Below are 40,461 nucleotides of genomic sequence, written 5' to 3' on the forward strand. Positions count from 1 at the left end.
GGGTCGCGATGACGATGCGGCCGCCGTCCGGCATGGCGTCGCGCGCGTTCACCACCAGGTTCAGCAGGGCCGACTCGAGGCGTGCGCTGTCGATCACCGCGCTGTGTGCGTTGCGGTCGAGGTCGATCTCGAACTCGATGCCGGCATTGACCGCGCGACGCAGCACGGATTCGAAGCCGGTGACGATGCGGTTCAGGTTGCGGGTCTCGGCCTGCAACGGCTGCTGGCGCGCGAAGGCGAGCAGCTGCTGGGTCAGGCGCGCGCCGCGGTCCACCGCGCGCCGCATGCTCTCGATGGTACGGGTGTCGCTGCCCTCGCCGCGCTGCATCGCCAGCACTTCGAGGCCGCTCGACAGCACCGACAGCAGGTTGTTGAAGTCGTGCGCGACGCCGCCGGTGAGCTGGCCGATCGATTCCATCTTCTGCGCCTGGTACAGCGCGGCGTTGGCGACTTCCAGCGCGTCGGCGATGCGTTTCTTTTCGGTCAGGTCGCGGGTGATCTTGGCGAAACCCACCAGCTTGCCGTCGTCGTCGTGGATGGCGTCGATGATCACGTGGGCCCAGAAGCGGGTGCCGTCCTTGCGCACCCGCCAGCCCTCGGCCTCGAAGCGGCCGGTGTCGGCGGCGGTCGACAGCGCGCGCTTCGGCACGCCGGCGTCCCGGTCCTCGGCCGTGTAGAAGCGCGAGAAGTGGCTGCCGACGATCTCGTCCTGGGTATAACCCTTGATCCGCTCGGCGCCCGAATTCCAGTTGGTGACCGTGCCTTCCGGCGACAGCATGTAGATCGCATAGTCGGTCACGCCCTGCACCAGCAGGCGGAAGCGCTGCTCGCTCTCGCGCAGCCTGTCCTCGGCCTGCTTGCGCTCGGTGACGTCGCGGGTCACCTTGGCAAAGCCGAGCAATACCCCTTCTTCGTTGTAGATGGGGTCGATGACCACGTGGGCCCAGAAGCGGGTGCCGTCCTTGCGCACGCGCCAGCCTTCGGATTCGAACTTGCCCTGCTCGAGCGCGGTCTTCAGCGCGCGCGCCGGCAGACCGGCTTCACGGTCTTCGTCGGTATAGAAGCGCGAGAAATGCTGGCCGAGGATCTCCTGCGCCACATAGCCCTTGAAGCGGTTCGCGCCCGCGTTCCAGCTGCTCACGTGCCCTTGCGGGTCGAGCATGTAGATCGCGTAGTCGTTGATACCGGAAATCAGGTACTGGTAGCGCCGCTCGTCCGATAGGATATTCTTGTCCTGCATGTGTTCGCTCATGGCTTGCCACTCGTGTCAGGGGCACAAATTCATTGATCCAAATCCACTTAATGATACACCCAGGCAGTTTGCTTCGCCCGCACGCGTGACAATCGATTTGACAATGACGCACCGATCATACCGTTGTGTTATCGCCGCACCGACAACATTGCCAGAATACCTAAAGAGGGGTACCGCACTGCATTCAATGTAAAATGGCGGAGTTGAAATTCACGTTTTCCGCCATCCCACCTACATGAATCCGGCCTCTTCCGTCCCCGTTCTCGACCTGTCGGCCTGCGACAGGGAGCCGATTCGCACGCCCGGGAGCATCCAGCCCCATGGCTTCATGCTGACCCTGTCCGGCGGCCTGGAAGTCCTGCAGGCCAGCGCCAACCTGGGCGACTGGACCGGCCGCGTCGCCCAGCAGGCCATCGGCTGCCCGCTGGCCGAGGTGATCGGCGAAGCGGCCGCCCTCCGCCTGGCACCGGAACTGACGGCGAAGCTGGGCGTCCGCCCGTATTACGTGGGTACGATCACGGCCGCAAACGGCCGCCATTTCGACGTGCTCGGGCATCGCTGGGACCAGTTGACCATCCTCGAGTTCGAGCCGACCGAGCGCGCCGCCACGGCCGATTTCCGCCACCTGTATTCCTTGATCGGCGACTTCCTGCAGAAAGTGAACAGTGCCGAGTGCGTGGAGTCGCTGGCCCGGCTGGCCTGCCACCACGTGCGCTCGGTGACGGGTTTCGGCCGCGTGCTGGTGTACAAGTTCGACCGCGACGGCCACGGGCAAGTGATGGCCGAGGCCAAGCAGGAAGACTACGCTTCCTACCTGGGCCAGCATTTCCCGGCCTCCGACATCCCGGCCCAGGCGCGCCAGCTGTACGCGCTGTCGCCGATCCGCCTGATCCAGGATGCCAACTACACGCCGGCGCCGCTGGTCCCGGCCATGAACCCGGTCACCGGCAAGCCGAACGACCTGTCGTTCGCGGTGCTGCGCAGCGTCTCGCCGGTGCACCTGCAGTACATGCGCAACATGCGCACGCTGGCCTCGATGTCGGTGTCGCTGATGGTCAAGGGCCAGCTATGGGGCCTGATCTCCTGCCACAACGAGGAGCCGTCCCCGGTGCCCTTCGAGCAGCGCACCGCCTGCGAGCAGCTGGGCCAGCTCCTGGCGCTGTGCATCGAATCGCGCGAGGATGCCCACGAGCTGCAGTTCCGCCTGGACCTGCGCCGCATCATGGTGTCGATGCTGGCCGGCCTGACCCAGGGCAGCGACTTCACCCAGAACCTGTCGAGCGTCTTCCCTGAACTGCTGCGTTTCGGGCGCGCCACCGGCGTCGCGGTGGTGGTCGACGAGCGCGTGCTGACCTACGGCGACACCCCCGAGCGGGACGATATCCTGGGCCTGGTCGACTGGCTGGCCGTGCACGGTCACGGCCACGGCGACATCTACCACACCGACAAGCTGTCGTCGGCCTGGCCCGAGGCGGCAAAGATGGTGCGCAACGCCAGCGGCCTGCTGGCGATGCCGATCTCGCGCATCCACAAGCATTACCTGCTGTGGTTCCGTCCCGAATACGTGCACACGATCGAATGGGCCGGCAACCCGCACGACAAGCTCGTGCAGGCGGCGGCCGCCGGTATTCCGTTGCAGCTGTCGCCGCGCACCAGCTTCCAGACCTGGCGCGAAACCATCCACGGCACCAGCATGCCCTGGCATGGCGGCGAGATCGAACTGGCGCTGGAATTCCGCACCGCCCTGCTGGGCATCGCCCTCGAGCGCGCCGAACAGATGGCCGAACTGGCCGAGGAGCTGACCCGCTCCAACAAGGAACTGGAAGCCTTCTCCTATTCGGTCTCGCACGACCTGCGCGCGCCGCTGCGCCACATCGTCGGCTTCGCCGACCTGCTGATCGAATCGGCCGGCAGCGAGAACGGCGAACAGCGCCAGCGCTTCCTCAAGAACATCAAGGAAGCGGCGCGGATGGCCGGCAAGCTGGTCGACGACCTGCTGTCGTTCTCGCAGATGGGCCGCGCCTCGCTGCGCCCGACCACGGTCGACATGAACGACCTGGTGGCCGCCTGCATCGACAAGCTGGCGCTGGAGACGCGCGGCCGCAACATCGAATGGGACATCGCCCCGCTGCCGGTGGCTTACGCCGACCCGACCTTCCTGCACCTGGCGATGTTCAACCTGCTGTCGAATGCCGTGAAGTTCACCGGGAAGCAGGACCCGGCCGTCATCCGCGTCAGCTTTGATGACACGCCCGACGAGACCATTTTCCATGTGGCCGACAACGGCGCCGGCTTCAACATGGAATACGTGCACAAGCTGTTCGGCGTGTTCCAGCGCCTGCATCGCATGGAAGATTTCCAGGGTACCGGCATCGGCCTGGCCAATGTGCGCCGCATCGTCGAGCGGCACAATGGCCGGGTGTGGGCCAATTCCGTACAGGGCGAAGGCGCGACCTTCTCCTTTGCCATTCCAAAACATGTTTCAAGTAACTGAATTCACTGAAAGAGTCCTCAAGGAACGCATGCTCAAACCCATCCTGCTCGTCGAAGACAATCCGAACGACCTGGAACTCACGCTGATTGCACTGTCCAAGAGCCAGCTCGCCAACCAGGTGATTGTCGTTCGCGACGGCGCCGAGGCCCTCGACTACCTGCACCGCCGTGGCGAACACGCACAGCGGACCGCCGGCAACCCGGCCGTGGTGCTGCTCGACCTCAAGCTGCCGAAGGTCGACGGCCTCGAGGTGCTGAAGGAAATCCGCACCACCGACGGCCTGAAGCCGCTGCCGGTGGTGATGCTGACCTCGTCGAAGGAAGAACAGGACCTGGTGCGCAGCTACGAGCTGGGCGTGAACGCCTACGTGGTCAAGCCGGTCGATTTCACGGAGTTCGTGCGCGCGATCGCCGACCTCGGCATCTTCTGGGCGGTGCTGAACGAACCGCCGCCGGGTTCGCAGAAATACATCAAGCCGAATAAATGAACGGGGCGCCCACCCTACCGGTACCGGACACAATGTAGGGTGGGCTCTCCGAGCCCACGCATCACCGACACATCAAGCCGACCGGCGCCGCAGCAAATGCCGGATACGCGCACTCAGCGCATCCGGATGATAAGGTTTCTGCAGCAGGTTGACGCTCGCCTCCAGCTTGCCCTCGTGCGCCAGCACCCCTTCCGCATACCCCGAGGTATACAGGATCTGCGCCTGCGGCAGCCAGGCGCGCACCGCCTCTCCCAGCTGCAGGCTGCTGACCGGTCCCGGCATGATGACGTCGCTGAACACCAGGTCGATCTGCTCGCCGCTTTCCACGATCGCCTTGGCCACCGCCGCATCCGGCGCCTCCAGCACCCGGTAGCCGAGCGCCGACAGGATGCCGCAGGTGGCGCTGCGCACGTCTTCCTCGTCCTCGACCACCAGGATGGTTTCCGGCCCGCCCAGCAGGGGCGCCGCCGCCACGTCCTCCAGCGCATCCGGCGCGGCTTCGCTGCGCGGCAGCCAGATGCGCACGCTGGTGCCCTTGCCCGGCTCGCTCTGCAGCACGATCTCGCCGCCCGACTGCTTCACGAAACCATAGGCCATCGACAGGCCCAGGCCCGTGCCCTGCCCGGTCGGCTTGGTGGTGAAGAAGGGTTCGAAGGCGCGCTCCAGCACCTCCGGCGGCATGCCCTTGCCGGTGTCAAGGATCTCGATCATCACGTAATGACCGGCCGCCAGCGACGGCGGCAAGGCACTGTCCGGCCCCGCATTGGCGGCGCGGATCGTCAGCGTGCCGCTGCCGCCCATGGCGTCGCGCGCATTGATGGCCAGGTTCAGCAGCACGTTGTTGAGCTGGTTGGGATCGACCAGGGTGCTGCCCAGGCGGTGTTCGATTTCGGTGACCACGCGCGCGCGCGGGCCGAGCACGCGCCGCATCATGTCGTCCATCTCGCGCAGCAGGTGGCCCGGATCGATCACCACCGCCTGCAGCGGCTGGCGGCGGGCGAAGGCCAGCAGGTGGGAGGACAGCTTGGCGCCGCGCTCGACGCCGGCCAGCGCCATGTCGACGCGCGCCTTGCCGGCATCGTTCAGGTTGCCGACCAGCTTCAGCAGCTGCAGGTTGCCGCCGATGATCTGCAGCACGTTGTTGAAGTCGTGGGCGACACCGCCCGTCAGCTGGCCGATCGCCTCCATCTTCTGAGCCTGGAACAGGGCCGACTGGCTGGCCGCCAGCTGCTCCTGGCTGTGGCGCAGCGAGACGAAGGCGGCATCGCGCTGGCGGCGCGCGATGAAGGCGTCGCTGTGGTAGCGCACCCGCGCCACCAGCTCGCGCGGATCCGGCCACTTCACCATGTAGTCGTTGGCGCCCACCGCGAAGGCCTTGGCCTTGATGTCCGGGTCGTCTTCCGAAGACAGCACGATCACGGGAATGTGTTCGGTGTCCTTGTCGGCGCGAAGGCGCCGCGCGACCTCCAGGCCGTCGATCTCCGGCATGCGCAGGTCGACCAGCACTACCGTCGCCCCGATCTCGCGCGCCAGTTCGACCGCCATTTCCGGCCGGCTCGCGAAGCGCAAGGTGTGCGGCGCACAGCCTCTCAAGCCATGCGAAATGATGTCTTCGGCAAAGGGCTCGTCGTCGATCAGGAGGACAGAACAGGTGCTGGATTCGTCTTGGGTCATTGCAACTGCGGTGAGATGGGAGGAATGTGACGCGAATTGCAAATTAGTAAGCTTTTATTTTACATCAGGCATGTCGGCAGTGCCGGCAATGCAGCAGGGATAAATGACTATTTATGCAGGTGTTGCCATATCGGCCAGCAATCTGCTCATCTTCTCCCGTGCTTTTTGTTCGCCGTGAAGGTGCGGGTATAGAAACCGGCCGGCTTGTTCGCGACCCAGCCGATGAAGGAGCGGATGTCTTCGTGCTCCTTCAGCGCGTCCCAGGTGTGATAGGCGCGCAGCAGTTCGCGCTCGGAAAGGATCGAATGGATCTTGCGGTGGCAGATTTTATGGATCGGAAACTGCTCCCTGCCCTTCAGGGACTTGGGGACGAGGTGGTGGCGGTCGATGTTCTCGGTCCCCAGCGGCCGGCCGCACAGGGGGCACAGGGCCTCACCCTCGGGCTCGGGCTCGGGGGAGGCTTCAATGATGTCGGGAATGCGGGAACGGCGCGCCATACCCTCCATATCGAGGCATGCGCCGACGTTTAAAGAGCGGTCTCAGCCCGACGGCTGCATCAGCGCGCCGGCGCCACCACCAGCCGCGAAAAACTGGCAATGCTGGCCGCCGCCGCAAACACCGCCGCGATGGCGATCGCATACCAGGTGCCGCGCAGGTGGAACACGGTCAGGCAGAAGGCCACCAGCGCGGCACCTAGCGACTGCCCGATCAGGCGCGCGGTCGCCACCATGCCGCTGGCGCTGCCGCTGCGCGAGGGTGGCGCGCTGGCCATGATCGCTTTCACATTGGGCGCCTGGAAGAAGCCGAAACCGACGCCGCACACGGCCATGCGCCAGCCGATGTCGAAGGCCGAAGGCGAAGCCGGCATGCCGAGCAGCAGGGCCAGGCCGGCCGTCAGGATCATCAGGCCGACGCCGCCCAGCAGGCCCGGCGAATAGCGGTCGCTGAGGCGCCCCGCCACCGGCGCCATGATGCCAACCATGACCGGCCAGGGCGTCAGCAGGAAGCCGGTCTCCACCGGCGTGCGGCCGAGCTGGCTCTCGAAGTAGAACGGCAGCGCGACGAAGGCCAGCGCCTGCGCCGCGAAGGTGCAGATCGCGGTCAGCGTGGACAGGGTGAACAGCGGCAGGCGGAACAGGTCGACCGGCAGCAGCGGCGCCGGGTGGCCCTTCTGGCGGCGGATCAGCAGGAAGAAGAAGAACAATGCGATCACGGTCTCCGGCAGCAAGGTGCGCATGCCGACGCGGTGGGCCGCATCGCCCAGCGCCAGGATGGCCATGCCGAAGGCGGCGACGTTGTACAGGCCGGCCACGCCGTCGACCTTGTGGCTGGCGCGCGGCGATTCCGGCAAGGCCTTGCGGGCCAGGAAGAAGCCGAGCACGCCTGGGAGCACGTTGATCCCGAACAGCCATTCCCACGACGAGACGCTGAGGATGACCGATGCCAGGCTGGGGCCGATGGCGAAGCCGATCGCCACCACCAGCGCATTGTTGCCGAAGCCGCGACCGTGCAGCTTGGCCGGATAGACGGTGCGGATCAGCGCCGAGTTCACGCCCATCAGCGCGCTCGCGCCCAGGCCCTGGAACAGGCGCCCGGCGATCAGGACCGGCAGCGACCAGGCCAGCGCGCAGGCCAGCGAAGCCGCCGTGAAGATGACCATGCCGGCGATATAGACCCGCTTGTAGCCGATGGTCTCGCCCAGCGCCGCCACCGGCAGCAGGGTCGCGACCATCGCCAGCTGGTAGGCATTCACGATCCACACCGAATCCGCGGGGCTGGCGTGCAGCTGCTGGGCCATGGCCGGCAGCGCCGTGTTGGCGATGGCGGTATCGAGCGCAGACATGCCGACGCCGAGCGACAGGACGATCACGGCCCAGATGAGCTGGGCGCCGGACAGGCCGTCCACGGGAGTCGCGGGTTTCTCGTAAGTACTTGTATTTACTGCGTTTTGCATGCTCGTCCCGCGACAAAAGAACGAACGATTATATGAGGCTTGAGCGAGGTCTGCTGGAGAGCGAGCGAAAACGCCGGCGGCACCGTGGCGCGCAAAGCAAAAGGGCCGCAGCTTGCGCATGCGGCCCTTCCGGAATCCTGGCTCCCCGACCTGGACTCGAACCAGGGACCTGCGGATTAACAGTCCGTCGCTCTACCGACTGAGCTATCAGGGAATTGAGGCTCGCATTATAGCGGTTCAGTTGCCGTTTGACCAGTGCTCGTGAACGGGGTCAGCAAGGCGTGCTGGGACGCGGTGTGAAAATCGCGCCAGACGCGGTTGACGGGCGTGTCCTCGCGCGCCGCATACAGGCCGCAATATGGGTAGAGTGAATCGACCGCGCGGCGCGATGCGTTCACCCATTCCATCGACAGCGCCTGCATCTGCGCGGCCTCCTCGATGCCGACCGGCGCGCCTTCCACGACCCGGGCCCAGGTCGCATCCAGGCGCGCGTAGAAGCGCTCGCGCACGTCGTCGAGGGAAGCACGGGTCGAATCCAGCAGCGCGCGCACGGCCGGCACCTCGATCAGCGGCTCGCCCTGCCCGCCGAAGCGGTTGCGGCGGTGCGCGATGCATTCCTGCGCCAGCTCGACGAAGTGATGCGCCATGCCGGCCACGTTGGCCGCCAGCGTGACGAAGGCAAACGGCAGGAACGGGAAACGGTACAGCGGGCCTTGTGCGCACGCCCTGGCCGGCTCGATCTCGAAACCGTGTTCGGCGTGGATCCATTGCCCGGCCACGCGATAGGCGTGTGAGGCGGTGGCGCGCAGGCCGATGCTGCGCCAGCGCGGCACGATCTCGACCACTGCGGCCGGCACCACGAAAGCCTGGATGCGCGGGTTGCCGGCGGCGTCCAGCAGCGGCTCGCCCTGCTCGCGCAGGATCGCGTTGAAGGTGAAGTGGGTCGCCATCGGCGCGCCGCTGGCGTAGTCCCACAGGCCGTCGATGCGCCAGCCCTCCCCTTCGCGGTCGGCGTAGCCGGTCGGCGCGCCGCTGCCGGCCAGGCAGACCTGCGGCGTCGCCAGGATCTCGCCGGCGAGCCGCGGCGCCAGGAAGCCGGCGAACCAGCCGGCGCCGGCGCACAGGGTCACGGTCCAGCCCATGCTGCCGTCGACGCGGGCGATCGCCTCTTCCAGCCGCACGACGTCCGGCAGCGCCAGCTCGGCGCCGCCGGCCGCGCGCGGGGCCAGCATGCGGAGCCAGCCGCGTTCGTGGATCAGGGCCTGCTGGGCCAAGCGCAGCCAGCCTTCGGCATCGGCCCGGGCGGCGTGTTCGGCAATGACTGCGGCATCGTTCGAGGAAATCATCGGCGTGACCTGCATCGGTGTGACCTGGAAAGCAAAAGGCCGCTTCACTGAAGCGGCCTTTCCATGTTCTGGCTCCCCGACCTGGACTCGAACCAGGGACCTGCGGATTAACAGTCCGTCGCTCTACCGACTGAGCTATCAGGGAATTGAGGCACGCATTATAACCGCTGGACCGAATCTGGCAAGGTTTTTTTATTTTGTTATAGTGCTCGCTTCCCTCCACACCAACCACTGCAATGACGAAAGCACCCATCCTCGGTACGCCCCTGTCTCCCTCCGCCACGAAAGTGATGCTGCTCGGCTCCGGCGAGCTCGGCAAGGAAGTCATCATTTCCCTGCAGCGCCTCGGCGTCGAAGTGATCGCCGTCGACCGCTATGCGGACGCCCCGGGCCACCAGGTCGCGCACCGCGCCCACGTGATCGACATGACCGACGGCGAAGCCCTGGCGGCGCTGATCGCACAAGAGAAGCCCGACCTGGTCGTGCCGGAAATCGAGGCGATCGCCACCGACAAGCTGGCCGAGCTCGAAGCGCAAGGTGCCATCACCTGCATCCCCACCGCGCGCGCCGCCCAGCTGACCATGAACCGCGAAGGCATCCGCCGCCTGGCCGCCGAGGAACTGGGCCTGGCCACCTCGCCCTACCGCTTCGCCAGCAGCCTCGACGAGCTGAAGGCGGCCTGCGCCGAGATCGGTTTTCCGAACGTCGTGAAACCGGTGATGTCCTCGTCCGGCAAGGGTCAGTCGAAACTGGACGGCATGGATGACGTCGAGAACGCCTGGAACTACGCGGCCGCCGGCGGCCGCGTGGATGCCGGCCGCGTGATCGTCGAAGGCTTCATCGATTTCGACTACGAGATCACCCTGCTGACCGTGCGCTCCTCGAACGGCAACGGCGAGATCGTCACCGGCTTCTGCGAGCCGATCGGCCACAAGCAGGTGCATGGCGACTACGTCGAATCCTGGCAGCCGCAGCCGATGAGCCCGCGCGCCCTGGAGAGTGCGCGCGAGATCGCCAGCAAGGTCACCGCCAGCCTGGGCGGCCGCGGCGTGTTCGGCGTCGAGCTGTTCGTGAAGGGCGACATGGTGTGGTTCTCGGAAGTCAGCCCGCGTCCGCACGACACCGGCATGGTGACCATGGCAACCCAGGTCCAGAGCGAGTTCGAGCTGCACGCGAAAGCCATCCTCGGCCTGCCGGTGAATCCGGAACTGCGGGCACCGGGCGCCTCCGCCGTGATCTACGGCCAGCTGGAGCAGGCCGGCATCGCCTTCGAAGGCGTGGCCGAGGCGCTGCGGGTGCCGGGTTCGGACATCCGCCTGTTCGGCAAGCCGGAATCCTTTGCGCGCCGCCGCATGGGCGTGGCGCTGGCGACCGCGCCGGATATCGAGACCGCGCGCCAGCGTGCGCTGGAAGCGGCCGGCAAGGTCAAGCCGGTGCCGGGCAAGGCCTGAGATGGACCATGCCGCAATCGCATCGGCCTACGATGAGATTGCCGACCGTTGGCTGGACGACCGCTTCGACCAGGCCAACGGCACGTCCAGCTCGGACAACAGCGCCCGCCGATGCTGAAGCCGATGCATCTCCTGGATGACGGCGGACTCGATATGGAAGACACCCACGTCGGCTCGTCGATGGGGGCGGAAGCCTGTTACGGCACCCCGGGATTCCAGGCGTGCTCGACGCGATCGGGGAACCCGGATGCAAGGGATTGGTGAACATAGATGAGCTTTGCGATGCGCAGCGCCAAAAAAAAGGCCGCCTCGACTGAAGCGGCCTCTTCTGAATTCTGGCTCCCCGACCTGGACTCGAACCAGGGACCTGCGGATTAACAGTCCGTCGCTCTACCGACTGAGCTATCAGGGAATTGATGTTGCTATTATAGCCTCCCCATCGCGACTTGCACAGGCTTAGTTGCCAATCGTATCCAACCGTGCATGCCTCGCTGAGGCTTGAAACCTTGGCTCCCCGACCTGGACTCGAACCAGGGACCTGCGGATTAACAGTCCGTCGCTCTACCGACTGAGCTATCAGGGAATTGCCTACTTGCTCTTCCGATTCATGCGTGCCGAATCGGAAGAGCCAAGAGTTTAGAGAACTTTTGCGATGGCGTCAACGACCCGATCGATGTTCTTCGAATTCATCGCGGCAACACAGATGCGGCCGGTGTCCACGGCGTAGATCGATTCCTCGCGCAGCTTGCCCACCTGCTCCTTGGTCAGGCCGGAGTACGAGAACATGCCGACCTGCTGGCGCACGAAGCCGAAGTCCTTGCCCGGGGCTTTCTCGGCCAGCTTCTTCACCAGCTCTTCGCGCATCGCCTTGATGCGCACGCGCATGCCGGCCAGCTCCTCTTCCCACAGCTGGCGCAGTTCCGGGGTCGACAGCACGGTGGCGACGACCTTGCCGCCGTGCACCGGCGGGTTCGAGTAGTTGGTGCGCACCACGCGCTTCAGCTGCGACATCACGCGTGCGGCTTCCTCGGCGGACGACAGCACCACCGACAGCGCGCCGACGCGCTCGCCGTACAGCGAGAAGGATTTCGAGAACGAGTTCGACACCAGCAGCGGGCCGCCGGCGTCGACGAAGCGGCGCACCACGGCGCCATCTTCGGCGATGCCCGAGCCGAAGCCCTGGTAAGCCATGTCCAGGAAGGGGATCAGGCCGTTCGCGCGCACCACCTCGATCACCTGGCCCCACTGGTCGRCCGTCAGGTCGGCGCCGGTCGGGTTGTGGCAGCAGGCGTGCAGGACCACGATCGAGGCTTCCGGCATTGCCTTCAGCGAGGCCAGCATGCCTTCGAAGTTGACGCCGTGGGTGGCCGGATCGTAGTAGCTGTAGTTGTTGACGTCGAAGCCGGCGCTTTCGAACAGCGCGCGGTGGTTTTCCCAGCTCGGGTCGCTGATGTAGACCGCCGAGCCCGGCGAGAAACGCTTCAGGAAGTCGGCGCCGATCTTCAGTGCGCCGGTGCCGCCCAGGGCTTGCACGGTGACCGCACGCTTCTCTTGAATTACCGGGCTGTCGGCCCCAAATACGAGTTCTTGCACAGCCTTGTCATACGCACCCAGGCCTTCGATCGGCAGATAGGTGCGCGGCGCAGGTTGTTCCATCAGCATCGCTTCCGCCTTGCGTACGCATTCCAGCAGGGGCACCTTTCCGTTGTCATCGTAGTAGACGCCGACGCCGAGATTGATCTTGGCCGGATTGGTATCTGCATTGAAGGCTTCGGTAATGCCCAGGATAGGGTCGCGTGGGGCCATGGCGATGGCGCCGAAGATGCTGGCAGGAGCTGTGGAATTCATCGTGATAAACTCTGGTTTGTCGGCTGGGTTCGCAGCGGTTGTATAGACAGCGGCTTGGATGTTGCAGTGCCGCAGGCGGATTCCCATTCTAGCAAAGGTCTGAACTCATGGCAGAACTATCGGTCGCAAATACCCCCGCGCCCACCGTCATCACTTTCCCGGATTCTCCGTTCAAGCTGCACCAGCCCTTCCCTCCCGCCGGCGACCAGCCGACCGCGATCCAGGGCCTGGTCGAGGGCATCGACGACGGTCTGATGTACCAGACGCTGCTGGGCGTCACCGGTTCCGGCAAGACCTATACGATGGCCAACGTGATCGCCCGTGCGGGCCGTCCGGCGATCGTCTTCGCACCGAACAAGACGCTCGCGGCCCAGCTCTACGCCGAGTTCCGCGAGTTCTTCCCGCAGAACGCGGTCGAGTACTTCGTCTCCTACTACGACTATTACCAGCCGGAAGCCTATGTGCCGCAGCGCGACCTGTTCATCGAGAAGGACTCGTCGATCAACGAGCACATCGAGCAGATGCGCCTGTCCTGCACCAAGTCGCTGATGGAGCGCCGCGACGTCGTCATCGTCGCCACCGTCTCGGCCATCTACGGTATCGGTAATCCGGACGAGTACCACAAGATGGTGCTGACCTTGCGCGCCAAGGACAAGGTCGCGCAGCGCGACGTGATCGCACGCCTGATCCAGATGCAGTACACGCGCAACGAGATGGACTTCGCGCGCGGCACTTTCCGCGTGCGCGGCGACACCATCGACATCTTCCCGGCCGAGCACGCGGAACTCGCGATCCGCGTCGAGATGTTCGACGACGAGATCGAATCGCTGCAGCTGTTCGACCCGCTCACCGGCAAGGTGCGCCAGAAGATCCCGCGCTTCACCGTCTATCCGGGTTCGCACTACGTGACCGGGCGCAGCACCGTGTTGAAGGCCGTCGACTCGATCAAGGCCGAACTGCGCGACCGCCTCGAATTCTTCCGCGAACAGGGCAAGCTGCTGGAAGAGCAGCGCCTCGAGCAGCGCACCCGTTTCGACCTCGAGATGCTGGCCGAAGTCGGCTTCACGAAGGGCATCGAGAACTACTCGCGCCACCTGTCCGGCGCGATGCCGGGCGAACCGCCGCCAACCCTGATCGACTACCTGCCGAAAGACGCGCTGATGTTCATGGACGAGTCGCACGTGATGATCGGCCAGCTGAACGCGATGTACAACGGCGACCGTTCGCGCAAGACCAACCTGGTCGACTACGGCTTCCGCCTGCCGTCCGCGCTGGACAACCGGCCCCTGAAGTTCCAGGAATTCGAGAACAAGATGCGCCAGTGCATTTTCGTCTCGGCGACGCCCGCCGACTACGAGAAGGAGCACGCCGACAACGTGGTCGAGCAGGTGGTGCGTCCGACCGGCCTGGTCGACCCGCAGGTGATCGTGCGCCCCGCGCGCTCGCAGGTCGACGACCTGATGGGCGAGATCACGGACCGCATCGCCAAGGACGAGCGGGTGCTGGTGACCACGCTGACCAAGCGCATGGCCGAACAGCTGACGGAATACCTGAGCGACCACGGCATCAAGGTGCGCTACCTGCACAGCGACATCGACACCGTCGAGCGCGTCGAAATCCTGCGCGACCTGCGCCTGGGCACCTTCGACGTGGTGGTCGGCATCAACCTGCTGCGCGAGGGCCTGGACTTGCCGGAAGTCTCGCTGGTGGCCGTGCTGGACGCCGACAAGGAGGGCTTCCTGCGTTCCGAGCGCTCGCTGATCCAGACCATCGGCCGCGCCGCGCGCAACCTGAACGGCGTAGCGATCCTGTACGCCGACCAGATCACCGACTCGATGAAGAAAGCCATCGACGAGACCGAACGCCGCCGCGCCAAGCAGATCGCCTTCAACGAAGCGAACGGCATCGTGCCGAAGGGTGTGAACAAGAAGATCAAGGACATGATCGACGGCGTCTACAGCGCCGCCGCGGCCAAGAACATGGCGGAAGCGGAAGAGACCGCGAAGATCGAAGGCATGAGCGAGAAGCAGATTTCGAAAGAGATCAAGCGTCTCGAGAAGCTCATGGTCGACCATGCCAAGAACCTCGAGTTCGAGAAGGCGGCCCAGGTGCGGGACCAGCTGCATGTGCTCAAGCAGCAGGCTTTCGGGGCGCCGGGGGCGGACAATGTGGTGTCGATACTGGGCAAGTAATTCGGTGCCCATCGATATGAAAAAAGCGACCTTCCGGTCGCTTTTTTCATTGCCGGCCCGAAGACCGGCGTTCGCTTAAAAGGAATTACTGCTTGCGACGACGGCGCAGGCCGCCCAGCATCGCACCGCCCAGGGCCAGCAGCGCCAGGCTGCCCGGTTCCGGAACGAAGGTGATGTTGCCGCCGGTGGCTTGCTGCAGGTAGTCGGTGTAGGCGCCCAGGATGATGCCGCCGAACAGGGTGCCGAAGGTGCCGGCCACCTGGTTGGCGAACAGGCGGGTTTCGAAGGTGTTGTTGGCAACGACCATCAGCTCGCCGTACAGCTCGACGAAGGACGGGCCGCCCGAATCGCCGCCGCCGATGCCGGCTTCGACGCCGTTCGGCAGGGCCACGGTGCAGATGTTGAAGTAGGTGCAGAAGGTGTCCTGGCCGTTACCGTCGAAGTCGGCGTAATAGACTTCGTTCGGGCCGCCGTTGAAGCCCTGTTCGTCGTCGTTCTCGAAGTAGTCGGTGACGTTCTCGCCGACGCGCTTGGTATCGTAGCGCGGAGCGACGTAATGGCCGTTGATGCCGTCGCCCGAGGTGCCGTAGCCGGCCATGATGATGTGCGAACCGGCAACCAGTTCATTCGTTGCGACCTTGTAGATCTTGGCGCTGGCCGGTGCGTCCTTGCTCAGGGTGATCACCGAGATGTCGTCGTTCACGCAACCCTTGCTGCCGTCCGGGCAGTTGTTGAAGCCCTGGTAGTTCGGGTTGATCGAGACGTTCGAGGCCGAGACGATCGAGTTGTAGGTGCCGTTGCTGTTGAAGGCGACCAGCACGCTGTTGTTCGGATTCTTCAGGTCGATGACCTTGCCGTCGCCATACTGGTCGACGCAGTGGCCGGCCGAGATGACCTGGCGTTTGCCGACCAGGGCGCCGGAGCAGATGTAGAAATCGTTGCCGTACTGGATCTGGATTGCGACCACACCGGAAAACTTCGAGGAAGACACATTCGGATCGACGTGGGCGGCCGGGGTATCCGGCAGTGCGCCAGCAGTGATGGTCGGGGTATAGACCGCACCGGCAATGCCCGCTTGCGCGGCACCGCTGATCCCGAAGAGTGCGCCGGCGGCGACGGTGATACCCAACAGCTTATTGAACGACAGTTTCCGATTACGCATTTTTTATCCTTTGTAGTAACAGCGTTATGTCTGCGGCACTTTGTAAGCTCGCGCGGATCATGCATGCAGGAATCATGCCAGAAGGAAAAGATGCTTAAAAATTAATGGCATACGGAAATAGCGCTTCACGATTTCTTACCAGTTGTAAATTTTTCCGACAGTAAACACACAAACAAAAACCGCAGGTCCTCGCGGAGCCTGCGGTTCGGGGCCGGCGCTGCGCCTGGCTTATTTCACGTCGAGCAGGCTGACGTCGAAAATCAGGTTGGCATTCGGCGGAATCGGTCCCGCTCCCTTGTTGCCGTAGGCGAGCGCGGCCGGTACCACCAGGGTACGCTTGCCGCCCACCTTCATGCCGACCAGGCCCTCGTCCCAGCCCTTGATGACCTTGCCGGCGCCGAGCTGGAAGGTGAAGGGGTCGCCGCCGACCGAGCTGTCGATCTGGAGGCCATGCTGGCCCGGCTCCTTGGGCGAATACAGCCAGCCGGTGTAGTGCACGGTCACGGTGGAGCCGGCCGCCGCGGCCTTGCCTTTGCCGACGACGGTGTCGGTTTTCTGCAGCGGCCTGGCGGCGGCGGCCATGGGCGCCTTGGGGATGGCCGCTGCCTGGGCGATGGCAGGGCCGAGGGCCAGGCTCAGTCCAAAGGCAAGTGCGGCGCGCGAAAGAATGGAAGTCATCGGGATCTGCTCTGCTGGTTGGGAAATGGTGGCACTAGTATTGCCGACGTGCAGTATTTGCACAAGCGACAACGCTATTCGCCCGTTCTCCATGTTAATGTCGCGGCAGACTCATCCGAAAGAAAAGGACATCATCATGCAAGCCCGACTCATCGCCGCCGCGGCGCTGGTCCTCCTCGAGGTCGCAGCGGCGCCGGCCTTTGCCGCTCCCGACGTCAACTACCTGCAGAACGAACTCGACGGCCGCGGCCGCTGCCTCGGCACGGCCGGCCCCGTCGTCGCCATGATGGCCTGCAATAAATCGCCGACCCAGCAATGGTTCGCCACCCGCGGCGAGCTGCCGGGCTCCGACAAATTCCATACGGTGGCCGACGGCGAGACCGTCTGCCTGGCGGTACACCCGGACGACCGCAAGAACGTGCTGGCGATGGAGCCCTGCAGCCGCACCGACAGCCAGCAGTGGACGATCGAGCGCCTGAGCGACGTGCCGCGCCAGATGCGGCTGAGCAACCGCGAAACCGGCGCCACCCGCTGCCTGGAAGCAGTGCAGACCGGCATCAGGATGACGCCCTGCAGCCGCCACCAGAGCGGCCACCGCTGGCGCAGCAATTACGAACCGACGATGTAGGACGCTTTACTGGACGTCCAGCAGCTCGACATCGAAGATCAGGTTGCTGTTCGGCGGAATCGGCCCCGCGCCCTGCTCGCCATACCCCATCGCGGCGGGCACGATCAGGGTGCGCTTGCCGCCTACCTTCATGCCCTGCACGCCCTGGTCCCAGCCCGGGATCACCTGGCCGGCGCCGAGGCGGAAGCTGAAGGGCTGGCGGCCGACCGAGGAATCGAACTGGGCGCCATGCTGCTGCTGGGCGTTCGGCGCGTACAGCCAGCCCGTGTAATTGACGACCACGGTGGAACCGGCCACCGCTTCCTTGCCGGTGCCGGTCACGGTATCGATCTTCTGCATGGCGATCGGGCTCGCGTCGGACGGCGCCGCCGCCGGTGCGTGGCCGCGCTTGCAGCCCGCCAGGGTGAGGGAAAGGGCCAGGCCGAGGGCGCAGACGGAAAGCAGCTGTTTCATGTTCTTGTTCTTTCGTAGTGATGGATGCCGGCGCAGGATACACCCCGCCCGCCCCTAGGGCAACGCCAGGCGTGCGGTGCCGCCCAGGATACGGTCGGCGGCGGTGCCGACGCCATCCTCGAACGCCATCGCCGCCGCCATTTCGCGTGCCCGCTCGCGCATGGCCGGCGCGCAGGCGGCGGCGATCAGCGCGGCCGGGTCGGTCCCGGCGAATGCCGCCATCGGGCAGGTGAGGCCGATCCCGCGCGCGCGCAGGCGCTCGGCCCAGAAAAACTGGTCGCCGGCAAACGGCACCACCACCGAGGGCACGCCGGCGCGCGCCGCCGCATGCGTGGTCCCTGCCCCGCCGTGGTGAATGACGGCGGCGATGCGCGGGAACAGCCATTCGTGCGGCGTATCGCCCAGCACGAAGACGTCCGGCGGCAGCCGCGACAGGTCGACGCCGCTCCAGCCCGGATAGAACAGCACGCGCCGTATGGCGGCAATGCCGCGCACCGCCTCCAGCAGCGTCTGCGGATCCATGCCGGCCATGCTGCCGAAGCCGATGTAGACCGGCGCCTCGCCGGCGGCCAGGAAGGCGGACAGCGAATCCGGCGGCTGCCACCCGGCGGCAGCGGGAAGCTGCCAGGTGCCGGTCAGCTCGACCTCGGCCGGCCAATCGCGGGGACGCGGCAGCAGGGCCGGCGAACAGCCGTACAGGGTCGGATAGCCCTGCCACATCCGCCGGCGCGGCGCCGCGCCGAATACCTCCCTGCGCGCCGCATTCACGGCCGGCCGGAACATCGCCCAGGTCAGGCTGTTGAAGGCCTGGTGGGTCAGCAGCTTGGCCCAGCCGGGCAGCCTGCGCGGACGCAGGAAAGCGGCGCCGAACTCGCGCGTGGGCGTCAGCGGCCACAGCGCGGTGCCGATGCAGGGAATGGCGAGCGCCTCGGCCACGGCCAGGCCGACGAAGGCCGCCAGGCCGGAAAACACCAGCACGTCGCTGCCTTCGGCCGCCGTGCGCGCGGTCGCCATCCACGCCGCCGTGTGCTCGCGCGCCAGTTGGGCGCAGGCGCGCGCGACCCGCGCCATGTCGGCGCGGCCGTCGATGGATTTGCCGAGCGTGCCGCCCGGCTGCACGGCCTTGCGGATGTCGCCGGCCAGGGCCGTGAACGGGATCCCGTGTTCGCGCGCCAGCGGAGCGCAGGCGCGGTCGGCCAGCAGCCGGGCCTGGTGCCCGCGCCGGATCATTTCTTTGGCGAGCGCCGCCAGCGGGCGCGTGTCGCCGTCGGTGCCGTAGGTGAGGAAGGTGATCTTCATGTCATGCCTTGCGTGTCGAAGGCATGATTGTCGGCCAGCTAGCGGGGGCGAGGCTTGTACAAAGCCGACATCGTCACAAACGATAAGCCCAGTAGTCGCGGTCGGAAGCGATGCTGTCTGCCAGGCGCGAAGGCGACAGGCCGGCCAGTTCGCGCAGCTCGCGCGCCATGTGGGCCTGGTCGGCGTAGCCCAGTCCGGCCGCCAGCGCGGCCAGCGTCTCCTTCGGCGCGGCCGGGTCGCGCAGGGCGTAGACGGCTTCGTTCATGCGCTGCAGGCGGCGCGCCTGGGCCGGCGTGACGCCGATCCGCTCGCGGTAGCGGCGCTGCACCTGGCGCTCGCCGACGCCGAGTGAGCGTGCGGTCTCGGCCACGCCTTCGTGGCTGGCGATGCGGCGCAGGCTGCGGCCCAGCTCCGGGTCCCAGCCGGCGCGGCGCTCGCGCCAGCGCGCGCCGGTCCACGCCTCGATCCATTCGATCTGCGCGGCCTCGTCGCGGTCCGCCAGGGCCTGCGGCCAGGCTTCCCAATCGGCGTCCAGCCAGCCGGCGGCCGGCTCGTCGCGGTCCTGCAGGCGGGCCGGCGCGATGCCGGTCAGCAGGGCGAAGGCATCGGGGTAGAAGATCGCGGACAGCGAGCGCACCGGCGCCAGCGACATCGAGGTGACCGGACGCGTACGCGGTCCCGAGACCAGCAGCCCGGACAGGGCGCGCGTGCCGCCCGCCTCCGCCGCCATGGCGATGGCGCCGTCGAGGATCAGGCTCAGGCTGCAATAGACCATCGCCGGAAAGCGGTTCAGGTGGGGCTGCGGCGGCGGCCAGGATTCGTCGAGGGTCGACATGAAGCCGATCCCGTACAGGACCTCGGACAGTTCGCCTTGCGGCTGGTGCATCGAGGTCCGCATGCGGCCTTATTCGCCGAGCGTCTTGACGAAGGCGCGCACGCCGCCCAGCAGCATCTCGATCGACATCGCCGTCAGGATCAGGCCCATCAGGCGCTCGAAGGCGGTCATGACCTGGGCGCCGAGCGCCTTCTGCAAACGCTCGGCGGCCAGGAAGACGACCACCCAGACCACGCCGACGGCGGCCAGCGCGGCCACGTGGACCATCACTTCCGCCGTCGTCTGCGAGGTGAACAGCAGCACGGTGGCCAGCGCCGAAGGACCGGCCAGCGCGGGAATCGCCAGCGGCACGATGAAGGGCTCGCCGCCTTCGCTGCGGCCCAGCACGCCGTCCGGATGCGGGAAGATCATGCGGATCGCGATGATCAGCAGGATCACGGCGCCGCCGATGCGCAGCGAGATGTCGGTCAGGTGCAGCGCTTCCAGGAAGTGCCGGCCGAAGAACATGAAGACCAGCAGCAGCAGGAAGGCGATCGCGCATTCGCGCAGCACGATGCGCGGCCGGCGGGCCGGCTCGACCTCCTTCAGCGCGGTGACGAACAGGGGAACGTTGCCGAAGGGGTCGGTTACGAGCAGGAGCAGGATGAAGGTCTGGAAGAAGCTTTGGGTCATGGGATCGGTCAAGGTATTTATCGCAATCTTAACCGATCGGTATCCCTAGCCATCGATTTGGGCGTCAAAAGCTTTCCCACGCCTCCGCAGCCGGACGTACGGGCGAGGCGGCTGCCAGCGCCTTGCGCGCAGGCGCCGGCGACCGGACCGGCTGGGCCGGCTGGGCCGGCATGTCCTTCAGCCTGAATACGCGCATCGCGTCGGCCAGGTCCGCAGCCTGCTTCTGCAGGGTTTCGGAGGCCGCCGCGGCTTCCTCCACCAGCGAGGCATTCTGCTGGGTGGTCTGGTCCATCTGGCTGACCGCTTCGTTGATCTGCTCGATGCCGAGGGTCTGCTCGCGGGTGGCGGCGCTGATGTCGCCCATGATGTCGGTGACGCGGCGGATGCTCGCCACGATCTCGTCCATCGTGGTGCCGGCCGTCGCCACCAGGGCGCTTCCCGTCTCCACGTTACTGACGGAAGCATCGATCAGGGTCTTGATCTCCTTGGCGGCGGCAGCCGAACGCTGGGCCAGGTTGCGCACTTCGCCGGCCACCACGGCGAAGCCGCGGCCCTGCTCGCCCGCCCTGGCCGCCTCCACCGCGGCGTTCAGCGCCAGGATATTGGTCTGGAAGGCGATCCCGTCGATCACGGCGATGATGTCCACGATTTTTTTCGACGAGGTATCGATCAGCCCCATCGTTTCGACCACCTGGTGCACCACCGAGCCGCCCTTGGCCGCCACTTCGCTTGCCGAGGCGGCCAGCTGATTGGCCTGGCGCGCATTGTCCGAGGTCTGCTTGACGGTCGAGGTCAGCTCTTCCATCGACGACGCGGTTTCTTCGAGCGAGCTGGCCTGCTGCTCGGTGCGCGACGACAATTCGAGGTTCCCCGCCGCGATCTCGTCGCTCGCATGGGCGATATTTCCCGCGCCCTGAACCACGCTATGCACGAGGTCGCGCAGCGAGTGATTCATCTCGCGCAGCGCTTCCAGCAGTTGTCCGGCCTCGTCCTTCGAGGTGACCTGGATGTCCGCCGTCAGGTCGCCCTTGGCGACGCGGCGCGCGATCCCGATCGCGGTTTCCAGCGGCTTGACGATGCTCGTGCGAAGCAGCCAGCCACAGGCGACCACCAGCAGCACCAGCAGCACGCTCAGCGCAGTCTGCATGCGCAGGCTGGCGGCCGCGGCCTGATCGGCCTGCGCGGCGCTGGCGTCGATGGCCTTGCGCTGCATGTCGACCATGTCACGCAGCAGCCCCTGGTACTTGGCCGAAGCTGGAATGAACTTTTCCTCGAGCACGCGCGTTGCGGTCTCGACATCGTTCACTTCCTTGGCCTTGGTTACCGCGGCTTTCTGGACGTTGTAGAAATCACGCGCTTCGGCGATCTGCTGCAGCAGCTTGGCCTCTTCCGGCGAGGTCAGCAGCTGCTTCACCTTTTTCAGGATTTCGCCGGCTTCCTTGCTGCCCGTCGCCGAATCTTCGGCAAAGAACGCAACCAGCGCATTGTCGCTGCTCTTCGCGATTGCCAGCGTCCTGCGCGAACCGCCGTAGATGGTGCGGTACCAGTCGCTGACCAGCCTTTCCTTCGCCAGTGGCAAGGCCATCAATTCCTTGGTCGACGCCATCATCCTGTTCAGCTGCCAAAGTCCGACGCCGGTGGTGGCAATCGAAATGAGCAGGACGATCGTGAAGACGACCGCAATCTTTTTGCCGATGTTGAGGTTTTTCATCATTTACATGTACGCAAGCCGGGGCCGCACGGCGCCAGTGTTCAATAACAGGGGAGTTTCACTTCAGATATGAAATATGCAGCATTAATTGCCGCATTGCAATAAAAATTAACATCTGTCGGCATCGGCGCAACACCCGATATGCATGAGCATAAAACCGGTTTATGATGCCCGAGGGAAATTTTGTTTCTTCCGGATATTAATATTTCATATTTACAGCAAGGTACCGACAGCATGACCGACCCTACCCAAGCCAAGCCGCGTCGCGACTTCCTGATCAAGTCGCTGGTCGGCGCGGCCGGCGCCGCGAGCGCCACCCTGCCCCTCGCCGCCAAGGCGCAGGCGCCCGACGGGCAGCCCGCCGCTGCCGCCCCCGCCGCCGCCGATGCGCCGGCCGGCTACGAGTGGCTGCGCCCCGGCGAGCAGGCCTTCGTCGAAGCACTGGTCAACCACATGTGCCCGGCCGACCAGTACACCCCGAGCGGGGTCGACATGGGCCTGAACGTCTACTTCGACCGTGCACTCGCCGGCAACTGGGGCCAGGGCGACCGCCTCTACCTGCAGGGCCCGTTCAAGCAAGGCAGCGCCAACCAGGGTTACCAGCTGGCGATGACGCCGGCCGCCCTGTTCCGCGCCGGTACCGAAGGCCTGGCCGACTACTGCCAGGCGACCTTCAAGAAGCCCTTCGATGCGCTGCCGTCCGAGACCAGGGAACAGCTACTCAAGGACCTGCAGGCCGGCAAGATCTCCTTGCCGAACGGCGTGCCGGCCAAGCCCTACTTCGCGCAGCTGCTGCAGATGTTCTACGAAGCCATGTTCTCCGACCCGATCTACGGCGGCAATCGCGACAAGATGGCCTGGAAGATGATCGGCTACCCGGGCGTGAACACCACCAACAAGCTGAACATCGTCAAGTTCAAGAACAAACCGTATCGCACGCAGCCGGTCGGCATTGCCGATCTCAGCTGAAGCAAACACCAACGGAACCGCAATGAAGAAAATGAATGAAGTGGATGTCGTGCTGGTCGGCGCCGGCTGGACCGGCGGCATCCTGGGCAAGGAACTGTCCGAAGCAGGCATGACCGTGGTATGCCTCGAGCGGGGTGGCCCGCAAGCCTCGTCGGAAGACTTTACCGTCCCGCGCATGCGCGACGAACTGGCGCTGGGCATCCGCAACGGCATGATGGTCAACACCAACGACCAGACCGAAACCATCCGCAACGACGCCAAGGAAACCGCGCTTCCCTATCGCCGCCTGGGATCCTACCTGATGGGTACCGGCGTCGGCGGCGCCTCGACGCACTGGAACGGCCATACCTGGCGCTGGACCGACGACGAGTTCAAGATCCGCTCGCGCTACGAAGCAAAGTACGGCAAGAAGTACATTCCCGAAGACATGACGATCCAGGACTGGGGCATCAGCTACCAGGAACTGGAAAAGTACTACGACAAGTTCGAGAAGGTTGCCGGCATTTCCGGCAAGGCGGGCAACATCAAGGGCAAGAAGATCGCCGGCGGCAACATCTTCGAAGGGCCGCGATCGAACGACTATCCGCTGCCGCCGGTCGAACAGACCCTGGCCGGCGATCTGTTCGAAGATACGGCCAAGAAGATGGGTTACCACCCCTTCCCGCGCCCGACCGCGAACGCCTCGCGCGCCTATACCAACCCCGACGGCGCCAAGTTCGGCGAATGCCAGTACTGCGGCCACTGCGAGCGCTTCGGCTGCGAATCGAATGCCAAGGGCGGCGCCCACATGACCGTGCTGCCGGCCGCGCTGAAGCAGAATACCTTCGAGCTGCGCACGAATGCCTGGGTCACCCGTATCGAGCGCGACGCCTCGGGCAGGAAAGCGACCGGCGTCACCTACGTCAACCTGGCGAACGGCGAGGAAGTCTTCCAGCCGGCCAGGATGGTCGTGCTGACTGCCTATGCGCTGAATAACGTGCACCTGATGCTGGTCTCCGGCATCGGCCAGGCCTACGACCCGGTCACCGGCAAGGGCCTGATCGGCAAGAATTACTGCTACCAGACCGGCGCCAGCGCCACGCTGTTCTTCGAGGACAAGCTGTTCCACCCCTATATGTCGGCGGGCGGCACCAGCACCCTGATCGACGACTTCAACGCCAACTGGGACTTCGACCGCGCCCCCCTCGGCTACATCGGCGGCTCGATCATCGGCACGGTGCAGTATGGCGGCCGCCCGATCCAATGGCACCCGGTGCCGGGCGGCACGCCGGGCTGGGGCAAGAAGTGGAAGGAAGAAACCGCCAAGTGGTACGAGCGCGCGATGAACATCGCGGCGGCCGGCAGCGTGATGCCGAACCGCGCCAACTTCCTCGACCTCGATCCGACCTACCGCAACCGCCTCGGCATGCCGCTGATGCGCATGACCTTCGACTACAAGGACAACGAGCGCAAGATTTCGGCGCACTCCGCCGAGATCATCAACAAGATTGCGCAGGCCATGAACCCCACTCACCTGAACAAGGCGACCCCGCGCAATTCGTGGAACGCGACCGTGTACCAGAGCACCCACAACACCGGCGGCACCATCATGGGCACGAATCCGGGCAACTCGGTCACGAACAAATATGGCCAGGTGTGGGACGTCGACAACCTGTTCATCATGGGCGCCTCGCTGTTCCCCCACAACTCGGCCTACAACCCGACCGGCCCCGTCGGCGCGATCGCCTACATGGCGGCCGATATCATCAAGAACGTCTACGTCAAGAATCCAGGAAAGCTCATCGATGCCTAAGTTCGTCAATCCGCTTGCAATCGCGTTGGCGGCCCTCGCCGCCCTCTCCCTTCACGCCCAGGCGGCCGACGACCTCGGCAAGAAGACCTTCGAAACCTGCGCCGCCTGCCACTCGCTGAAGGCCGGCGAGAACGGCGTCGGTCCCGACCTGCACAACATCGTCGGCCGTACCGCCGGCCTTGAGCCTGGCTTCCGCTTCTCGGGTCCGATGAAACGCAGCGGCATCACCTGGGACGAAAAGAGCCTGACCGAATTCCTCCGTGCGCCCCAGGAGAAGGTGCCGGGCAACCGCATGCCCTTCTCCGGCATTCCGGACGAGGCGGCGCTGAAGGCGGTCGTGCAGTACCTGGCGACGGCCAGCAAGTAAGCCCACGACCCGGCCTGGTGACCGGGCGGCCTCAGGGCCGCCTCAGGGCCGCCTCAGGGCCGCGTCGGCTGCACCAGGCTCGTCATCGCATCCACGTACAAGGTCCGGTCGTCCGCATACAGCGGCAGCAGCGGCGTGACCGACACCTGGTTCAGCTTGGTCTTGCGGATCTGGCCGCCGGCTGGATCCCTGAACACCGCGTAGGGCACGTCCTGGATCACATAAGGTTCGCCGTTCACGTGGCCGATGATCATCAGCACGTGGCCGGGGACGACGACCAGGTCGCCCACCTGGGCCTCGGCCAGGGCGCGCACGCGGTACTCATGGCTGTCCTTGCCGGTGAAGGTCCGGTGCTGGAACACCGGCATGCTGCCCTGCAGGGCGGAACTGGGGGGCAGGTACAGGCCCATGCTGCGATAGACCTCGCCGGTCAGACCGCTGCAGTCGCGCGCATTGAACTGGTGGCCCCAGCCATAACGCTCGCCGAGCAGCTTGAAGGCCTGGCGGATGATGTTGGCCCGGGTGACCGGCAGGTAGCCGGGCGCGCTGTCCGCGCTGCGGCGTAGCAGCGCCGGCTTGAACTCGAGCGCCCCGCCCTGCCCGCGCACCGGCAGCAGCAGAGTCCAGGAGGCATAAGGGCTGGCGCCGTTCACCGGTTCGCCGGGCGGCACATCGGCGGCCGGCAGCGCCGTGCCCATGTCCAGCAGCACTTCCGACACCTCGGGCGCTTCCGGCGTGAACACGGTGCGCACCTGGTCGCCGGTGACGACCCGGCCCGGGGCCCGGGTGGCATAGCCGAACACGGCGTCGCGCGCGCCTTCGGCGATGTCCTTGCTGCTCACCCAGGCCGGGCCCTGGGTCGACATCACCAGCAGCCAGTCGCGATCAAGGCTCTGGTGGGCGATGAGGACGGGCTCGCCCGGGAACAGCACGCCGGCCTGCAGGCTTTCGACATCGCGGTTGTCGGCACCTGGGTAGAAATTGCGTTCGATCGGCAGCGTGCGCAGGTGGGCGCGGCGCACGCTGAGGCCGTACCTGGCCGGCGCCGATGCCGCGATCCGCTCCGGCGCGCCGTTCCTGCGGATGGCGTCCAGGGTCGCGGCGCCGACCGGCTTGCCGTCCTCGTCGACGGCGATCTTCACCGGCGTCGCCTGCTCCGCCTGCTTCAGCCAGTCGGCCACCTGGGCGCGTTCCAGGGTCGCCGGAAGGCGCTGCAGGTCGATGAAGCCGCCGTCCGGCGCGAAGGCGAGCGTGCGCTTGGCCGCTGCCTGGCGCGCGTTCAGCAGCACCATGTCCGGCTCCAGCAGGCGGTGGATCCAGAAATCGGGATTCAGCATCTCTTCGCTGAAGGCGGGGATGCCGGACGCTGATACCGGGGCCGGGGCGCCCTGGTCGGCTGCCAGCGCGAGTCGGGTGGCGCAGGTGATCGCCAGGGCCAGCGCCCGGGCGCGCAGCTTGGTGCTCGTCTTCATCGTCGTCTCCATTTTTATGGAGGAAGCTTACATGAAGATGGGCGAAAAAAATCGGGGCGCGCGGCCCCGATTCAGCTTGGGCCCCCGCCTGCGCGGGGGCGACGACTAAAAAGCGCGAGAGCGCCGCCGTCTTCAGTTCTTCTCGAACTTCTTCATCCACGACGCCAGCTGGTGCGGACGCAGGCCGTCGTAGTCTTCGAACGGCTGGTGGATCCACGGGTTGTGCGGCAGGTCTTCCAGGTGGTAGTCCGGGACCAGCGACGAGGTGCCCTTGACCCAGATGACGGCCGAACGCACTTCGGTGACGTCCGGGTAGTTCGCCTGCAGGTGTTCGCGCACCTTCACCAGGGTCACGCCGGAGTCGGCCAGGTCGTCGACCAGCAGGATCCTGCCGGCCAGCGGGCCCTTGGTCATCGTCATGTACTTGGCGATGTCCAGGTCGCCCTGCTTCTTGCCGGCTTCTTCGCGGTAGGAGCTGGTCGACAGGATCGCCAGCGGCACGTCGAAGATGCGCGAGATCACGTCGCCCGGACGCACGCCGCCGCGCGCCAGGCACAGGACCATGTCGAACTTCCAGTTCGATTCGTAGACCTTCAGCGCCAGGCGCTCGACCAGGCGGTTGTACTCATCCCAGGAGACCCACAGGTCCTTGTCGGTGGATGCAGGAGTGTTCATTTCAGGCTATTCCTATTGTTCTTATGCGGCAAACGGGTGACGCAGCACGATGGTTTCTTCACGGTCCGGACCGGTCGACACCATGTCGACCGGAACACCGACCAGCTCTTCGATGCGCTTGATGTAAGCGCGGGCATTGGCCGGCAGTTCGTCCATGGACTTGGCGCCGACGGTGCTTTCCTTCCAGCCCGGCATTTCTTCGTAGACCGGCACGCAGGCGGCCGCCTCTTCGGCGCCGACCGGGAAGATGTCGACGTCACGGCCGTCGATCTTGTAGCCGGTGCACAGCTTCAGGGACTCGATGCCGTCCAGCACGTCCAGCTTGGTCAGGCACATGCCGGTCACGCCGTTGATCTGGACCGAGCGGCGCAGCAGCGCGGCGTCGAACCAGCCGCAGCGGCGTGCACGGCCGGTCACGGTGCCGAACTCGTGGCCCACGCGCGACAGGTGCTCGCCGACGCCGGCGTCGGTCGGCAGTTCGGACGGGAACGGGCCCGAACCCACGCGGGTCGTGTAGGCCTTGGTGATGCCCATGATGTAGTGCAGCATGCCCGGGCCGACGCCCGAACCGGCGGCGGCGTTACCGGCCACGCAGTTCGACGAGGTCACGAACGGGTAGGTGCCGTGGTCGACGTCCAGCAGCGAGCCTTGCGCGCCTTCGAACAGCAGGTGGCCGCCGGCCTTGTGGGCGGCGTACAGGGCCGACGAGACATCGCCGACCATCGGACGCAGGCGCGGCACCAGGGCCATCGCGTCGTCGAAAGTCTTCTGGAAGTCGATTGCCTGGGATTTCAGGTAACCGGTCAGCACGAAGTTGTGGTAGTCCAGGTTCTCGCGCAGCTTCTCGGCGAAGCGGGTCTCGTTCAGCATGTCGGCGATACGGATCGCGCGGCGTGCCACCTTGTCTTCGTAGGCCGGGCCGATGCCCTTGCCGGTGGTGCCGATCTTGTTGGCGCCGCGGGCCGCTTCACGGGCGACGTCGATGGCGACGTGGTAAGGCAGGATGACCGGGCAGGCTTCCGAGATCTTCAGGCGCGAAGCGACTTCGACGCCGGCAGCTTCCAGCTTGTCGATTTCGCGCATCACGTCCGGCACCGAGACCACGACGCCGTTGCCGATGTAGCAGGCCACGCCTTCGCGCATGATGCCCGACGGGATCAGTTGGAGTGCCGTCTTCTGGCCCTTGATCACCAGCGTGTGGCCGGCATTGTGGCCACCCTGGAAACGCACCACGCCGGCGGCATGGTCGGTCAGCCAGTCGACGATCTTACCCTTGCCCTCATCGCCCCATTGGGTGCCGATGACAACGACGTTCTTAGCAGTATTTGACATCACTTAACCTAAGTTTTTGAGAATCCAATTTCCTTGTTCGAGGACGAGCACACGGTCGCACTCGAACTCGTCCTGTACGTTTTCATGACCCGGCATGGACTGGATCACGACTTCGCCTGCCTTGCGCAGTTCAGCGATTTTTTCGCGCAGCTCGGGCGCATTGCCCCACGGCGCACGGATGGCGTGTTTGCGGTCGGCGGTCGGCAGCAGCCGCGCCAGCTCGCGCAGGTCGAGCGAGAAGCCGGTTGCCGGACGCGCGCGTCCGAAGGCTTCGCCGACGTGGTCGTAACGGCCGCCGCGGGCGACGGCATTCGGCAGCCCCGGCACGTAGAGCGCGAACATGGCGCCGCTCTCGTACTGGTAGCCGCGCAGGTCGGCCAGGTCGATCGCCACCTGGGCGCGGCCGATCGCACAGCCGGCCAGCGCCGCCAGTTCGGCCAGCGCGCGCGTGATGCCCGGCAGCGCCGGCAGCACTTCCTTCGCGCGGCCCAGCACGTCGACGTCGCCGTACAGGTTCGGCAGCGCCATCAGGGCGGCGCGGGTCGCTTGCGCATAGTGTTGCGTGGCTTCGTCCAGGCCCGGCATGTCCTTCGACTTCAGCAGGCCGTGCAGCAGCTGCTCGTCGCGTGCAGCAAGCGGGTCTTCGGCCAGGATCGCGCGCAGCACGCCGGCGTGCGACAGGTCCAGGCGCGGCTGCTCGAAGCCGGCCAGCGCCAAGGTGGCGAGGGCCAGCTCCTGGATCTCGGCGTCGGCTTCGAGGCCGGCGTGGCCGTAGATCTCGGCGCCGATCTGGAGTTGTTCGCGGGTCGCGTGCAGGCCGGACGGGCGGGTGTGCAGCACCGTGCCGGCATAGCACAGGCGGGTGACGGTATCGCGGTTCAGGAGGTGGGCGTCGATGCGGGCGACCTGGGTGGTCATGTCGGCGCGCAGGCCGAGCAGGCGGCCGCTCATCGAATCGACCAGCTTGAAGGTCTTGGAGTCGGTGTCCTGCCCTGCTCCGGCGAGCAGCGATTCGACGTACTCGAGCATCGGCGGCATGACCAGCTCGTATCCATAGGTGCGGAAGGTGTCGAGCATGAGGCGGCGCAGTTCCTCGATCTTGCGCGCTTCGGACGGCAAGACGTCGGCGATATTCTCGGGCAGTAGCCAGGTAGGCATGGGCAAAGCGATTGGGTTTGTTAAAGATAGGGCAACGGAGCACGCGGCTTTGCACGCGTATTCTGCGCCGAATCGACGATTTTAACCGAAAACCGGCCGGGATTGGCGCGGAAGATGGGTGGGATGATTGTTAACGTTGCATGGTGGGCACGGCGCGCCCACCCAAAACAGGCCGTGGGGTGGGCACCCGGTGCCCACGCCCACAGGTCATTTACCGGCGCCCGGGCCCTTGAAATACTTGAAGAACTCGGAATTCGAATCCAGCACCAGCACGTCGCTGCGGCTCTTGAAGGTGGCGCGATAGGCCTCCAGCGAGCGGTAGAAGCGGTAGAACTCGGGGTTCTTGCTGAAGGACTGGGCATAGATCTGGCTCGCCTTGGCTTCGCCCTCGCCCTTGATGGTCTCGGCGTCGCGGAAGGCTTCGGCCAGGATCACGCTGCGCTGGCGTTCGGCGTCGGCGCGGATCTGCTCGGCTTCGGCTGTGCCGGTCGCGCGGGTCTCGGTGGCCACGCGCAGGCGCTCGGCCTTCATGCGGTCGAACACCGCGTTGTTGACCTGGGCGGTGAAGTCGACGCGCTTGAGGCGCAGGTCGACGATCTCGACGCCGAGCTGGCGGCTGTTGGCAGCCACGCGCTCGCGCAGGGCATTCGCCAGCTCCTGGCGCTGGCCGGAGACGACTTCGCCGACCTTGCGGGTGGCGATCTCGGCGTTCATGGCCACCTGCACCACCTGGGCCACGCGTTCGGCGCCGCGTCCGGCATTGCCGCTGCCGACCGCACCCAGGTACTGGCGCGGATCAGTGATGCGCCATTTGACGAAGGCATCGACCAGCAGGTCCTTCTTCTCCGCCGTCACGAAGCGTTCGCCGTCGGCGGTGTCGAGGGTCTGCAGGCGCTTGTCGAGGTAGACCACGGTCTGGAGCGGCGACGGCAGCTTGACGTGCAGGCCGGGCTGCTTGATCACCTCGCGCAGCTCGCCGAAGGCATACACCACGGCATAGCGGTGCTGGTCGACCACGAAGAAGCTCGAGGCCAGCAGGCTCAGGACGATGGCCGCCCCGATCACGATCGAAATCAGGCGGCTCATCAGCGGGTCTCTCTTTCACGCGAGGAATCGCGGCTGCGCGGATCGATCTTGCGCACCGATTCCAGCGGGTGGTTCTCGGTAGCCGGCGCGGCCTGGACCTGCTGCTGCGGCTGGTTCTGCTGCTGCGGCTGCGGCTGTTGCTGGCCCTGGCCCTGCTGCTGGACCTGGGGCTGCGGCGCCTGGTTCGGCTGGCCCTGGGCACCCTGCGGCGCCGGCACGACCGGGCCCGAACGGCTGCCCATCGCCTGCTCGTTGGCGACCGACTGGTTCAGCATGCGGTCGAGCGGCAGGTAGATCTGGTTCGAGGTCTTGGCGTCGATCATGACCTTGCTGGTGCTGGAGAAGATCTGCTGCATGGTGTCGATGTACATGCGGTCGCGGGTGACGGCCGGCGCCTTCGCGTATTCGGCCACGACCTGGTTGAAGCGGGCGACATTGCCTTCCGCCGTGTTCACGGTGGTCGCGCGGTAGGCTTCGGCATCCTGCTTCATGCGCTCCGCCTTGCCCTTGGCCTGCGGGATGATGTCGTCGGCATAGGCCTGGGCTTCGCTGCGGGCACGCGCCTTGTCTTCCTGGGCCTTGACGGTTTCCTCGAAGGCGGCGGCAACCTGCTCGGGTGCGGCCAGCGACTGCACGGTCACGCCGGTGACGTCGGCGCCCATCTTGTAGCGCTCCAGCATCTGCTCGACCATGACGCGCGCTTCGCCGGCCAGCTTGTCGCGGTTTTCGGCAAGCACGGCTTCCATGCCGCGGCGGCCGATCAGTTCGCGCACGGCGGTCTCGGCGGCATCGCGCACGGTCTCGACCTGGTCGCTGTTGTTGAACACCCAGGCGACCGGATCGGTGACCTTGTACTGCACCGAGAACTGGACGTCGACGAGGTTCTCGTCCGCGGTCAGCATCAGGGCTTCGTTCAGCTGCTTGTTGCGCACGTTCGCGCGGTAGCCGACTTCGACGGTTTGCACCTGGCTCACGTTGACCGTCTGGTGGGCCTGGAACGGGGCCGGCCAGCGCCAGTTGAAACCGGCGCCGGTCTTGTGCGACAGTTCGCCGAAGGTGGTGACGAGGCCGACCTGGCCTTCCGGCACGATGAAGGCGCCGCTGGCGAGCCAGATCAGGACCAGGATGGCACCGACCACGGTCGCGGTGACGCCGACGCCGCGGGCATCCGGGCGATAGCCGCCGCCATCGCCGCCGCGTTTGCCGAACAGGCGGTTCAGGCGCTGGTTGAAGTCGCGCCACAGCTGGTCGAGATCGGGCGGTCCGTCGTTGCCCTGGTTCTTACCCTGCTGGATCTTGCGTTCGTCGCCGGGTTTGTGGCCCCAGCGAGGGTCGTTCAGTGACAGGGTGATGCCGAGACGTTTGAAAAGTGAAACGAGCATAGGCTAGTGTGGTCCCACATGGGTGGAATTCGGAATATTCTCAGCCGTCCCGGGCTGCACGTCGTGCGCGAAGCCGGGATCGTCGCCGTCCTGCTCGTAGGCATGCGTCATACCGGGCTCGGGTCTGGCCGCCTCGACGATCGCGTCGCGCAGCAGATCCAGGCCGGCGCCACTATGGGCGCTGATAAAAACGCGGCTGATTTTATCATATTCATCACGTTCCACCCCGGGCTCGAGCCCGGCCGCATCGATCTTGTTCCAGACCAGGATCTGCGGGATGTGGTCTGCGCCGATTTCGCGCAGCACCTCGTTGACCTGCTCGATCTGCTCCATCCGCACCGGCGACGAGCCGTCGACCACGTGCAGCAGCAGGTCGGCATGGATGGTTTCTTCCAGCGTGGCGCGGAAGGCGGCCACCAGCTGGTGCGGCAGTTCGCGCACGAAACCAACCGTGTCGGACACCACCACGTTGCCGGTTTCCTGCCCCAGGTAGAGGCGGCGGCTGGTGGTGTCCAGGGTCGCGAACAGCTGGTTCGCGACGTACACCCCGGCCTTGGTCAGGGTGTTGAACAGGGTCGACTTGCCGGCGTTGGTATAGCCGACCAGCGACACCGAGAATGTCTGGTTGCGTCCGCGCGAGCGGCGCTGGGTTTCATGCTGCTTGCGCAGCTTGGACAGGCGGGTGCGCAGCATCTTGACGCGCTCGCCGATCAGGCGGCGGTCGGTCTCGAGCTGGGTTTCGCCGGGACCGCGCAGGCCGATACCGCCCTTCTGGCGCTCAAGGTGGGTCCAGCCGCGGATCAGGCGCGTGGCCAGGTGCTGCAACTGGGCCAGCTCGACCTGCAGCTTGCCCTCGTGGCTCTGGGCGCGCTGGGCGAAGATATCGAGGATCAGGCTGGTGCGGTCGACCACGCGGATGTTGAGGCGGCGCTCCAGGTTACGCTGCTGGGCGGGCGACAGGGCGTGGTTGAAGATGACGATCTCGATCCGCTCGGCCAGGCAGGCCTGGGCGATTTCGTCGGCCTTGCCGCTGCCGACGAAATGCGCGGGATCGGGACTGTTGCGTTTTGCGGTGATCGTGGTGATCGGATCCGCTCCGGCGGAACGCGCCAGCAATGCCAGTTCTTCCAGGCTGGCCGCGAAATCGCCACGGCCAAAGTCGATACCGACCAATGCTGCGCGCATGGTGTTGCCGGAAACGTCAGCCATCGACCTCACTCGGCGTCTTGTTCGAGGTTGAGGTTGACGGCGCGTGCGGGAACGACGGTGGAAATGGCGTGCTTGTAGACCATCTGGGTGACGGTATTACGGAGCAGAACCACATACTGGTCGAAGGACTCGATATGTCCCTGGAGCTTGATACCGTTGACCAGATAGATCGAAACGGGGACGTGCTCCTTGCGCAAGGCGTTCAGGAATGGGTCTTGTAACAGTTGCCCTTTGTTGCTCATAACAGCTCCGTGATGTTGTTGTCGTATAAAAATTGAGGCGCTATGCCGGTTTTCAAGTGCTTGGGCCAACATTCTCACTTTGTGAATGTTTTTCCAAGCCTACTGTAACCTGTTTTACCGTTTTCTGTCGTACTCGTACGGTTAAATCTGGCTTAAGAACCGGCACGCGTGACGCACGCGGTATGCACACGTCACGCGTGGGCACAGTGTGCCCACCGTGATCGATGCCCCCGGCATCGATCACTCTTTGGCGAAGGGGTTTTTGCCGCTGCGCAGTTCGATCCGGAGCGGGGTACCGATCAGGTCGAAGGTATCGCGGAAGTGCTTCTCCAGATAGCGCTTGTACGGTTCCGTGATGCCGTCCAGGGCATTGCCGTGGATGACGATGATGGGCGGATTCTGGCCGCCCTGGTGGGCATAGCGCATCTTCGGGCGGGTGCTGCCCTTGCGCTTCGGTTCCTGCTTCTCGACCGCTTCCTGCAGCGCGCGGGTCAGGCGCGGGGTCGACAGCTTGGCGGTGGCGGCGGCATAGGCGGTATCGATCGCCTTCATCAGGTGATTGATGCCGGTGCCCTTCAGCGCCGAAATGAATTTGGTCTCGGCGAAGGACAGGAAATCGAGCTTGCGGTCGATGTCGTTCTTCACCTGGTCGCGCTGGTCGGAGGTCAGGCCGTCCCACTTGTTGACGGCAACCACCAGCGCGCGTCCGGATTCCAGGATGAAGCCGGCGATGTGGGCGTCCGACTCGGCGATGTCCGCCTGCGCATCCAGCATCAGGACGACCACGTTGGCTTCCGAGATCGACTGCAGGGTCTTCACGACCGAGAACTTCTCGACCGCCTCGAACACCTTGCCGCGGCGGCGGATGCCGGCGGTGTCGATCAGCGTATAGTGCTTGCCGCCCTTCTCGAACGGCACCTCGATCGAATCGCGGGTGGTGCCCGGCATGTCGAAGGCGATCACGCGCTGCTCGCCAACCAGGGTATTGATCAGCGTGGACTTGCCGACGTTCGGGCGGCCGACCAGCGCGATCTTGACGCCGTAGTCGGCCGGATCGAATTCCGCCTCTTCCTGCGGGCGCAGGGTGGCGGCTTGGTCGATCGCCTCGTTGACGAGGTCGAGTACGCCGTCGCCGTGGGCGGCCGAGATCACGTAGGGGTCGCCCATGCCGAGCTCGTAGAACTCGGCGGTGACGCTGGTGTACTTCATGCCCTCGCTCTTGTTCACCACCAGCATGACCTTGCGGCCGGACTTGCGCAGGAAGTCGGTGATGGTCTTGTCGTGCGGGGTCAGGCCCTGGCGGCCGTCGACGATGAACATCACGACGTCGGCTTCAGCCACGGCCTGCTTCGTCTGCAGCGCCATCTCGTGCATGATGCCTTCCTTGGCGACGGGTTCGAAACCGCCGGTGTCGATCACCAGGAACGGACGTTCGCCCATGCGGCCTTCGCCGTAGTGACGGTCGCGGGTCAGGCCAGGGAGGTCGGCCACGAGCGCGTCGCGCGAGCGCGTCATGCGGTTGAATAGTGTGGACTTCCCGACGTTGGGGCGTCCTACGAGTGCGATTACCGGCTTCATTTAATTGTTATTCGACCGCGATGGCGGTCACAGTTCCATTTTGTGTTTGAAAAATCAGGTTCGAACCCGCCACCAGCGGGGTCGTGCTGATCGCACTGCCGTCGGTGGCGGCACGGGCCAGGAAGGCGCCGTCCTCACGCGACAGGAAGTGCACGTAGCCTTGGTAGTCGCCGACCGCGACCGTGCGGCCGTAGGAGACCGGGGTCGACAGGCGGCGGAAGGCCAGCTTGTCGTTCTTCCATGCGCTGGTGCCGCCGTCGCGGTTGAAGGCATAGACGGCGCCCTTGTCGTCGCTGGCGAACAGGAAGCGCTGGTCGACCGCCACCCCGGCTTCCGACGAGAGGTCGCGGGTCCAGCGCGGGCTGCCGTTCAGCAGGTCCCAGCAGCCGGCGCGTCCCTGGTAGGAGACGGCGCAGACTTCGTCCTCGAACACCACCGGGTAGCCGCCGATGTCGGTCACGCGTTCGAGTTCGGTGGCGCCGCGCGCCACGCCGACTTCGACTTCCCAGCGCGGCGCGCCGGTCGCCAGCAGCAGCGACAGCAGCTTGCCGCCCGGCTGGGCGACGATCACGTCCTTGTCATGCACCACCATGCCCGGCGCCAGGCGCAGGGTCAGCGGCGGCGAGGTGCGCTGCACGGTCCATTTCTTCTGGCCGGTCGCGGCGTCGAAGCCGACGATGCGATTGTCGATGCTGCGCGCCACCACGATGCCCTGCCCCACCACCGGCGAGGACAGGATCTCGCTCGACAGCTGGGCCTTCCACAGCTGCTTGCCGTCCATGTCGAAGGCCATCAGCGTGCCCTTGTCGCCGCCGACGACGATGGTGTTGCCGTCGGTGCCGACGCCGGCGGTCAGTTCCATGCCGGCCTTGACGCGCCACAGCTGACGGCCGCTGTCGGCTTCGGCACGCACGAGGGTGCCGTCGCCGCCGGCGGCGATCACGGTATTCCCGGCCAGCGCGGGGTTGAACTGGTAGTTGCGGGACTTGCCGACTTCCAGCTTCCATGCGGTGCGCACCGCCATCGAACCTTTCAGGTCGACCAGGGGCGCCGGCAGGTTGCCCTTCGGCTTGGATGCGAACGGGTTCAGGGAACTGATCGTCGAGCAGCCCGTCATCAGGGCGAGGACACCGACACCTACGAGCTTCCGGGTAATACGCATATTCTTTTGCCTTGTTCTTGGGACGTACAAACTACGTGCACGATTACGGACACGCACCTCCAAACGTCGTTCCCGCGGAAGCGGGAATCCCTACCGAGCCACAGAATTCGCCCAGCCTGGATTCCCGCTTCCGCGGGAATGACGGCGTCATATTTTACGCAGCGGCCTTCTCAGCCGGCACAGTACCACCAATCGCCTCCAGCTTGATCTGCACGATCTGGCGGCCCGGGTGCTTCTTGTCCATCTTCTCGAGCGCGGCCTGGTAGGCGGTGCGGGCTTCAGCCAGCTTGTTCTGCGCCACCAGCACGTCGCCCTTGCGGTCCGCCACCTCGGCGGCGAACTGTGGCAGGAAGTCGCCGTTCAGCAGGGTCAGCGCCTGGTCGTAGGCTTTCTCGTCGAGCAGCACGCCGGACAGGCGCAGGCGCGCGATCGACTTGTACTCGTCGTTGCCATGGTCGGCCGCCCACTGCAGCTGGGCCTTGGCGGTCTTCAGGTCGTTGGCGTCGAACGCGGTCTTGGCGGCGGCCAGCGCGGCCATCTGGGCGTAGGCGGTGCTGTCGTACTTGCTTTCGATGTCGGCGGCCATGCGCTGGACCTTGGCATTGTCGTTGGCCTGGGCGGCCTCGAACATCTGGTCGTACAGGCCCGAGGCTTCGGCTGCCTTGCCGCGCTGGTGCGAATTCCAGAAGTTATAGCCGGCGTAGCTGCCCAGCGCGATGATCAGCACCCAGCTGATCAGGTTGCCAAAGCGGTTCCAGAAGGCCTTGAAATTGGCTATCTGTTCCTGTTCTTCGAGATCGTATGCCATGGACTCAGTTTCGTTTTTGGTTAATGGATGGGTGGATTACGGATGATAGTGCACGTGGTCGTGATCGTGGTCGTGGTCGTGGCCGCCGATGACCTGGTCGACGATGTAGTCGACCGCCTCGTCGAAGGCGACGCTGGTCTGCTGGGCGGCACCCTCGGCTTCGCGCAGCGACTTCACCGCCACCACGTCGTTCTTGACCTCGTCCTCGCCGATGATCACGGCGAACGCCGCGCCCGAGCCGTCGGCCTTCTTCATCTGGCTCTTGAAGCTGCCGGCGCCCTGCGGGGTCGCGCAGTGCAGGACCACGTCCAGGCCGGCGTCGCGGATGCGCTCGGCCAGGATGAAGGCTTTCATTTGCGCTTCCTCGCCCTGGTGGACCATGTAGACGTCGCACTGGCTCGGCGCGGCCGGCTCGCCCTGGCCCTTCATCAGCTCGATCAGGCGCTCCATGCCCATCGCGAAGCCGATGCCCGGGGTCGGCTTGCCGCCCACCATTTCGATCAACGGGTCATAGCGGCCGCCGGCACACACGGTGCCCTGGGCGCCCAGTTCGTCGGTGACCCACTCGAACACGGTGCGGTTGTAGTAATCCAGGCCGCGCACCAGGCGCGGGTTGACGGTGTACTGGACGTTGTTGGCGTCGAGGAGCTTCTTCAGGCCTTCGAAGTGGGCCAGCGACTCGCCGCCCAGGTATTCGATCAGCTTGGGCGCGGCATTGACCAGGTCCTGCATCGCCGGATTCTTGGTGTCGAGGATGCGCAGCGGGTTGGCGTGCAGGCGGCGCTGGGCTTCGGCGTCCAGTTGTTCGCTGTTGGCTTCGAAGTAGGCGATCAGGTCGGCGCGGTGGCGCTGGCGCTCTTCCGCATTGCCGATCGAGTTCAGCTCGAGGCGGATGTTGTCGAGGCCGAGGTCATCCCAGACGCGGCGGCACAGCATGATCAGCTCGGCGTCGATGTCCGGGCCGGCAAAGCCGATCGCTTCCGCACCGAACTGGAAGAACTGGCGGTAGCGGCCGCGCTGCGGACGCTCGTGGCGGAACATCGGGCCCTTGTACCACAGGCGCTTCGGACCGTCGTAGGCCAGGTTGTGCTCGACCACGGCGCGCACCGCACCGGCCGTGCCTTCGGGACGCAGGGTCAGCTGGTCGCCGTTCATCGAGTCTTCGAAGGAATACATTTCCTTCTCGACGATGTCGGTGACGGCACCGATGGCGCGCGCGAACAGGCCGGTTTCCTCGACGATCGGGGTGACGATCTTCTGGTAGCCGTAGCTCTTCAGCACGGATTCCACGGTGTTTTCGAACAGCTCCCACAGCGGCGCGTCGGCCGGGAGGATGTCGTTCATGCCTTTGATGGCGACAATCTTTTCTTTTTTATCGGACATTCTATTTCTTCCTTCTGCCGCTGTTGGTACCCGCGCCCTTCAAACCGTCGCCCCCGCGCAGGCGGGGGCCCAAGTTTGTACGCATTTCGGCAGCTCATCGAACTTGGGTTCCCGCCTTCGCGGGAACGACGTTTATGCTGCTGTGGCCTCGCGGCCGTAATTCTTCTGCACGTAATTCAGCACGATCGTCTTGAACTCATCCACGATCCGCTCGCCCCGCAGTGTAGCGACCTTTTGGCCATCCACAAAGACCGGTGCCGCCGGCGACTCGCCGGTGCCGGGCAGGGAGATGCCGATGTTCGCGTGCTTCGATTCGCCCGGACCGTTGACGATGCAGCCCATCACGGCCACGTTCATCGCTTCCACGCCCGGATAGGTCTTCTTCCATTCCGGCATCTGCTCGCGCAGGAAGGTCTGGATGTTGTCGGCCAGTTCCTGGAACACGGTCGAGGTCGTGCGGCCGCAGCCCGGGCAGGCGATCACCATCGGGGTGAATTTGCGCAGGCCCATGGTCTGCAGGATTTCCTGGCCCACCACCACCTCTTTGGTGCGGTCGCCGCCCGGTTCCGGGGTCAGCGAAATGCGGATGGTGTCGCCGATGCCTTCCTGCAGCAGCACGGACAGGGCCGCGGTCGAGGCGACGATGCCCTTGCTGCCCATGCCGGCCTCGGTCAGGCCCAGGTGCAGCGGGTAGTCGCAGCGCTTGCCGAGTTCGCGGTAGACGGCGATCAGGTCCTGCACGCCCGACACCTTGCACGACAGGATGATCTTGTCGCGCGCCAGGCCGATTTCCTCGGCGCGCACGGCATTCTCGATCGCCGAGGTGATCAGGGCTTCGTACATCACGGCCTGGGCGCTCCACGGCTGGGCGCGGGCGGCGTTCTCGTCCATGATGCGGGCCAGCAGCGACTGGTCCAGGCTGCCCCAGTTGACGCCGATGCGCACCGGCTTGTCGTGCTTGATGGCGATTTCGATCATCTGGGCGAACTGGGTGTCGCGCTTGGCGCCCTGCCCCACATTGCCCGGATTGATGCGGTACTTCGACAGCGCCTGGGCGCATTCCGGATAGTCGCGCAGCAGCAGGTGGCCGTTGTAGTGGAAGTCGCCGACCAGCGGGACGTCGATCTCCATCTTGTCGAGCTGCTCGCGGATGGCCGGCACGGCGGCCGCGGCTTCCGGCGTGTTGACCGTGATGCGCACGATCTCGGAACCGGCGCGCGCCAGCTCCTTGACCTGGATCGCGGTGCCGATCACGTCGGCGGTATCGGTATTCGTCATCGACTGCACGACGACGGGGGCGTCGCCGCCGACCCAGACCTTGCGCTCGCCGTGCTGGACCAGCACGCTGCGGCTGGCGCGGCGCGCCAGCGGACCGGAGGGAATGGGCGAATGTGTAGTGGTCATGTTGCGGTGTAGTCCGTTATTGCACGTTTACCAGCGAATAGGTCTTGCCCGGCACCAGCGGCAGCGCCACCGGGGCGCCGCGCAGGCTGGCCGAAACAGCGCCCGGGTTGCCGACGATCACGCGCACGGGCTGGTCGACGTTCACGGTTTCGGTGCTGCCGGCCTTGACGAGGCGCTTGATCATCGGGGTGCCGCCCTTGGCCGGACGCACTTCGATCCAGGCATCCTCGCGCACGCTCAGCACCAGGGCGTTGGCGCCGCTGGCCGGGCCGGCGGCGGCCGGCGCGGCCGCGGCCGGAGCGGCGG

Annotated in this window: 35 protein-coding genes and 4 tRNA genes (1 of these 39 running past the window's edge); 8 read left to right on the top strand and 31 right to left on the bottom strand. The window is 65.5% G+C overall.

The features are described from left to right. On the bottom strand, window positions 1-1,252 hold the 5' portion of the coding sequence (locus AC1DOQ_RS18325) for a hybrid sensor histidine kinase/response regulator (protein ID WP_477367325.1). It extends 659 nt beyond the left edge of the window; the window shows 1,252 of its 1,911 coding nt (coding positions 1-1,252); it begins with the start codon at window positions 1,250-1,252; the stop codon falls past the left edge of the window. A 235-nt stretch (window positions 1,253-1,487) separates the two neighbouring features. Here AC1DOQ_RS18325 and AC1DOQ_RS18330 point away from each other — a divergent pair, with 235 nt between their 5' ends. Next, on the top strand, window positions 1,488-3,746 hold the full coding sequence (locus AC1DOQ_RS18330; RefSeq protein WP_477367328.1) for an ATP-binding protein: 2,259 nt from the start codon (window positions 1,488-1,490) through the stop codon (window positions 3,744-3,746). 28 nt (window positions 3,747-3,774) lie between these two features. Next, window positions 3,775-4,233, top strand: a complete 459-nt coding sequence (locus AC1DOQ_RS18335; RefSeq protein WP_442121854.1) for a response regulator — start codon at window positions 3,775-3,777, stop codon at window positions 4,231-4,233. Between the two features lie 72 nt (window positions 4,234-4,305). On the opposite strand, the gene AC1DOQ_RS18340 is transcribed toward AC1DOQ_RS18335, so the two are convergent. The 6 genes from AC1DOQ_RS18340 to AC1DOQ_RS18365 all read right to left on the bottom strand — a co-directional run bounded on the left by AC1DOQ_RS18340 (window position 4,306) and on the right by AC1DOQ_RS18365 (window position 9,352). Further along, window positions 4,306-5,907 carry a response regulator gene (locus AC1DOQ_RS18340; RefSeq protein WP_477367331.1) on the bottom strand — a complete coding sequence of 534 codons (1,602 nt, stop codon included), beginning with the start codon at window positions 5,905-5,907 and terminating at the stop codon, window positions 4,306-4,308. A gap of 146 nt (window positions 5,908-6,053) precedes the next feature. Then, entirely contained in the window at window positions 6,054-6,404 is a 351-nt protein-coding gene (locus AC1DOQ_RS18345) for an HNH endonuclease (protein ID WP_477367334.1), read from the bottom strand. 59 nt (window positions 6,405-6,463) lie between these two features. Then, the gene (locus AC1DOQ_RS18350) at window positions 6,464-7,861 is read right to left on the bottom strand and encodes an MFS transporter (RefSeq protein WP_477367337.1); all 1,398 of its coding nucleotides are present in this window, start codon (window positions 7,859-7,861) and stop codon (window positions 6,464-6,466) included. Window positions 7,862-7,999: 138 nt separating this feature from the next. Further along, window positions 8,000-8,075: transfer RNA gene (locus AC1DOQ_RS18355), tRNA-Asn, on the bottom strand. A gap of 13 nt (window positions 8,076-8,088) precedes the next feature. Next, a complete protein-coding gene (locus AC1DOQ_RS18360; protein ID WP_477367340.1) occupies window positions 8,089-9,207 on the bottom strand; it encodes an acyl-CoA dehydrogenase family protein in 1,119 nt (372 codons plus the stop codon). A 69-nt stretch (window positions 9,208-9,276) separates the two neighbouring features. Continuing rightward, window positions 9,277-9,352 (bottom strand) — tRNA-Asn (locus tag AC1DOQ_RS18365). Between the two features lie 91 nt (window positions 9,353-9,443). On the opposite strand from AC1DOQ_RS18365, the gene purT reads away from it, so the two are divergent. Then, window positions 9,444-10,658 (top strand): formate-dependent phosphoribosylglycinamide formyltransferase, encoded by a 1,215-nt coding sequence (purT, locus tag AC1DOQ_RS18370; RefSeq protein ID WP_477367343.1) that lies wholly within the window; start codon window positions 9,444-9,446, stop codon window positions 10,656-10,658. Window positions 10,659-10,994: 336 nt separating this feature from the next. Here the strand turns inward: purT and AC1DOQ_RS18375 are convergent. From AC1DOQ_RS18375 to AC1DOQ_RS18385, 3 genes are all read right to left on the bottom strand, one after another. Beyond that, window positions 10,995-11,070 (bottom strand) — tRNA-Asn (locus tag AC1DOQ_RS18375). Between the two features lie 95 nt (window positions 11,071-11,165). Continuing rightward, window positions 11,166-11,241, bottom strand: a tRNA-Asn gene (locus AC1DOQ_RS18380). 53 nt (window positions 11,242-11,294) lie between these two features. After that, window positions 11,295-12,506: an amino acid aminotransferase gene (locus AC1DOQ_RS18385; RefSeq protein WP_477367346.1), complete on the bottom strand. Its 1,212-nt coding sequence runs from the start codon at window positions 12,504-12,506 to the stop codon at window positions 11,295-11,297. A 107-nt stretch (window positions 12,507-12,613) separates the two neighbouring features. Here AC1DOQ_RS18385 and uvrB point away from each other — a divergent pair, with 107 nt between their 5' ends. After that, entirely contained in the window at window positions 12,614-14,698 is a 2,085-nt protein-coding gene (uvrB, locus tag AC1DOQ_RS18390) for an excinuclease ABC subunit UvrB (RefSeq protein WP_477367349.1), read from the top strand. A gap of 85 nt (window positions 14,699-14,783) precedes the next feature. On the opposite strand, the gene AC1DOQ_RS18395 is transcribed toward uvrB, so the two are convergent. Both AC1DOQ_RS18395 and AC1DOQ_RS18400 read right to left on the bottom strand, forming a co-directional pair. Then, on the bottom strand, window positions 14,784-15,860 hold the full coding sequence (locus AC1DOQ_RS18395; protein ID WP_477367352.1) for a trypsin-like serine protease: 1,077 nt from the start codon (window positions 15,858-15,860) through the stop codon (window positions 14,784-14,786). Window positions 15,861-16,088: 228 nt separating this feature from the next. Continuing rightward, window positions 16,089-16,538 (bottom strand): FKBP-type peptidyl-prolyl cis-trans isomerase, encoded by a 450-nt coding sequence (locus tag AC1DOQ_RS18400; protein WP_477367355.1) that lies wholly within the window; start codon window positions 16,536-16,538, stop codon window positions 16,089-16,091. Between the two features lie 136 nt (window positions 16,539-16,674). Here AC1DOQ_RS18400 and AC1DOQ_RS18405 point away from each other — a divergent pair, with 136 nt between their 5' ends. Then, window positions 16,675-17,166 carry a ricin-type beta-trefoil lectin domain protein gene (locus AC1DOQ_RS18405; protein WP_477367358.1) on the top strand — a complete coding sequence of 164 codons (492 nt, stop codon included), beginning with the start codon at window positions 16,675-16,677 and terminating at the stop codon, window positions 17,164-17,166. Between the two features lie 6 nt (window positions 17,167-17,172). On the opposite strand, the gene AC1DOQ_RS18410 is transcribed toward AC1DOQ_RS18405, so the two are convergent. The 5 genes from AC1DOQ_RS18410 to AC1DOQ_RS18430 all read right to left on the bottom strand — a co-directional run bounded on the left by AC1DOQ_RS18410 (window position 17,173) and on the right by AC1DOQ_RS18430 (window position 22,139). Then, window positions 17,173-17,619: an FKBP-type peptidyl-prolyl cis-trans isomerase gene (locus AC1DOQ_RS18410; protein ID WP_477367361.1), complete on the bottom strand. Its 447-nt coding sequence runs from the start codon at window positions 17,617-17,619 to the stop codon at window positions 17,173-17,175. Between the two features lie 54 nt (window positions 17,620-17,673). Continuing rightward, on the bottom strand, window positions 17,674-18,918 hold the full coding sequence (locus AC1DOQ_RS18415; RefSeq protein WP_477367364.1) for a glycosyltransferase: 1,245 nt from the start codon (window positions 18,916-18,918) through the stop codon (window positions 17,674-17,676). Window positions 18,919-18,991: 73 nt separating this feature from the next. Next, complete coding sequence (locus AC1DOQ_RS18420; RefSeq protein WP_477367366.1) at window positions 18,992-19,816, bottom strand: AraC family transcriptional regulator; 825 nt, start codon at window positions 19,814-19,816, stop codon at window positions 18,992-18,994. A 6-nt stretch (window positions 19,817-19,822) separates the two neighbouring features. Next, window positions 19,823-20,425, bottom strand: a complete 603-nt coding sequence (locus AC1DOQ_RS18425) for a MarC family protein (RefSeq protein WP_477367369.1) — start codon at window positions 20,423-20,425, stop codon at window positions 19,823-19,825. Window positions 20,426-20,489: 64 nt separating this feature from the next. Then, on the bottom strand, window positions 20,490-22,139 hold the full coding sequence (locus AC1DOQ_RS18430) for a methyl-accepting chemotaxis protein (RefSeq protein WP_477367372.1): 1,650 nt from the start codon (window positions 22,137-22,139) through the stop codon (window positions 20,490-20,492). Between the two features lie 231 nt (window positions 22,140-22,370). Between AC1DOQ_RS18430 and AC1DOQ_RS18435 the strand changes: the two genes are divergently transcribed. From AC1DOQ_RS18435 to AC1DOQ_RS18445, 3 genes are read left to right on the top strand one after another with little or no spacing between them, the layout of a single operon-like run. Continuing rightward, the gene (locus AC1DOQ_RS18435) at window positions 22,371-23,105 is read left to right on the top strand and encodes a gluconate 2-dehydrogenase subunit 3 family protein (protein ID WP_477367375.1); all 735 of its coding nucleotides are present in this window, start codon (window positions 22,371-22,373) and stop codon (window positions 23,103-23,105) included. A 22-nt stretch (window positions 23,106-23,127) separates the two neighbouring features. Then, window positions 23,128-24,897: a GMC family oxidoreductase gene (locus AC1DOQ_RS18440; RefSeq protein ID WP_477367378.1), complete on the top strand. Its 1,770-nt coding sequence runs from the start codon at window positions 23,128-23,130 to the stop codon at window positions 24,895-24,897. Continuing rightward, window positions 24,890-25,264 carry a c-type cytochrome gene (locus AC1DOQ_RS18445; protein ID WP_477367381.1) on the top strand — a complete coding sequence of 125 codons (375 nt, stop codon included), beginning with the start codon at window positions 24,890-24,892 and terminating at the stop codon, window positions 25,262-25,264. The genes AC1DOQ_RS18440 and AC1DOQ_RS18445 overlap by 8 nt, the downstream gene beginning before the upstream one ends. A gap of 53 nt (window positions 25,265-25,317) precedes the next feature. On the opposite strand, the gene AC1DOQ_RS18450 is transcribed toward AC1DOQ_RS18445, so the two are convergent. From AC1DOQ_RS18450 to AC1DOQ_RS18515, 14 genes are all read right to left on the bottom strand, one after another. Continuing rightward, on the bottom strand, window positions 25,318-26,736 hold the full coding sequence (locus AC1DOQ_RS18450; RefSeq protein ID WP_477367384.1) for an SH3 domain-containing protein: 1,419 nt from the start codon (window positions 26,734-26,736) through the stop codon (window positions 25,318-25,320). A gap of 132 nt (window positions 26,737-26,868) precedes the next feature. After that, the gene (locus AC1DOQ_RS18455) at window positions 26,869-27,411 is read right to left on the bottom strand and encodes a phosphoribosyltransferase (protein WP_477367386.1); all 543 of its coding nucleotides are present in this window, start codon (window positions 27,409-27,411) and stop codon (window positions 26,869-26,871) included. Window positions 27,412-27,432: 21 nt separating this feature from the next. Beyond that, window positions 27,433-28,743: an adenylosuccinate synthase gene (locus AC1DOQ_RS18460; RefSeq protein WP_477367389.1), complete on the bottom strand. Its 1,311-nt coding sequence runs from the start codon at window positions 28,741-28,743 to the stop codon at window positions 27,433-27,435. A gap of 3 nt (window positions 28,744-28,746) precedes the next feature. After that, on the bottom strand, window positions 28,747-29,901 hold the full coding sequence (locus AC1DOQ_RS18465; RefSeq protein WP_477367392.1) for an ATP phosphoribosyltransferase regulatory subunit: 1,155 nt from the start codon (window positions 29,899-29,901) through the stop codon (window positions 28,747-28,749). Window positions 29,902-30,108: 207 nt separating this feature from the next. Next, entirely contained in the window at window positions 30,109-30,987 is an 879-nt protein-coding gene (gene hflC, locus AC1DOQ_RS18470) for a protease modulator HflC (protein ID WP_477367395.1), read from the bottom strand. After that, entirely contained in the window at window positions 30,987-32,369 is a 1,383-nt protein-coding gene (gene hflK, locus AC1DOQ_RS18475) for an FtsH protease activity modulator HflK (RefSeq protein ID WP_477367398.1), read from the bottom strand. The genes hflC and hflK overlap by 1 nt, the downstream gene beginning before the upstream one ends. A 3-nt stretch (window positions 32,370-32,372) precedes the next feature. After that, complete coding sequence (hflX, locus tag AC1DOQ_RS18480; RefSeq protein ID WP_477367428.1) at window positions 32,373-33,554, bottom strand: GTPase HflX; 1,182 nt, start codon at window positions 33,552-33,554, stop codon at window positions 32,373-32,375. 29 nt (window positions 33,555-33,583) lie between these two features. Continuing rightward, window positions 33,584-33,820, bottom strand: coding sequence for an RNA chaperone Hfq (hfq, locus tag AC1DOQ_RS18485; RefSeq protein WP_036168820.1), 237 nt, complete (start codon window positions 33,818-33,820; stop codon window positions 33,584-33,586). Between the two features lie 240 nt (window positions 33,821-34,060). Then, entirely contained in the window at window positions 34,061-35,398 is a 1,338-nt protein-coding gene (gene der, locus AC1DOQ_RS18490) for a ribosome biogenesis GTPase Der (protein ID WP_477367401.1), read from the bottom strand. Between the two features lie 7 nt (window positions 35,399-35,405). Further along, window positions 35,406-36,560, bottom strand: a complete 1,155-nt coding sequence (bamB, locus tag AC1DOQ_RS18495; RefSeq protein ID WP_477367404.1) for an outer membrane protein assembly factor BamB — start codon at window positions 36,558-36,560, stop codon at window positions 35,406-35,408. A gap of 154 nt (window positions 36,561-36,714) precedes the next feature. Next, complete coding sequence (locus AC1DOQ_RS18500; protein ID WP_477367407.1) at window positions 36,715-37,368, bottom strand: YfgM family protein; 654 nt, start codon at window positions 37,366-37,368, stop codon at window positions 36,715-36,717. A gap of 36 nt (window positions 37,369-37,404) precedes the next feature. Beyond that, window positions 37,405-38,751: a histidine--tRNA ligase gene (hisS, locus tag AC1DOQ_RS18505; RefSeq protein ID WP_477367410.1), complete on the bottom strand. Its 1,347-nt coding sequence runs from the start codon at window positions 38,749-38,751 to the stop codon at window positions 37,405-37,407. A gap of 132 nt (window positions 38,752-38,883) precedes the next feature. After that, entirely contained in the window at window positions 38,884-40,155 is a 1,272-nt protein-coding gene (ispG, locus tag AC1DOQ_RS18510) for a flavodoxin-dependent (E)-4-hydroxy-3-methylbut-2-enyl-diphosphate synthase (RefSeq protein ID WP_477367414.1), read from the bottom strand. Window positions 40,156-40,171: 16 nt separating this feature from the next. Further along, window positions 40,172-40,461 (bottom strand): DUF4115 domain-containing protein (locus AC1DOQ_RS18515; protein ID WP_477367417.1); only part of this gene is annotated, 290 nt, incomplete at its 5' end.

This window comes from Massilia sp. 01N417, assembly GCF_056399645.1.

Coding starts and splice junctions, on each gene's coding strand:
- AC1DOQ_RS18330 (WP_477367328.1), top strand. CDS start 1,488: ATGAATCCGGCCTCTTCCGTCCCCGTTCTCGACCTGTCGGCCTGCGAC.
- AC1DOQ_RS18335 (WP_442121854.1), top strand. CDS start 3,775: ATGCTCAAACCCATCCTGCTCGTCGAAGACAATCCGAACGACCTGGAA.
- AC1DOQ_RS18340 (WP_477367331.1), bottom strand. CDS start 5,907: ATGACCCAAGACGAATCCAGCACCTGTTCTGTCCTCCTGATCGACGAC.
- AC1DOQ_RS18345 (WP_477367334.1), bottom strand. CDS start 6,404: ATGGCGCGCCGTTCCCGCATTCCCGACATCATTGAAGCCTCCCCCGAG.
- AC1DOQ_RS18350 (WP_477367337.1), bottom strand. CDS start 7,861: ATGCAAAACGCAGTAAATACAAGTACTTACGAGAAACCCGCGACTCCC.
- AC1DOQ_RS18360 (WP_477367340.1), bottom strand. CDS start 9,207: ATGATTTCCTCGAACGATGCCGCAGTCATTGCCGAACACGCCGCCCGG.
- purT (WP_477367343.1), top strand. CDS start 9,444: ATGACGAAAGCACCCATCCTCGGTACGCCCCTGTCTCCCTCCGCCACG.
- uvrB (WP_477367349.1), top strand. CDS start 12,614: ATGGCAGAACTATCGGTCGCAAATACCCCCGCGCCCACCGTCATCACT.
- AC1DOQ_RS18395 (WP_477367352.1), bottom strand. CDS start 15,860: ATGCGTAATCGGAAACTGTCGTTCAATAAGCTGTTGGGTATCACCGTC.
- AC1DOQ_RS18400 (WP_477367355.1), bottom strand. CDS start 16,538: ATGACTTCCATTCTTTCGCGCGCCGCACTTGCCTTTGGACTGAGCCTG.
- AC1DOQ_RS18405 (WP_477367358.1), top strand. CDS start 16,675: ATGCAAGCCCGACTCATCGCCGCCGCGGCGCTGGTCCTCCTCGAGGTC.
- AC1DOQ_RS18410 (WP_477367361.1), bottom strand. CDS start 17,619: ATGAAACAGCTGCTTTCCGTCTGCGCCCTCGGCCTGGCCCTTTCCCTC.
- AC1DOQ_RS18415 (WP_477367364.1), bottom strand. CDS start 18,918: ATGAAGATCACCTTCCTCACCTACGGCACCGACGGCGACACGCGCCCG.
- AC1DOQ_RS18420 (WP_477367366.1), bottom strand. CDS start 19,816: ATGCGGACCTCGATGCACCAGCCGCAAGGCGAACTGTCCGAGGTCCTG.
- AC1DOQ_RS18425 (WP_477367369.1), bottom strand. CDS start 20,425: ATGACCCAAAGCTTCTTCCAGACCTTCATCCTGCTCCTGCTCGTAACC.
- AC1DOQ_RS18430 (WP_477367372.1), bottom strand. CDS start 22,139: ATGATGAAAAACCTCAACATCGGCAAAAAGATTGCGGTCGTCTTCACG.
- AC1DOQ_RS18435 (WP_477367375.1), top strand. CDS start 22,371: ATGACCGACCCTACCCAAGCCAAGCCGCGTCGCGACTTCCTGATCAAG.
- AC1DOQ_RS18440 (WP_477367378.1), top strand. CDS start 23,128: ATGAAGAAAATGAATGAAGTGGATGTCGTGCTGGTCGGCGCCGGCTGG.
- AC1DOQ_RS18445 (WP_477367381.1), top strand. CDS start 24,890: ATGCCTAAGTTCGTCAATCCGCTTGCAATCGCGTTGGCGGCCCTCGCC.
- AC1DOQ_RS18450 (WP_477367384.1), bottom strand. CDS start 26,736: ATGAAGACGAGCACCAAGCTGCGCGCCCGGGCGCTGGCCCTGGCGATC.
- AC1DOQ_RS18455 (WP_477367386.1), bottom strand. CDS start 27,411: ATGAACACTCCTGCATCCACCGACAAGGACCTGTGGGTCTCCTGGGAT.
- AC1DOQ_RS18460 (WP_477367389.1), bottom strand. CDS start 28,743: ATGTCAAATACTGCTAAGAACGTCGTTGTCATCGGCACCCAATGGGGC.
- AC1DOQ_RS18465 (WP_477367392.1), bottom strand. CDS start 29,901: ATGCCTACCTGGCTACTGCCCGAGAATATCGCCGACGTCTTGCCGTCC.
- hflC (WP_477367395.1), bottom strand. CDS start 30,987: ATGAGCCGCCTGATTTCGATCGTGATCGGGGCGGCCATCGTCCTGAGC.
- hflK (WP_477367398.1), bottom strand. CDS start 32,369: ATGCTCGTTTCACTTTTCAAACGTCTCGGCATCACCCTGTCACTGAAC.
- hflX (WP_477367428.1), bottom strand. CDS start 33,554: ATGCGCGCAGCATTGGTCGGTATCGACTTTGGCCGTGGCGATTTCGCG.
- hfq (WP_036168820.1), bottom strand. CDS start 33,820: ATGAGCAACAAAGGGCAACTGTTACAAGACCCATTCCTGAACGCCTTG.
- der (WP_477367401.1), bottom strand. CDS start 35,398: ATGAAGCCGGTAATCGCACTCGTAGGACGCCCCAACGTCGGGAAGTCC.
- bamB (WP_477367404.1), bottom strand. CDS start 36,560: ATGCGTATTACCCGGAAGCTCGTAGGTGTCGGTGTCCTCGCCCTGATG.
- AC1DOQ_RS18500 (WP_477367407.1), bottom strand. CDS start 37,368: ATGGCATACGATCTCGAAGAACAGGAACAGATAGCCAATTTCAAGGCC.
- hisS (WP_477367410.1), bottom strand. CDS start 38,751: ATGTCCGATAAAAAAGAAAAGATTGTCGCCATCAAAGGCATGAACGAC.
- ispG (WP_477367414.1), bottom strand. CDS start 40,155: ATGACCACTACACATTCGCCCATTCCCTCCGGTCCGCTGGCGCGCCGC.